Raw genomic sequence first — 56,585 nt, 5'->3', positions numbered from 1 at the left:
TGCTTGCCCGCTCAGGGGAGTTCGGCATGATCATCCTGGATATCGGCCTGCCGATGTTGAGCGGCTTCGAAGTACTGGAGCGCCTCCGCAGCGAGGGCTCCAAAACGCCGGTGATTGTCCTGACCGCGAGTGACTCCGTGGCAGACACCGTTTACGGGCTCGAAAGCGGAGCCAACGACTACATGACCAAGCCCTTCCAGTTCGCCGAACTGCTCGCCCGTATCCGGCTGCGGTTGAACGACGACGCTGATGCCGGCCCTGTCTTGACCTTGACGCACGGGGACATGCAGTTGGATTTGCGCAGCCGCAGGGTAAGGGTGGGTGACACGGGTGCTGATCTCACTGCCCGGGAGTTCTCGCTCCTGGAAGTCTTCCTCCGCCACCCGGGCCAGGTGCTGAGCAGGGAACAGTTGATTTCACACGCATGGAACATGGACTTCGACCCCGCATCCAACGTGGTGGATGTGTACGTGCGGGCTCTTCGGGCCAAAATCGGTGCGGAACGGTTGGAGACCGTCCGCGGTGCCGGGTACCGGTTGATATGAGCCAGACCTACTACACCTCAGCCCCGCACACTCCCGCGCCCGAGCCTGAACCATGGTCCCGGAAGCTCTCCGGTATTCTGCGTCCGTCGGCTGCCATTGCCGTGCTGGTTTCCCTTGTCATCATGGTGGCTTTGGCGGTCAACTCACTGAATGGCTGGGGCTTGGATGGCCATGCCGCTGTGGCGCTGTGCATCTTCGTTGCTGCCATCTGGTTATGGATCTTCTCGCCGGTGGAGGACACCTACGTAGCCCTTGGAGCAGCCGTCGCTCTGGTCATCAGTGGAACCCTCCCCACCGAAAGCCTGTTCGCAGCCTTGGGCGAGGACTCCATCTGGTTGCTCATGGCCGCGTTCGTCATTGCCAGTGCCGTGGCCTCCACGGGGTTGGCTGCGCGCGGAGCCGCCTTCATCATTTCCGGTGCCCGATCCGTGAGGCAACTGGCGCACCTGTCCTGCCTGGGCCTGGTAGTGACTGCCTTTGCCATCCCCGCCACGTCAGGGAGGGCTGCCCTTGCGCTGCCGATCTTCCTGACCCTGCGGACGGTGCTCATGGACCGCCCGGCAGTGGTTAAAATGCTTGCGATTCTCTTTCCTACCGTGATCCTCCTGTCCGCGGTGGCTTCCTTCCTGGGGGCAGGGGCACACCTGATCACCAGCCAAATCCTGCAGTCTTCAGGCTTTCCGGGTTTCGGCTTCGCTTCCTGGCTTTTGTTGGGACTCCCGCTGGCCTTGGTGGCGTCGTTCATGGCCACGGAAGTTGTGTTGAGGCTGTTCACGGCTTCCGGGGATCGTGCCCGGCCGCTGGACATCCGGCCAGGGGAACTGCAAAAGAGCAGCCCTCAGGCGATCAGCGGACCCCTTGACCTGGATGAACAACGGTCGCTCCTGCTGCTGGGAGCCGTTGTGGCGCTGTGGTGCACGGAGCCCATTCACGGCCTGGACCCCGCGTTGGTCGCGCTCGTGGGAGCTCTGGTGGTGTCACTTCCGGCTTACGGCTCGGTGAAGCTCGGTGCCGCCCTGAAGAAGGTGCCTTGGTCCATGCTGATCTTCATGGCCGCCACCCTCGCGTTGGGATCAAGCCTGATAACCACGGGCGCGGCGGAGTGGCTGGCCACGTCCATGCTGGCGCCGGTGGCTTTCCTGGGAGCTGCCAAACCCTTCATCTTCGTGGTGGTTGTAGTGCTGGCATCCACTGCCGCCCATCTGGTGATCCAGTCGAGGTCGGCACGATCTGCGGTGTTGATTCCCGTCGTCGTGGCTTCCGCGGCTCCGATGGGCGTGGATCCCGTAGCGGCGGCCTTCGCCTCCACAGCTGCCGCAGGTTTCTGCCACACACTCACAAGCTCCGCCAAGCCGGTAGCCATTTTCGCGGAAACGGATGGCCAGCCCAACTATGAGCCGGCTGATCTCCTTCGTCTTTCCGCCTGGCTGGGACCCCTTAGCGCAGTCCTGGTCCTGCTGTTCAGTTTCACTGTTTGGCCCCTGTTGGGGCTGCCCGTCATTACGCCATAACCACACGAAGAAGGTGTCCACATGGTCATGTCCATTCCGCAACGAATCCTGGTTGCACCGTCCGGTTTCAAGGAAAGCCTTGACGCCGTGGAGGTCGCAGCAGCGATCTCCGCAGGTATCCGCAGGGTCATTCCGGGTGTCAGCATCAATGCCGTGCCCATGGCCGATGGCGGCGAGGGGACGGCGGCCGCGCTCGCGGCTGCCACCGGAGGCAAGCTCATCCGTACCCGGGTCACGGGACCCGTGGGCGACCCGGTTGACTCCCACTTTGCCGTCCTGGGCACTACCGACCGGCCCACTGCCGTTGTGGAAATGGCAGCGGCCGCCGGGCTGCGCCTTGTCCCCGGGACCATGCGGGATCCGGGCATGACCACCACGCGGGGGGTGGGGGAACTGATCCTTGCAGCCTTGGACCAAGGCGCGGAACGCATCGTAGTGGGCTGCGGAGACTCAGGAACGTCCGACGGCGGTGCCGGCGCCTTGCGCGCGCTGGGCGTGCGGATCAAAGATGCACACGGTAGGGAAATCCCGGAAGGCGGTGCTGCACTCGGTAGCGCGGCAGTGGTTGACTTCTCGGGTCTGGATCCGCGATTGGCGGGCTGCAGCCTGGAGTTGGCGCTCAACCCTTACAACGTCCTCTGTGGGCCGCAAGGAGTGGCCCGCGTTTTCGGGCCCCAGAAGGGCGCAACGCCGGCGCAGGTGGAACAGCTCTCCCATGGCCTGGATCATTGGGCGGCACTCCTGGCCCAAGCCACCGGCACGCCTGAGGAATTCCTCCGCAGCGGACCGGGAACAGGTGCTTCAGGTGGCTTGGGAGCCGGGCTGGCTGCTGTCGGTGCGCGGCTCGTACCCCGTTTTGAGCTCCTGCTGGACTCGGGACTGGCCGGCATCGACCTCGACGCCGACATCGCCGGCGCGGACCTGGTGGTTACGGCCGAGGGTGCCATCGATTTCCAAACACCACGCGGCAAAGTACCGGCAGAGGTTGCACGGCGTGCGCAGCGGGCCGGGGTGCCGGTATTGGCCTTCGCGGGCTCCATTGGAAAGGACGCCGCGGATGTCCACGCCGTCGGAATTGATGCCATTGCGGGAATCATTCCGATTCCCATGGATCTGGACCGGGCTGTGGCGGAGGGCGCCCTCCTGCTCCAGGAGGCTACGGAGCGTACGTTCCGCGTCCTTTTGCTGGGCTCGGCAATATCATCCCGTGTGGCTGGGGCAGGCCCTGTCAGTGGGGCAGGCCGCGTGGGTGCGGCGGCGTAGGCTAGGCCTCCGCGATCCTTAGTTTCGCGACGTTCTCCTCCAACAACCGCCGGGCGTCCTCGCCCAGCAAGGAATCAGTAATGAGTTCGTCGGCTTCCTCCAGTGCAGCAATCGAGGCAATGCCCACCACACCCCATTTGCTGTGGTCAGCCAGGACCACGGTACTGCGGGCCGATGCCATAAAGGCCCTGTCCGTCTCGGCTTCCAGCAGGTTGGGAGTGGTGAAGCCCGCTTGGGCGTCCATGCCGTGGACGCCCATGAACAGGGCATCAAGGTGAAGCTGCTTGAGCGAGGACGTGGCGATCGGGCCCACCAACGCGTCCGACGGCGTGCGCTCGCCGCCGATCAGGATCACGGTGGAGCCGAAGCGCGCGGGCCCGGACGACGCACCGTGGTGGAACAGGTCCGCAATGCGCACGGAGTTGGTGACCACAGTGATCCGCGGCCCGTTGACAAGTTCCTTTGCCAGCGCCCACGTGGTGGTGCCGGCGCTGAGCCCGATCGCCATGCCTTCCTGCACCAGCGATGCTGCCTCCACAGCTATGGCGTGCTTCTCAGCGGTCAGTTGGGTCGACTTAAGCTCAAAGCCCGGCTCGTGCGTGCTTGCGTCTCCGGGCAGTTTGGCCCCGCCGTGGATGCGTTCAACCCGACCGGTCTCCTCAAGGGCTTCAATGTCGCGCCGGACGGTCATGGGGGAGACCCCCAACAGCTGGGCGAGGTCGGAGACCCGTACAACGCGCTCGCGTTGTACGGCATCGAGGATGGCGGAGTGGCGTGCTGCCTGGAGCATCGGGGCCTTTCTGGAGAGCCTCGTCGAACTAGGGGTGAGTCTGGCTCCAGTCTAGGGCTCGCTGCCGTCCAGCCCTGGTAAAACGACGACGGCGACGCTCACCGCGGGAGGTGAGTGTCGCCGTCGTCGTCCTGGCGGTGGTGACGCTACTTCCGGAGTGACTCAGCGATCTGGGTCATGATGGAGGGATCAGCCAAGGTGGTGGCGTCGCCGGTGTCGCGGCCTTCTGCGATGTCTTTGAGGAGGCGTCGGACGATCTTGCCGGAGCGGGTCTTGGGCAGTTCCGGCACGATCAGCAGCTGCTTGGGCTTGGCGATCGGGCCGATTTCCTTGCCGACGTGGTTGCGCAGTTCCAGGACGGTTTCGTCACCGTTGTTGACGGCGTCACCGCGGAGGATGACGAACGCGACGACCGCCTGGCCGGTGGTCTCATCGGCGGCGCCGACCACGGCTGCTTCAGCGACGGACGGATGGGACACGAGCGCGGATTCGATCTCGGTGGTCGAGAGGCGGTGGCCGGAGACGTTCATGACGTCATCCACCCGGCCCAGGAGCCAGACGTCGCCGTCGTCGTCCTTCTTGGCGCCATCCCCGGCGAAGTACATGGCCTCGAACCGGGACCAGTAGGTGTCCTTGAACCGCTCGGGATCGCCCCAGATGCCGCGGAGCATGGAGGGCCAGGGTTCGCGGACCACGAGGTAGCCGCCTTCACCGTTGGCCACGGACTCGCCGGCTTCATCGACGACGTCCACGGCGATGCCGGGCAGCGGAACCTGGGCGGAGCCGGGCTTGGCTGCGGTGACACCCGGCAGCGGTGCGATCATCTGGGCACCGGTTTCGGTCTGCCACCACGTGTCAACGATCGGGGCGGGCTCAGTCTTCTTGCCGCCGTTGCCGCCGATGACTTCGCGGTACCACATCCAGGCTTCGGGGTTGATGGGCTCACCGACGGAGCCCAGGACGCGGATGGAGGACAGATCGTACTTGCCGGGGATCTCCCGGCCCCATTTCATGAACGTGCGGATCGCGGTGGGGGCGGTGTAGAGGATGGAGACCTTGTACTTCTCCACGATCTCCCACCAGCGGCCCTGGTGCGGCGAGTCCGGAGTGCCTTCGTACATGACCTGGGTGGCGCCGTTGATCAGCGGCGCGTAGGTGACGTACGAGTGGCCGGTGACCCAGCCGACGTCGGCGGTGCACCAGTACACGTCCGTGTCCGGGTGGAGATCGAACACGGCTTTGTGGGTGTAGGCGGTCTGGGTGAGGTACCCGCCGGTGGTGTGCAGGATGCCCTTGGGCTTGCCGGTGGTGCCGGAGGTGTAGAGGATGAACAGCGGGTGCTCGGAGTCATGCCCGACGGCGGTGTGCTCGGTTGCTGCCTTGTCTACCGTTTCGCTCCACCACAGGTCGCGGCCTTCAACCCAGTTGACGTCCTCGCCGTTGCGCTTGACCACCACCACCTTCTCCACCGTGTGTCCTTCTTTGGAGAGGGCTTCGTCCACGGCGGGCTTGAGCGGGGAGGGCTTGCCGCGGCGGTAGGTGCCGTCGGCGGTGACCACGAGCTTGGCTTCGGCGTCCTCGATCCTGGACCGCAAGGCGTCGGCGGAGAAACCGCCGAACACCACGGAGTGCACGGCACCGATCCGGGCGCAGGCCAGCAGCGTGATGACGGCCTCGGGGATCATGGGCAGGTACACGGCCACCCGGTCGCCCTTGGCCACCCCCAGGGATTCGAACGCGTTCGCGGCCTTCTTCACTTCCTGGGTGAGCTCGGCGTACGTGTACGTACGGGTGTCGCCCGGTTCGCCCTCGAAGAAGATCGCCACCCGGTCACCGAGACCGTTTTCCACGTGCCGGTCCAGGGCGTTGTAGGCGGCGTTGACCTCGCCGCCGACGAACCACTTGGCGAACGGTGGATTGGACCAATCCAAGGCCTCGGTGAAGTCCTTGTCCCAGCTGAGCAGCTCGCGGGCCTGCTTCGCCCAGAACGCGGGCCGGTCAGCCTCGGCCTCCTTGTAGGCGTCGGCCGTCACGACGGCGTTCGCAGCGAACTCTGCAGATGGCGCGAACTTCCGATTCTCGTGCAGGAGATTCTCGAGAGTCTCGACGTGCGTGGCATGGCCGTCCGTTGAAGCTGCAGCGGTGGCCGTGGATCCGGTGGTGTCCTGGGACATGGTGAACCTCATTATTCATCGATCTTTGCTGCGCGGACGTCGCCGGCGGACCCGCACCGGCGCCGGGGCGCGGCGTCGGGCGTCCAGCGAACTTCCGCAGAGTGCTGTCCGCCATCAACACTATCGCTTCGGGAGGTCCTACGTGTGCGTGGTCACAAATGCGCCAGCGAGCGGTATGGATTTGGCGACGAATGGCGCTCAGCCTGCTCAGGAACCGCTTACATGACGCCGACGGCGGACCTCCCTGCCGCTGTACCGCGCCGGTTTCGGCGCGTGGGCCTGTAAGGCACCTTGGAGTTTGCTGTGGACGGAGTCCCTGGACGCCTTTCAGCTAGAAGACTGTCAGTGGGGTGACATAGGCTGAACAAGTCGTGGGACGCATCAGAAGCGTGTCCGGTTTTCCGCGGATTCGTGCGGAACTACCGGTCCGGACTGACCAGGACAACGCCGTACGAAGGAGATTTGGATGAACCAGCTGAGCCCCGGCCCGCACGACTCGCAGCCTACGGGAACGGACACCACGGCTGGAACTGCCCCCAGCGCCAAGAGTGACACCGCCGGCACATCAACAGCAGGAGCCGCCGGCGCCCCCGCGAAATACGACGCCGTTGCGGGGCCTTTCACCATTCGGGACCTCACCGTTTTTGGCTCCGCGCTCCTGATGTTCATAGCGTCGCTGCTTCCGATGTTCGGCGGACGCTACAACCTTTGGAACCTCGGCAATCTATTCTTCCTGCTCCTTGGCATCATCCTTCCGTTGGTAGTGGTGGCGTTGTTCGTGGCTCGGCGCCTCCAGCCGGGGACCGTCGTCCGGGTTGGCTCGTTGTCCATCGATCAATTCGCGTCGGTTACGGCAGCGTTCGCCTTCCCTTTGTTCTTCCTGACGATCGCCGACTCCTTTAGTGGCAGCGTGCTGCTGGGACTGGTGGGTTCCGTGGGCTTGCTTGCGGCCACGGTCCTTGGGCCCCACCTTCCGTGGATTTCCGCCGATTTCAAGGGCCGGACTGAAACACCTGCCCATGTTGTAGCCCGTCAGGCCGCCGTGCCAAGCCGGAAGCCCGCAGCCCCCAAGGCCCCCGCGGCTCCCAAGAGCCCCGCGGCGTCTGCCGGTAGCCCCGGAGGCCCGGGCGCTTCAGGCGTCGGTCCTTCAGGCCCGGGCGCTTCAGGCGTCGGTCCTTCAGCCATCGGTCCTTCGGGCGCCGGTCCTTCGGGCGCCGGCGGACCGTATTCTCCTCCTGCCGTCTTCGGAGCCCGGCCGTCGGCTGGAACCGATGCACCCGCCGTCGTGCATTCTGCTGACTCGAAAGAAGCGGCACCGCATGCTGCCGGTGCGCAGGGCGCGGGGGTGCCGGCTGCTGGTACGCCGGCCTCAAAGGCACAAGCTGCGGGGGCTCAGGCTGCCGCCGCAGCTTCGGCATCGGGTGCCGCAGCCTCTGGTGCGCAGGCAACAGGCGCTTCTGCCGCCGGACGGCAGGACTCCATGGACAGTTCCCGAAAGTCCGGGACCGGCATTTCCGAACCCGCGACCATACAGCATGCCCAAGAGCCTGCTTCACAGCAGCCATCGGCCCAGCAGCCGTCGGCCCAGCAGACTGCTTCACAGCAGTCTGCCTCCGCGCCGCCTGCCTCCAACGAGCGTGCATGGGCTGCGACGATGGCGACCCCGGTCGTGTCGGCGGACACGCGGGCCGTCACTGACTCCATCGGTGCCACGGTGGATCCTGCAAGCCGCCCGGACGAATCCAACTCCGCGCCTACGTACGAGGCCTTCTGGTTTGCCGTCGCCCAGCCGCGCACTGCGTATGACGAACGGACCGGCGCGCCGGCCTTCACGATCGAGCCTGGCGGTTGGGTCCTTGCCCTTGAGGACCGCGGACACGAGTTCCTGGTACAGGACACCGACGGCAAGGTCGGCGTCTTGCGGGAGCTCAGCAACATCGAACGCGGCTAGGCGGGACGCCGTGGCCACCGCTGACGCTGGTACGCCCCTTGCGCTCAAACGCCGGGCACGCAGGATCAACCGGGTCCTGGCCGATAAGTATCCGTATGCCCACGCCGAGTTGGACTTCCGGAACCCGTTTGAGCTGGTAGTGGCCACGGTCCTGTCCGCACAGACCACGGACGTGCTGGTGAACCAGGTGACCAAGATCCTGTTCGCCCGCTACCCCGACGCCCGGGCAATGGCCGAAGCGGACCCTGTTGAGCTGGAAACCATCCTGCAGCCCACGGGCTTCTTCCGGGCGAAGGCCCGGAACGTCCTTGCCCTGAGCACGCGGCTCGTGGATGAGTACGACGGCGAAGTTCCCGGCCGCCTCGAGGACCTGGTCACGCTACCCGGGGTCGGCCGCAAGACGGCAAATGTGGTGCTGGGTAATGCCTTCGGAATCCCGGGGATCACAGTGGACACGCACTTTGGCCGTCTAGCCCGTCGCTTCAAATGGACGGACTCCGACGATCCTGTGAAGATCGAGTTCGACGTCGCGGAATTATTCGAACCGAGGGACTGGACCATGCTCTCGCACCGGGTGGTTTTTCACGGACGCAGGGTCTGCCACGCGCGGAAGCCCGCTTGCGGGGCCTGCCCGGTAGCGAGCCTGTGTCCAAGTTACGGGGACGGAGAAACCGACCCTGTAAAAGCGGCCAAGTTGCTCAAGTACGAGCTCGCGCCTGGTAACGAGGCATTGCTGGAGCGGCTGCTCGCGGAGACGCACCGGGCCGCAGAGATACGCATGGAGTCGCAAAGGAGGCCTGTGTGACTGCGTTCGAGGACCTCGCCGGGTTGGTTGCCCGCTTTGAGTCGGGGGAGCAACGCCATTCGGCCCACTGGGCGCAACTACCGGTCAGCGCCGAGACAAACCGACCCGCAGCCGTGCTGATGCTTTTCGGCGTGCTGGACGACGTCCCGGCCGAATCCGGACGCCCGATTGCACCCGCAGACCTCGACGTTTTGCTGCTGGAGCGGGCCCACACCTTGGACGATCATCCCGGCCAGGTCGCTTTTCCAGGTGGCAGCGTGGATCCGGAAGACGAGTCGGTGGTGGCTGCTGCTTTGCGTGAGGCCGTGGAAGAAACCGGTCTGGACGCCGGAGGGGTCCGCGTTCTCGGGGTCATTCCGGAGTTGGGGCTCATCCGCAGCAACTTCCGCGTGACACCGGTGCTTGCCTGGTGGGATTCGCCGTCTCCCGTCCGAGTGGTGGACTACGCCGAATCGGCGCAGGTCTTCCGGGTGCCTGTGCGCGACCTCCTGGATCCCGTCAACAGGGTCACTGCCACGATCTCCAGGTTTGGCCGGACCTATACGAGCCCGGGTTTCACCGTGAACGGCGTCCTGGTCTGGGGCTTCACCGGGATGGTCCTCAGCGGACTGTTCGACGAACTCGGTTGGACTGTCCCCTGGGACGAACGGAAGGTGTACGACATCCAGCTTTAGGCTGCTTTGCACCCCGGGGGTTCCACGGTTGCCCTGGCGTTTTGCGTTGAACGATCCACGATAAGCCCCGTAGCAGCGTTCTCCCGGACCGCGTTGATGCCGTGCACGACGTCGTCAAGATGCTTGAACGTCGGCGATTCGGCGACCACAGTGCCGTCCCCTGCGGTGAGACGGAACCAGTACGATTCGTTCGAGTCCTTCAGAATCTCAAACCTGCCAGCCATTTGTTGCTGTTTCCCCCTTGGATGCTTCCTTGCACACAACGTGGGCCCGTGTGCCGGACGCCACATTCCGAAACTATCCAGAAGAGGGCACTAAACAAAGTTACTGCGGGGTACCCGTCACAGTCGGGTCATTGTCCATCACAAAGCGAGATGTGACTGGCTTGGCATGGCCGGTACGGCTACTCTGCATCCGGCCGGCAAGGTCCTACTCCAGCAGTACGATGCGGGGTTCGGGAAGGGGATGGGTGAGCAATGCGGTCCGGAAAAGGGCTTCTGACGCGCTAAGGCGTCTTTGTTCCATTCGGAGCAGTTCGCCTGCGTCCACGTCATCAATCCCCGGAGTGCCGGCCAGCTGGCCAACCCAGCCGATGCCTGTCACGCTGTCGTGCTGTTCACCAAGGATTCGTTGGAGTGCCATCGCCGGCTGGAGGATCGCAGTAGCTCCGGAACCCATCACATCCGCAACCGCCTCAACCGAATACCGTAGGCTCTTGATGTCTTTCCGTGCCCGGTGGAGGAGTTCGTTCCGGTCACCTTCAGGGGCAACTGTGGATGCGGCCAGCAAGCTTTGCCGGGCGGTCGCCCATTCACGCTGGAGGAGCACTACTGCGGCTGCGCGGTCGGGAACCGGAATGCCCTTGGGCTCATCACACGCGAAGAGGCCCTCGCGGGTGGCGCGGATGACTTCGGACGCCCGGGCACCTGTTCCGGCACGGGTCGCCAGTTGGTTGCTGCGCGCCACGAGTAGGTCGACGGCACCATGAAGCCCGCCGGGTGACCGCCACTCCTCCGTGGCGTCGAGCCACAGCGAGAACCGCAGCGCCTGGACGTAGGCGTCGCGTGCTTCACCCAAGGAACGCGCCAACCATCGAATGTCGTTCCGCGTCTGCTTGGAAAGACGGGGAAGAGCGGATTTGTAGCACGACAACACTGAACGCAGCCGACGAAGGGCGAGCCTGGCGCTATGCACAGCCTCCTGGTCAGCCGCGGCAATCAAGGGAAGGCTGCCTTCCAACTCAGAAAGTTGGAAGGAAAGGTACGCATCAAGCGCATCCCTGACCTCCGAGCCCACGTTGGCCAGTTTCCCCTACGTCGCCGGGCAGGACAAGACATGAGGCGTCGGGTTGGGCTTGGAGCCTACTTCGCCTTGTCATAGGAGTCGACGACGGCGACACTCACCGGAAACTCGACCGGTATCCGGCCGAACATGAGCTCTTTCGCTGCGTTCGCGGACTCTTCGATCGCACTGATACAGGCCTCCACAGCCTCGTCCGGGGCGTGGACCATCACTTCGTCGTGCAGGAAAAAGACGAGTTCGCCTGCGGGCTGACCGTCGGCCCGCAAGGCACGCAACCGCCGTCGTAATTCCGCCAACCAGCAGGCCGCCCACTCTGCTGCCGATCCCTGCACCACAAAATTCCGGGTGAACCTGCCGCGCGAACGCGCAAGGTTGTCCGCCCGGCGCTGTTCTTCCGCGGTAGTGGACTGTTGGCTTCGCAACCAACCGGCTGACGGCGGCGGGCTGCTTCGGCCGAGGCGGGTGGTGACCGTACGTCCGGCTTCTCCTTCCCGGGCGGCTTGTTCAACAAAGCCGACCGCACGGGGATAGGTGCGGGCGAGCTGGGGCATGAGCCGGCCGGATTCGCCCGTAGTGGCTCCGTAAATGGCACCGAGCAGCGCGACCTTGGCTTTCGAACGGTCACCGCCGAAGCCCTGGGCGGCGATACCCGCGTACAGGTCTTTGCCGCGTGCCGCCTCAGCCATTTTCGTATCCTGGGCGAGGGCCACGAGCACGCGGGGTTCCAGTTGGGAGGCGTCGGCGACGATGAGTTTATGGCCGGGCTCTGCGTGGACCGCTGCCCGGATGTTCCGCGGAATTTGGAGCGCGCCTCCACCACGTGACGCCCATCTGCCCGAGACCACGCCGCCTACGACGTACTCGGGATGGAACCGCCCGTCGTGAACCCAGGCATCGAGCCATGCCCAACCGTTCGCTGTGTGAAGCCTCGAAAGCTTCTTGTACGCCAGCAGGGGCCCGATGGCAGGGTGCTTGGACCCCTGAAGCTCCCACTGCCTGGTGCTTTTCACTTCGATGCCGTTGCGGTGCAGCGCCCGCATCAGGTCCTGCGGCGAATCCGGGTTCAGTGAAGGCGTCTTGAGTATTCCGCGAAGCTCACTGCAGAGAGCTTCCAAGGCCGGTGGCCTGTGTCCGAGCGGAGGACGGGAACCCAGCACGTCCGCGAGGATCTGCTCGTGCAACTCTTCCCGCCATGGGACACCGGCGTGTTGCATCTCGCAAGCGATGACAGAGCACGCCGACTCGGCGGCCAGCAGCAATTGGAGCCTCTGCCTCCGCTGGTCTTCGGTGGTAACTTGGGCAACCGCATCCTGCTGTGCCGCGAACTCGTTCCTCAGTTCGGCCAGCCCTGCGCGGTTGGCACCCGTCGTGTGGTGGTCGAAGAGAGCCTCCTGGTCCGCCGGCGGTGGCGGGGGCTGGAGGGCACGAGGCGGGGCGGTGTCATCGTCCTGCTGAACCTTGTCCGCATTTTTGGCGTACTCGGTGTGCTCAGTGAAGGCTGAGTGCGCCAAGATTGCTCCGCAGAGCGTGAGGTCGTGGCAGCGCTCGAGTTCCACACCCTGTTTCAGCAATTCGGGGTACCAGTCCTGGGCGCGTTGCCACACCCAACGGGGACGCTGGGTTTCAAGCTCACGCACGACGCCGGGCAACTCACCCCGGGTGACGACGCGGGCGTCCGCCGTAGCCTTTCCGGTGGGCGAGACCCTTTGTATGGCTGCGCCGTCCGGATGGGCGGCAAGCAGCAAATACATGGTCTCCATTCTGCCTTGTGCTTGACCATTGACTGTTCCTCCACAGCGCCTGTTCGGGCGTGTTTGTCCACATGGAGATGTCGGGACCTTCAACGTCAAAGACGATGCAGCAAGAGTGGCTTCATGACCAAGCGACATCAGAGGCACCAGCACGTCGTCCACGGGTTTCCGGATCAATCAGCGGACGGATCATGGACGCCGCGGGACCCGGCGGACATCCTTCTCGTCACCGGGGACGCTTACCTTCAGGAAGAAGCCAAAAGGATCGTCGCGGCGGCCGGTGGAAGCCTGCGGACAGCTGCGGACGTCGGGGAAGCAGTTCATGGGTGGGATACCGCGGACGTGGTCCTTGTCGGCAGTGATGTTCGAGAGTTGCCGCCCCGAAGACAGGCACCGTCGGTCCTTCTGGGAAGGTCCGCCGAAGGCGATGGTCTCTGGCGGCTTGCAGCCGCACTGGGGGCGGAACGGGTGGCTGTCCTTCCCGAGGCCGCCGCCTGGCTCGCCGAGCATCTGAGTCTTTCGGGCTCACCGGACCCCGGTGGAAGGGTGTTGGGAATTGTCGGGGGCAGCGGTGGGGCCGGAGCAACCACTACTTCTGTCTGGCTCGCGCAGGCGGCCGCGAATCATGGCGTCAGTACATTGCTCATGGACGGTGACCCTCTGGGCGGCGGCCTGGAGTTGGCCGTCACTGTTCAGGAGATTCCGGGGCTCCGATGGCCTGACTTCTCGGAAACGAGGGGCAGCATCGATCCCGGCCAGTTCCGGGATTCCTTGCCGGTAGCGGGTGGTTTCGCCTTTCTCTCATGGCCGGGCACCAGGGAACCCGTTGTGGCACCCGATCCTGGTGCTGTCGCGGCTGTCCTTGATGCTGCACGCCGGAGCTTCGAACTCATCGTCGTGGACATCGGCCGTGGCGGGGAAGGCGTGCGAACACTGGCTTGGGACTGCGACAGAATCCTGCTGCTGACCACCGCGCACTTGAAACCCGCGGTTTCGGCAGCAAGGATCCTTCAAGAACTTCCACCGCTCGATACCGGGCTGCTCCTCCGGGCCGGCAGCCCAGCCGCCATTGACGCCCAGGTGATAGCTGAGTCCTTGGAGCTCCCCGTGTTCGGCACAGTCCCGAAGGTGCGTGGAGTTGCGGCGGGAACGGAGCTTGGACGGCTCCTGGAACTCGGCCGTCGAAAGCCCGTGCAACGTTTCGCCGAACACGTGTTGGAACTGAACGGATCCTTGAAATGAGCCGGCGGTTGGAGCAGCGGATGGCCCGTTCCGTGGACCCCTCGCCTGAGGACACGAATGCCCTGCAGCAGGTTCCCGGCAGCCGGAAAGCCCCAAGGACCGAACGACCTGCGACGGCTACCCGCCGCAGGCAAATCCGGAGGCTGGATTCGATGCTGTTGGAGACAGTGCGGGAAACAGTCCTTTCGGGAAACGCACCTGTTACTCCGTCCACGGTCGCGGCAGCAGTCCAGGCAAGCGGAAGGCTGCTGGGTACGGCCGGGGCGCTCGAGGCCGCCGAATCGATCAACGCGGAGTTGAACGGCCTCGGACCACTCCAGCACCTTACGCACGATCCTTCAGTCACGGACATCTTCGTCAACGGTCCGTCCTCGATCTGGGTGGACAGAGGACAAGGCCTGGAACGCTCCTCCGTGCACTTCGACAGCGAGCAGCAGGTGAAATCGCTGGCAGCGCGGCTGGTCTCTGCCGGCGGCCGACGCTTGGACGATGGCTCCCCTTGTGTCGACGTCAGGCTTAGGGGCGGCTACCGCGTGCACGCCGTGCTGGCGCCGATCTCCACAGCCGGTACGTTGCTTTCCATCCGGATCCGGCGCGAAGAAACCTTCACTATGGCCGAGCTGCGGGAAGGCGGCATGTTTGGAGAGGCCGTTGAACAGATTCTTCGGGCGATCATGCAGCAACGCGTCAGTTTCCTGATCAGCGGGGCTACCGGCTCAGGAAAGACCACGCTCCTGTCTACCATGCTCGGACTAAGCCATCCGTCCGAGCGCCTGGTACTGATCGAAGACGCCTCCGAACTCAACCCCACCCACCAGCACGTTATCTCGCTCGAATCCCGCCACGGAAACCTGGAAGGCGGGGGCACACTGGACCTTGGCGAGCTCGTCCGCCAAGCTCTCCGGATGCGTCCGGACCGCCTGATCGTGGGGGAGTGCAGAGGGGCGGAAGTAAGAGAATTGCTCACTGCCTTGAACACGGGACACACAGGCGGCGGAGGAACCATCCACGCCAACACTGCAGAAGCCGTCCCGGCACGGTTGGTCGCGCTCGGCGCACTTGCCGGCCTGAACGCCGAGGCTGTGAAGCTCCAGGTTTCCAGTGCCCTGGACGTCGTGATTCACGTCGCACGGACACCGCTGGGCCGGAAGGTGGCATCCATCGGCGTGCTCATGGACACGCCGGAGGGCCAGGCAGTGGTTCCAGCCCTGCAGCTGACTCCCCACGGCCTGGTGCAGGGGCCGTCCTGGGCCCAACTTGCAGCCCGGCTGTCCCTAAACAAGTCCTTGCACGTCAGCGGGCCCACGGCGGACCAGGACCTTGGCGTCAACCCAGGCACTGAAATCGGCCGGGACGCATGATCGCCACCATGGTCCTGGTTCTCGCGGTTGCTGCGTGGCTTCACCTCAAGCCCTCCCGCGGTGTTCGTGGGCGGGCGAAGCGGAGCCTGCAGGCGATTCCACGTTTTGGCGTCACCGGTGCTTCCGGCGGGGAAGGAAGGGCCTGGGCAAGGCTGCGTCCCCCGTCACGGCAAACCCGGCCACTGTCTTTGGTTGTGTTGGTTCAGCAGTTGGCGGCGCTCCTGCGGGGCGGCCGAGGAGCCTCCCGGCTCTGGGAAGAGCTGTGGGTGGTTCATGGCTCCCGGTCTTTCATGGAGGAACCTCGATCGGTTTTTTCGCAAGACCGGTCCTCCGCGGTGTCGCGGGAATCGTTGAGGATACTGGGGGCGGCCCGGGCAGCGTCAGCGGTGGGAAACTCGCCGGCCCAATCAATCCGTGACACCGCAGCCAAAGTGTATCCGCGCAAGGGGAATACCGAACGCAGGATCTGGATGGAACTTGCCGCTTGCCTGGATGTGGCCGAAAACAGCGGCTGCCCCCTTGCCGGGCTGCTCACCCGCTTCGCCGCGCAACTGGAAGCCGAGGAAGACGCCGAGGCCGCCCGACAAACCGCGCTCGCCGGCCCCAAGGCCACTGTCCGTTTGTTGTCCTGGCTTCCCGTTTTTGGTTTGGCCCTGGGAATCGCCTTGGGTGTGGACCCTCTGGGAATACTGCTGGACAACATCATGGGGGTTACCACCCTCGTCGTGGGCCTCGTACTGACAGTGGCCGGCCGGGTCTGGTCTTCCCGGCTCGTGGCCTCGGCTGTCGGTGGAACCTGATGACCACTGTTTCCTCGCTGCTCCTTGTCGGCGTCCTGGCGCTTGCAGCGGTCATTGCCCTTGCCAGCCCGACACCCGGAGGACTGTTGGCGGCACGTCTCACAGCGCCAAGCCCGCGAAGTGTGTCAACGTTCGGGTTTTCCGGACCCGGCAGCGAGGAACTAACAGATACTCCTTCAGACGGTCTTCGTGACACTGCCATGATGCTGGAACTCGCAGCCTCCATGCTCGACGCCGGCTCGGGACTGGGCCGGGCGTTGGAACTCATTGCCCAAAGTGCCACACCGCCCATCAAGTTATCCCTGAGGCCGGTGGTGGCCGCACTCGCCATAGGGGCCGACTGGGAGACCGCCTGGCGTACGCCAACCCGGCACGAACCGGAGGTGGCACGGCTGAAGGATGCGCTCTCCTTCGCCGCATTAACCGGTGCACCCTCCGCGTCGATCCTGTACGCCCAGGCAGCAAGAGAACGGCGCGAACAGTTCCGTGCCGCGGAGAAGCGTGCGGCCGCCCTCGGCGTCAAACTCGTGGTTCCCTTGGGCCTGTGTTCGCTCCCGGCATTCATCTGCCTGGGAATCGTTCCGGTTCTCATCGGCATGATTCCAGCGGGCTGAGCGATGCCTGCTTGTACACCGCCTGCGCCGACTTCCCCTCCACAAGACCCCGGAAATCGAAGGTTATCCACTTGCCGGAAACGGGCCCTTCAGGGGCTGACGAAGTCACGGAAGAGTCGTTACAGCCGGGAAATCCACCGGCACCCATGAAGGAAACCCTGAAAGGAAGACACACATGAAATCAGCTACCAGCACGCTCCCGGGCAGGCGTTCGGGAAAGCGCCGTAGCTCTCCTGCGCTCGCCGTCATTGCCGCCGCCCTTCCGCTGCCTGCAGGCCTTCCTTCGTATGAAGGACGGGGCAGAACTGCCAGGGAAATGCTCGAAAAGGGGCTTTCCGGAGACGATACGCGGCTTTCCGGAGACATGGGCATCCTCGACCACATAACCATGGACCGGATGAGCTTGGCGCGCAGCACAGCAGAAGCGTCGAAGCCCGGCAGAGGGATACTAAAAGGTCTGCCCAAGCTGCCCGCCAGGTTCAGGGGATCCGAGGCCGGCATGCTGGGCTCCGAGGCTGGGATGGCCACAGCCGAATACGCCATTGCGACACTCGCAGCAGTCGGCCTGGCGGGTCTCCTCGTGGTCATCCTCCGGAGCGGTGAGGTCCAGGGCTTCCTGCTCAACCTGATTCGAACTGCGCTGTCTTTGCCATGATCCGGCTGCTCCCGGCCCGGCTGAAATTGAGAACCCGTCAGAAGGAAACGGGCGCTGTCACGGCGGAGTTCGCTGTCGCCTTGCCCGCAGTAATTCTTCTGTTGGCCTTCTTGCTGGCAGGCGGAGCAGCGGGAATTACCCAGCTGCGCTTGGAAGAAGCAGCCAGGGCCGGGGCACGGGCGCTGGCTCGGGGCGACAGCACGGAGGCAGTCCAGGGCATCGTCCGGCGCCTTGCCGGGGAAGCGGCCAGTGCGGTTGTCGAGAGCGACGACGAATGGCGGACCGTGACAGTATCGGCGGGAGCAGGAGGTGCGTTGGGGCCCCTGATCCCCTGGACACTGACAGCCTCGGCGTCGGCCAAGAGCGAAGCGGCGGGGCCGTCAGCCGCGGGCGGGAAATCATATGGCCGGTGGGTTCCCTCGTGATTGCCCGGCGCCCTCATTCACGGGGACCGGGCAGAGAGCAGGGTTCGGGGAGTTTGCTTGCGCTCGCGTTGTGCATGGTGGTCATGGTTGTGGGGGCTGGCCTGCTGCTCTTGGCCCAGGCAGGTGTCATGGCTACCCGGGCTGCGTCTGCTGCTGATCTGGCTTCCCTCGCGGCAGCCGACGCGGCTCGAGGACTCACAGCAGGTGAGCCTTGCGCTGTGGCAGCCGGCGTCGTCGCACAGCATCAGGCGCGAATGACGTCGTGCGAGGTGGTCGGGGGTGAGGTGGTGGAGGTCTCCACTGAGCTGAATCAACCATTTTCCTGGGGAATCGCAACAGGCCGTTCCCGAGCAGGTCCGCCACCTTAACGCCCCGCCCGGGTTCTGCCGACACCCGGAGTACGCGCCTAGACGGCGTCCTTCAGCAGGACATCCAGGAGTGTGACGGCGGCTGCCTTATCCAGGGGATTGTTCTTGTTCCCGCACTTTGGGGACTGCACACAGGATGGGCAGCCGGCGTCGCATTCGCAGGCCTTGATGGCCTCGCGGGTCGCAGTGAGCCACACCTTTGCCTTTTCAAACCCCCGCTCGGCGAAACCGGCGCCGCCCGGGTGTCCGTCATAGACGAAGATTGTCGGCACCCCTGTGTCGGCATGGAGAGCGGTGGAAACACCCCCGATGTCCCAGCGGTCGCTGGAAGCAACCAGTGGCAGGAGACCGATTGCTGCGTGTTCCGCAGCGTGCAGCGCCCCTGGGAATTGTGCCTCGACCAAGCCGGCACCGTGGAGGGAACGGTTGTCCACTACGAACCACACAGCCTTGGTGAAGAGATCCCTCGCGCCAAGGTCCAAGGGTTCCTCGCCGAGTATTTCATTCGAGATCAATGCCTTGCGCTGGAAGGAGACTACTTGGGTAGTGACCTTGACGTCCCCGAAGTGGACCGTAATGTCGCCCCACTGCACCGAACGCGACGTCTCCAGCACCTCAATCTGGGTGACATCACGGGCTGTCGTGTAAAAGTCCGGGTTCACCCGACGCACCATAACGCAATGGTCGGCCTCGTTCAGTTCCTCCACCAAGTAGCTGTCGCCCTGATGGACGTAGATCGCGCCTGTATGGGCCTGGTAGTGGGTTTGCGGAGAGTCCATGGTCCCCAGGAGCGAGCCTGTTTCAGCGTCAACGATGCTCACCGGGCCGCCACCGTCGGCGCGCAGGTTCACCATTGCGGCCGCACTCTCCGGGTGCGTCCAGAACCATCCCGCAGGACGCTTGCGGAGGTAGCCTTGCGCCACAAGCCGGTCGAGAAGGCCTTCTGCAGTGGTGCCGAAAAGCTCGAGCTCGGCGGGGCCGATGGGCAATTCAGCGGCCGCGGCACACAGGTGTGGCCCCAGGACATAGGGGTTGCCAGGGTCGAAGACTGTAGCTTCCACCGACACATCAAAGATGGCCTGGGGGTGGTTGACCAGATAGGTGTCCAACGGGTCGTCGCTGGCTACGAATGCGGCAATGGCTTCTTGGCCGGCCCGTCCCGCCCGGCCGATTTGTTGGAAGAGCGATGCACGCGTCCCCGGCCAACCGGCAACTATGACGGCGTCGAGCCCGGAGATGTCAATACCGAGCTCAAGCGCAGACGTGCTGGAGACACCCAGCAGTTGGCCCGACCGTAAGGCATGCTCCACTGCACGGCGCTCTTCGGGCAAGTATCCGGAACGGTAAGCCGCAACGCGTCCTGGAAGGCTGGGGTCGACGTCGTCCAGCAACCTCTTGGTGATGGATGAGATCGATTCCGCGCCTCTTCGGGACTTGATGAACGCGATGGTCCGTACCCGTGAGGACACAAGGTTCGCCAGGATGTCTGCAGTCTCCGCCACAGCCGTTCTGCGCTGCCTGGCGCCATTCTCGCCTTTGACATCCGTCAGGGCGGGCTCCCAGAGAGCCACAGTTGTTGAGCCGTGCGGGGACGTATCCTCAGCGACCTCGCGCACAGGTGCACCGATGAGCCTGCCGAAGGAAAGCCCGGGTTCGGAGGCTGTGGCGGACGCCGCAATGAACACGGGTTCCGGAAAGGAGGTCCCCGCACCGTAGTAGGCACAGATTCGACGCAGGCGTCTCATCAGGTTGGCCACGTGTGAGCCAAAGACACCGCGGTAGCTGTGGGCTTCGTCCACGATCACGTAGCGCAGCCGACGAAAGAAAGTTGCCCACCACGCGTGGTTCGGCAGGATACCGAAGTGCAGCATGTCCGGGTTCGCCAGGATGAAATTCGCGTGCTCACGGATCCAGCGTCGCGAGGACATGTCGGTATCGCCGTCGTAAGTTTCCGCCCGTACTGTCGGGAGCCGCAGCGAGCGGATGGCTGCGAGCTGATCCGCCGCCAAGGCCTTGGTGGGCGAGAGATACAGTGTCACGGCGCCGTCGTCGTGGATCTTCCCCGGCTCGGACAAGACACGCAGCTCGGAACGGTGGATCGCATCCAAGGCGGGCAATTGATAGGCAAGGGATTTACCCGAGGCGGTGCCTGTCGCAATCACGACGTGTTGGCCCGAATGCGCCAAATCCGCCGCCTGGACCTGGTGCCGGTACGGTTCCTGGACACCGAGTGTGCCGAACGCGGCAACAATGTCCGGGTGGACCCACTGCGGCCAAGGTTCGTTGACAGCCTTGCGCGCGGGAATCGTATGGACATGGCGCAACTGCTCAGGGTCAGGAGACCTGCCCAGCAAGTTGATCATTGGATTCGTTGCAGCCACCAATTCATTCTGTCACCTGTGCGGGGCACGTTGGCGGCGGTGACTGTCACCGCCGCCGGAAGTACCGCCGTCGTACCTGGTGTTTCAGCGCTGCCCTCACGCAACTGCTTTCGCGCGACTGTTATTACGCGACTGTTATTACGCGACCGAGAGGTCGGCTCCTTCGTCGCCGCTGACCGACATCATCAGCACGTGGCAGACGACGTCCCAGCCGAGGTGTGAGTAAAGCTTTTGGCCATCAAGGGAAGCCAACAGGAGCCCGTTCTCCACATCATGTTCGAACGCCTGGGCGGCGAGGGCCTTCATGATGAAACTTCCGAGGCCGCGCCGCTGGAAAGCGGGCTCCGTGACGATCTTGTCGAAGACAGCCGTCCCGTTGACCACGTAAACCCGGCCGCTCGCGGCAACCCGCTCACCCGAGTGGACCACCGCGTGGTGTACGCCGTTCGATTCGGATGTTGCCACCTCCAGATCGTCGTCCGGTAGCCACGGATCTTCGGAGTCCTGGGTCTCCATGTCCACGATCATCATTGTTTGCGACGCTGAAGTGACGTTCAGCCCGTGCTGCTCCGCGAGGTACTTGTAGCGCTGGACGTCATTGGTCAGGATCGTCAGGATCCGGGTTTCGGCTTCGGCGGTTTTCGCGGCAAGTGCAGCGAACTCTTCATCGGACGGATCGTGGGCGAAGTACTCCCAGTCACCCGTCTTGTCGGCGCGCAGCGCGGCGGGGAAGCGACCTTCCTGGCGTGACTCATAGCCCCGGCAGCCGGACCAGCCGGCCACCCAGACTTCCAGGAGGTGCGCGATGTCTTCAACCAAGGCGTCTGGACTCATGTAGAGAGACTATGCCAGCGGTTCCAGAAGCAACAGAGTCCCGTCAGCCCCGGAATCCTTGCTTATGAAATTGTGACTTCGCCTCAGCAGGACGGGGATTGCGGGGCAGCGGGGAATTTTAGTACACCCAGTACCCTTTAATAGTGGCTTTGAACCGAATCGTGCTTTTTTACGGCTTTACCCCGATCGCCGACCCCGACGCCGTGCGTCTCTGGCAGCGTGTCCTCTGCGAGAAACTTGGGCTTACCGGGCGCATTCTGATCTCCAAGGACGGGATCAATGCCACGGTTGGCGGCGAGCTCAACAACATGAAGCAGTACGTGAAGACCACTCGTGAGTACAAGGGTTTCCGCGGCATCGACTTCAAGTGGTCGGAGGGAGGCGCAGCGGATTTTCCCCGCCTCAGTGTCAAGGTCCGCGACGAAATCGTCTCCTTCGGAGCGCCGGGCGAGTTGAAGGTTGACGAGAACGGCGTGGTGGGCGGCGGTAAGCACCTCCAACCCGAGGAACTCCACACGTTGGTGGACGCCAAGAAGGCCGATGGCGAGGACGTGGTGTTTTTCGACGGCCGCAACGCCTTTGAGGCCCAAATCGGCAAGTTCAAGGATGCAATCGTCCCGGACGTCGCTACCACCCATGACTTCATCAAGGAACTCGAATCGGGAAAGTACGACGCCCTCAAGGACAAGCCTGTGGTCACCTACTGCACGGGCGGCATCCGCTGCGAAGTCCTTTCCAGCTTGATGGTGAACCGTGGCTTCAAAGAGGTTTACCAGTTGGACGGCGGCATAGTCCGCTACGGCGAAACCTTCAAGGACAAAGGCCTCTGGGAAGGTTCCCTCTATGTTTTCGACAAGCGCATGCACGTTGAATTCAGCGATGAGGCCAAGACCATCGGGGAGTGCGTCCGCTGCGCGGCACCCACGAACAAGTTCGAGAACTGCTCCAACTTAAGCTGCCGAACTCTGACGCTGTACTGCGCCGAGTGCGCCTCGAATCCTGAAACGCTGCGCTGCCCGGGAGGCTGCGAGGCGGCTTGACCGGTTGCACTGCGCTGGTCGCGCCTAGAGCCGGCTGACGCGGTAGGCGAAATTTGCGTCGGACCGGCTGCCAACTGTGATCGCCAGGATGGCGTCAGCCTCCAGTTGCACCACGCTCACCCGCGCATTGGCGCAGCCCAAGGTCAGGTCCACAAGGTCGGTTTCGCCCAGCCTTACTGCGAACGAAACCCGGCGCGTGCCGCGGCACGCGAGCGTCACCGCATAGGTTCCGCCGGGAAGCTGCACAGTTTGTTCTGTCTTGGATTCACCCGGATTCAGGTAGCCGCTGCTGGAAAAGAACGACTGTCCCTGGGATTCGGGCAAGGCGGACTTGGCCCATTCTTCGAGGGCTTCACCCGTCACTGTCTGCTCCAAGGCCGGGTCCGGGGGAAGAACCACATTGTTGGGCCCCGAGGCAGAAGGACTGGGCTCGGAACGGCCGCCGTCGTCGTAGGTATATTCGCACGCCGCCAACGAGGCGCCCAGCACGAGTAAAAGCCCGACGGCGGTCCTCGCCGGCCGCCGCGACATCACCGAGCCAGCTACCTTGCCGCCCATGATTCGACTTTACGCCCAGCAGTGGACAGGCCATAGGGGTGGGAGAAAGGCTTAGCCGGCGGCTGGAACCAAGTGGTAAGCGAAGATCAAAGGGGCGTCCACACTACTTGTGGAGATGCTGAGCGGAGCAGTTTGGGGGACCTTTATTTTCACCACATCGAGGTTGCCGTTGCATGCGGCTGCCGCGTCGGCAATCCGCTGTCCAGCTGACGTAACTGCGAAGTAGGCCTTGCCTCCTCCATCGCAGGCCATGGTCAGGGTGTACATTCCCGCAGGGACTCCGGGGGACTCCTTAACCAGGGGGTCCCTGTTCAGGATCTTGCCCGAGTCCTCCAAGGCCACTGTGCCAGCTGTGGGGAGTACCTTGTCCCGCCATGCCGGCACGTCGGCGTCGGCGATATCCACCGGCGCCTGGCACGCGGTGACTGCCAGGAGTGCTCCGGCAGCCACGGCAACCAGGCCTGCCCGGGGCCTTGCCTTGGAGTCTTGCCGTGCAGTGGAGAGGTTGAGCATGGGTTCCACGCTACCGGGTTCTCACCGGGGACTTTTCCACATAGCCAAAGTTCCGGGCAAGTGGCCCCGAAGGGCGCCAATAGACTTGCAAGGTGACCAACACTGCTACCGCCTTCACTGCCGGCAACACCCACGATGCTCCCCGGAGCGATCAGCCAGGGCTTCTCGTATCGCTCGCCACGGACCTCCGGGCCATCTCATACACGGTCGACGGCGTAGCGGACCTTTTGGGGGCATCCGCCTATGCGGCCCTCAACAGGGACCAACTCATCCCGGCATTGTTGGTCACCGAGCGGCTCTCCGCCTCCACGGAGGAAATCACAAGGGCCCTGGCGGTGGTGGTGCGCTTGTGGCTGCTGGCTGTTCCGCAGCCGGTGCGCGAGGTAGATGCCGCGCTGCCGGGGATCGGTACGCAGGGGCTGGCCGACCTTGGACTGGTCACCCTCGAAGCCGGCGTTGCGGCAGCCAAGGTGGATCTGCGGCCGTACGGCTGGGAGGCTAACGCGGATGGCAGCGGGGGAGCTGAACTCTGGGTTGCCAGCGATCTCGCAGCGCACCAGCAGCCCGGAGTCCTGAGGCACGATCACGTGCTGGGCATAGGGCAGGCATCCACCACGCTTCTCCAAACCACTATCCGGCAGCACACTCGTCGGGCGCTGGATCTTGGTACCGGGTGCGGCATTCAGACGTTCCACTTGCTGCACCATTGCGAGCACGTGACAGCTACGGACATCTCGGAACGGGCCCTCGCTTTTACGCGGTTCAACCTGCTCCTCAATGCTGCGGAACTGGAACTTGATCCGGACAATCCGCAGGCCAGGGTGAGCCTGCGCCTTGGTTCCATGCTGGAGCCCGTGGCCGGCGAGCAGTTCGGCTTGGTTGTTTCCAACCCGCCGTTCGTCATCACCCCGCGCACCAGCGGGGAGTCGGCTGCCGACCAGTACACGTACCGCGATGGAGGCATGCCGGGGGACGGGATCGTCGCATCGCTGGTCCAGAACATCGCAAATGTCCTCGAGCCCGGCGGGACAGCCCAGATGCTGGGAAACTGGGAGATCAAGTCTGGGGCCAACTGGAGGGACCGGCCCGGTTCATGGTTAGCGGACACGAACCTGGATGCATGGTTCATTCAGCGTGAACAGGTGGGTCCTGAGCAGTATGCGGAAACATGGCTGCAGGACGCCTCCGAGGGGCGCGACCTCGTGCACTACCAACAGTCCTATGCCGCGTACCTGGATGACTTCGCAGCGAGGGACGTCCAAAGCATTGGCTTCGGAATGATCTGGCTACGCCGGCCTGCGGCGTCCCGGGCAACGGCGATCCGGCGCTTCGAGGAGATCACCTATCCCATCGAACAACCCATCGGCCCGCATCTGGGCGCTGCCGTGGAGCGTGCGGACTGGGTAGCTGGCAACAGCCTTTTCGATGCCCACCTCGTGGTCGCGGAAGATGTCACGGAAGAGCGTCACCAACGGCCCGGGGCGGCGCATCCGGGCGTCATCCTCCTCCGGCAGGGCGCTGGCCTGCGCCGAACTTCCTTGCTCAGCACAGAAGCGGCGGGATTCGTTTCTGCCTGTGACGGCGAGTTGTCCGTGCGGCAGATTGTTGGTGCGTTGGAATCGCTGTTGGGTGGCGGCGACGACTTTGATGCTCGGGCCTTCCGGGAAGGATTGTCCCGCGAGGTGGAAAACCTTCTCCTCGACGGCTTCCTCATACCTGACCCGCAGACAGCCGAATGACAGCAGCACTGCCGCCGCACCGTGCAGGAGCAAACACCGGTGAACGTGACGCTGATTACACTGATGAAGTGAGTGCGAATAACGAGACATCCTACGCTTCGGGTGATATCCCACGCCGGAAGCGTGCCGAAAAGACGGTCGAGATCACCGATCCCAAGGCCATCCGCGCCTTGGCCCATGCCGCCCGTCTTGAGGTCATCTCGGAGCTCTACGCAACACAGGTAAGCCACACCGCCACCGAGCTTGCAGCCAGAACAGGCCTGACACCGAGTGCCATGAGCTACCATCTCCGGGCACTCCAAAAATGGGGGATCGTAGCTCCTGCCGAGAACGCCGGGGATGCACGGGAACGTCGGTGGAAAGCAGCCGGGACGGACTTCACGATCTCCGGCGGCAGTGTCGCCAGTCCCGAGATTGCGGTAGTGGACCTTGAGCTGGATGCTTTCCGCCGTCGGGCCTCGGCCTTCGCCAAGGCACGGGGGGAACGCCGTCAGCGCGGAGAAACGGCGGAAGAACCTGCCTCGGTGGTGTTGGCCAGCAATCTGCTGTACCTGACCAACCAGCAACGCAAGGAGCTTTCCGACAGGATCCGCGAGGTCTTGCGGGACTACGAACTTGACGATCCAACGCAAATACCGCAAGGTGCTGAACGTGTTGCCACCCTGTGGTCCATGATCCCGGACGACCGCGTGGCACCCGGTCAGTAGAAGGTTGGTGGATGCCGCCTTTTCCACGGCCGGAACGCAGGATTCTGCAAACTATGGTGAACTAGGCCAATATGGGCACCAGCCCAATTACACATTTTTTCTGTAGGAGCACCGTGCCCAGCAAGGCAAAAACCGGCAAGAAACTCGTGATCGTGGAGTCTCCGGCCAAGAGCAAGACCATCGCCAAGTACCTGGGCGAGGGCTTCATCGTCGAGGCTTCCATCGGCCATATCCGGGACCTCCCGCAGCCGTCCGATCTCCCTGCAGAACTCAAGAAGACCTCGCTGGGCAAGTTCGCCGTCGATGTGGAAAACGACTTCAAGCCGTACTACGTCGTCTCGCCGGACAAGAAAAAGAAGGTCGCCGAGCTCAAGGCCCAGCTGAAAGATGCAGACGCGCTTTATCTCGCAACCGATGGGGACCGCGAAGGCGAAGCCATCGCGTGGCACCTCCTCGAGGTCCTGAAGCCCAAGGTTCCCGTGTACCGCATGACCTTCGGCGAAATCACCAAGGAAGCCATCCACCGCGCCATGGACAACCTGCGCGACGTCGACACCGCTTTGGTCGATGCGCAGGAGACCCGTCGAATCCTTGACCGCCTGTACGGCTATGAGATCTCGCCGGTCCTTTGGCGCAAGGTGGCAAGAGGGCTGTCCGCAGGGCGTGTGCAGTCCGTTGTCACCCGCATGGTGGTTGACCGTGAACGTGAACGCATGGCCTTCCGCGCCGCATCCTACTGGGACTTGACCGGGCAGTTCGGGGCGGGTTCGGGATCGTTCAAGGCAAAGCTTGCCGCAGTGGACGGTTCCAAAGTAGCCAGCGGTCGTGATTTCAACGACGACGGCCAGCTCACGTCCTCCAACGTGGTGCACCTCAACGAGGACCTGGCAACGTCCCTGGCCGCAGGCTTGGAGAATGCCGATTTCCGCGTCCGCTCGGTGGACACCAAGCCGTACACCCGCAGGCCCGCCGCACCGTTCACGACCTCCACGCTGCAGCAGGAAGCCGGTCGCAAGCTCCGCTTCTCCTCCAAGAGCACCATGCAGGTAGCGCAGCGGCTGTACGAGAACGGCTACATCACTTATATGCGTACCGACTCCTCCGCCTTGAGCGATGAGGCCGTCACGGCCGCGCGCCGCCAAGCCGCGGAACTGTACGGTCCGGAGTACGTACCCCAGGGACCCCGTGTGTACGCCAATAAGTCAGCCAACGCGCAGGAGGCCCACGAGGCCATCCGCCCTGCCGGTGACTCGTTCCGCACTCCCGCCCAGGTTGCCAAGCAGCTGAGCGGCGACGAATTCCGCTTGTACGAGCTCATCTGGAAGCGCACCGTCGCCTCCCAGATGGCCGACGCCAAGGGCTCCACCGCCACCATCCGCTTGGGCGCAGTGGCTTCCGATGGTCGCGACGCAGAGTTCTCGGCCTCGGGTACGGTCATCACCTTCCCCGGCTTCCTTGCCGCGTACGAAGAAGGCAAGGACGAAAGCCGGGACGACGACACCGATGAAGCCCGTCGCCTGCCCAACGTCGCCAAGGACGATTCCCTCACGGCGTCGGACATCGTCGCCGTCGGCCACGAAACGTCGCCTCCTCCGCGCTACACGGAAGCGTCCCTCACCGCTGAGCTGGAAAAGAAGGGCATCGGACGTCCCTCAACGTACGCCTCCACGATCTCCACCATCCAGGATCGCGGTTACGTCCGGAAGCAGGGTTCTGCCTTGGTGCCCAGCTGGATCGCTTTCTCAGTGATCCGGTTGCTGGAACAGCACTTCACGGACTATGTGGATTACGAATTCACGGCCGACATGGAAGGCGACTTGGACAAGATCGCCAATGGCCAGGCGGTAGGCGCTGCATGGCTCAAGCACTTCTACTACGGTGAAGACACCGATCCCGGGCTCCTCAGCATCGTGAACAACCTGGGCGAAATCGATGCGCGCGAGATCAACTCCGTGCCGATCGCCGAGGGCATCACCCTGCGTGTGGGCAAGTTCGGCCCGTACCTGGAAAGCAGCATCCCCACAGTCGATGAGAAAACGGGCGAGGTGGTGGAGTCCGCGCGTGCCAACGTTCCGGAAGAGTTGGCGCCCGATGAACTGACGGCCGCCAAGGCTATCGAGCTCATGGAAACGGCGGCGCCGGAGGAACGGGTCCTTGGCACCGACCCGCACACGGGACACACTGTGGTGGCAAAGAACGGCCGTTACGGCGCCTACGTCACTGAGATCATTCCTGAGATCACTCCGGAACAGTTGGCCAACCAGCCCGTCGAGTACTACAAGAACGGCAAGCCCAAGCCGCCGAAGAAGCCCGTGAAGGCCAAGCCGCGCACGGGTTCGCTGTTCAAGTCCATGTCCGTTGACACCGTTACCCTGGATGAGGCACTTCAGCTGATGAGCCTGCCCCGCGTCCTGGGAGAGGACGCCGATGGCAACCCCATCACAGTCCAAAACGGTCGTTTCGGGCCCTACTTGAAAAAGGGCACAGACTCGCGCTCCATTGGCTCCGAGGAAGAAATCTTCACCATCACGCTGGAACAGGCATTGGAGTTCTACTCGCAGCCCAAGCAGCGTGGTGCCCGTGCTGCTGTTCCTCCGCTGGCCGAGTTCGGCCCGGACCCGGTCTCCGAGAAGAACATCGTGGTGAAGGAAGGCCGCTTCGGCCCCTACATCACGGACGGCATCACCAACATCACGGTGCCCCGCTCCACGTCGCTTGAGGAACTTACCAGGGAACGCGCCGTCGAACTTCTCGCGGAAAAGCGTGCCAAGGGCCCCGTCAAGCGGACCAGCACACGGAAGGCTCCGGCCAAGAAGGCAGCAGCCAAAAAGTAGGGTGTCAAAGAAACAGGTGGCCGGCCGGAACGCAGGGAAATTGCGTCCCGGCCGGCATCATGGTCGAGTAGAACCATGACTGAAGAGACGGTTTCACCGGACAACCAACCCTTGAACGACCTTGAGGCGAAGCTCGCCCTGGCCGACCAGCCGGATGCCAACCCCGTGGACGTCATCCTTGCCTTCCTCAACAACGAGGTCTACCTGATCAGTTCCGAGGCGGTGGATGGCCCTGATTCTTCGGTGGAGCCCCTGGTGCTCTCGAACGCCGATGGGCAGCCCGTACTGGCCGTATTCAGCCACCCGAGCCGGGTGGACGCCCGTTTCCTGGAGGCAGCCCCGCACGTCCTGGGCACCATGGGTTCGGCCATCCTCGGCAACATTGGTGATGAGCTGGGCATGGTCATTAACCCGGGAAGCCAGTACGGCTTCGAAATCGACCCGGAGGGAATCGCGAACATCCGCCGCGACTTCAAACGTGCAGACGAGGTTGAGGAGCCCACGGAATAACCGGCACCAAGGCGTCAAGACCGCATCCGCTGAGCGAAACGTGGACGCCAAGTTGCTTCACGGGCTTCGAATCGGTGAATAATGGCAGAATGCGTCTTGGCGTTCTCGACATCGGTTCAAACACCGTCCATCTCCTGCTCGTGGATGCCCACCCGGGTGCACGTCCTGTGGCCTTTGCATCCCACAAGCGCCCTCTTTCGTTGGTGCAATACCTCGACGCAGAGGGCAATATCAACGACGCCGGCCAGACGGAACTCATCGAGTTCGTCCTGGAAGCATGGGAATTTGCGGCCCGGCACAAAGCCGAAGACCTGCTGGCGTTTTGTACCTCAGCCATCCGTGAGGCCACCAACGGCGCCGATGTCCTGGCCAGGGTCAAGCATGAGACCACGGTGACACTTCAGGAACTCACAGGCAGCGAAGAGGCGTCCATGACCTTCTTCGCGGTTCGCCGTTGGTATGGCTGGGGTGCCGGTCCCATTTTGGATCTGGACATTGGCGGAGGTTCCTTCGAAATGGCGTACGGGACGGATGAGCTTCCCGAATTCGCTACGTCCGTTCCGCTCGGTGCCAGCCGTTTGACGCGGGACTGGCTTCACGATGACCCGCCCACGGCCAAGAGCGTCAAGGAACTAAGGCGCTACATCCGCTCCACGCTCAAACCGGTCGTCCCTACCTTCCGCGAGCTGGGACGTGCCAACCTGGTGGCGGGAACGTCCAAGACGTTCCGTTCGCTGGCCCGCATTGCCGGAGCGGCTCCGAGCGCCGCCGGACCCTACGTGAAGCGGGAGCTTCATGCCGCCGATCTTGGCCTGTGGGCGCAGCGTATCTCGGCTATGACGGTTGAGGACCGTTTGTACCTGCCGGGTGTTTCAGATGCCAGGGCACGGCAGTTGCTGGCCGGGGCGTTGGTGGCGGAGGCTGCGTTGGAACTCTTCGAATTCCCCACGATGGAAATTTGCCCGTGGGCGCTGCGCGAGGGCTTGATCCTGCGCAGGCTGGACCAGCTGGTCTTCGAGGAAGCAGTGGAGCCGGCTCCGCACGTTGGCAAACGCAAGAAAAAGAAGAAGGCAGGCAAGGAAGGCGGCAAGAACACGGAAAACGACGAGCCCAAGCCCACCGTCGAGGAATTCCATGTGCCCGTGAACACTCCGGCGCCGGCGCCCATCCCGGCCCCTGTAGCAGGCGGGATGGCTTCCTAAGATGAGTACCGACGTCGAGCCTGCCGCAAACAACCGCTATATCCCGGTGGCGTTGTCCAGCGCGTCCGTCTATCCGTTGAGCGTCCACGACGCCTTCGCTGTCGCCCAAGACCTCGGCTACGAGGGTGTGGAGGTGATGGTGACCAACAACGCGGTGAGCCAGAACCCCGATGCCCTCATTCAGCTGAGCCACCGCTACAACCAGGAGATCGTTTCCATCCATGCGCCCACGCTGTTGCTGACGCAGCAGGTATGGGGAGCTGCGTGGAACAAGATTGAGCGCTCGTGCCAGATGGCCCGGGAAGTTGGCTGCGACACGGTGGTGGTGCATCCGCCCTTCCGCTGGCAGTCCAATTACGCCGAGAACTTCGCGGAGGGCGTCCGTGAAATTGCTGCCATGTACCAGGTGCATATCGCGGTGGAGAACATGTATCCGTGGCGCGTCCGGGGACGTGAGGCGGTTGCCTACCTGCCGCACTGGGATCCTTTGGGCCAGGATTACGACGACGTCACGTGGGATTTCTCCCATGCCGCAACTGCCGGGGCCAACAGTTTGGAAGCCATTCAGGCGCTGGGCAGCAAACTTCGGCACGTCCACCTCACGGACGGGTCGGGATCCGGCAAGGACGAACACCTGGTACCCGGTACGGGCACGCAGCAATGCGCGGATGTACTGCAGCACCTTGCGTCGAACGGTTTTGATGGCGTCGTGGTAGCTGAGATCTCCACACGTAAGGCGAAGGTCGCGGGGGAACGCGAGGAAATGCTGGCCGAAACACTTCGGTTCGCGCGTCAGCACCTCAGTGTTCCGTTGGTGCGGAGCCTGGATACCTAGGGCTTCCGTTAACAGCGAAAGCACCGGCGGCCGAATCGGGAAATGGGGGAAAACCCGCCCCGGCCACCGGTGCTGCTGGCGGACATCCCCATGCCCGCCTCATCACTCGCACCCTCAATGAGGTAACTACTAAGTTACGGACCAAGATTGGGTGGAGCCTGCAATAACCTTGGGAACTAGCTGGGAATCCAAAATCCGGATTGCGTTCGACCCCCTCAGCGGGCAACTGCAATGATGGACCAATGAGCAACCGAATCGCATTCCTTGGCTGTGGGTCCATGAACGAGGCAATTCTGGGTGGGCTCCTTGCCGCCGGAACCGACCCGTCCGACATCGTTGCCACAGTCAGGCGAGCGGAGCGCGCGGACGAACTTGCCCAGCGCCACGGGGTCATGGCTATCGCCGGCGAAGAGGATCCGGACAACAACAAGCTGGCTACCAAGGGTTCCGGGATGGTCATCCTGGGAGTCAAACCTGTGGGTATCGCCAACCTTGCCCGCGAGATCAGTCCGGCTCTGGCCAAGGACACCATCGTGGTGAGTGTGGCCGCAGCGGTCTCCATTGCCCAGCTTGAGGCAGCACTCCCGGAAGGGCAGCCGGTGATCCGCACCATGCCGAACACGCCCGCAAAGCTGGGACGCGGCGTCGTCTCTGTTTCGCCCGGTACGCACTGCACGCCGGAGCAGCTGGAGCGGGCCAAGGACGTGCTGGCGGGTGCCGGCAAGGTGGTGGAGATACCCGAGGAACAGGTGGACGCACTGTCCGCCATCAGCGGTTCAGGCCCCGCGTACGCGTTCTACCTGGCGGAGGCCATGGCTGCTGCGGGTGTCGAACTTGGTTTGGACGCAGAGTTGTCGCTGATGCTGGCCCGCGAAACCGTGGCAGGTGCCGGCTTCATGTTGGCCGAACCCGGCGCGGACCCCAGGGCTCTTCGGGTGGCCGTCACCAGCCCCAACGGCACCACCGAGCGTGCCATCGCAGCATTTGACGACGGCGGGATCCCCAAGATCATCGCGGACGGCGCCCGAGCTGCCGCGGCCCGGGCTGCGGAGATCACCAAACAGCTCGGCTAAGCTTCACAGAGCTACGGCCGGGCGGCGAAGCGCTCCAATAGGTCCACGTGTCCGGACACGATCAGCATGTCGTGGCCGGACACTTTGGTTTCCGGACGGGCGTAGGTGAAGTCCTCGCCGGGGGTCTTCACGCCCACAATGGTCACGCCGTACTTGGAGCGGACCTTTGACTCTTCCAGCGTGAAGCCTACGGTCTCCTTGGGCGGGTACATCTTGACGATCGCGTAGTCGTCGTCGAACTCAATGAAGTCCAGCATGCGCCCCGACACCAGGTGGGCGGCCCGGACGCCTGCGTCGGCCTCAGGGTAGATCACATGGTTTGCGCCGATCCGGCTGAGGATCTTGCCATGTGACGGCGTGATGGCCTTGACCCATAAATGCTGGATGCCCAAGTCAACGAGGTTCACCGTGATGAGCACGGAAGATTCAATCGAGGTGCCCACTCCGACCACGGCGGAGCTGAATTCCTGCGCACCCAGCTGTCGCAGGGCGTCGATGTTGGTTGCGTCCGCCTCCACCACATGGGTCAGCACGGGCGCCCACTTCTGGACGAGCGAACGGTCCCGTTCGATGGCGAGTACCTCGCGGCCCTGCTTGACCAGTTGCTCGGCCGTGGCGGATCCAAAGCGACCCAAGCCGATGACCAACACGGGTGCGTTGTGGGCAGGCCGGTTGGGCGCTGCCCCTGTATTACTAGCCAATGATTGGCCTCTCTTCCGGGTAGTGGTACAGCTGGCTGCGTTGGCGAAGAGCCAGTCCGGCAGCGAGGGTTACGGTTCCAAGGCGACCGGCGAACATCAACGCGGTCAGGACATAAACGCCCGACGGCGGCAACTCGGCACTGAGGTTGGTGCTGAGTCCCACGGTGGCAAAGGCGGAAATGGTTTCAAAGAGCACCCGGTCAAGCGAGGCTCCACTGATGGAAAGCAGGAGGAACGCCGCGACGGAGACGAGCGTGGCACCTGCGACGATCACCGAGATGGCCACGCGCATGGTTCCCTGGGGGATGGTGCGGCCGTAGACCTTTACATCGGCATCGCCCCGGGCCTCGGCCACGATGGCGAGGAACATGACGGCGATAGTGGTCACCTTGATGCCGCCCGCCGTCGACGCCGAACCACCGCCGGCAAACATGAGCGCGTCGGTGAGCAGCATCGTGGTGGACTCCATCTGGTTCTGGTCCACTAGATTGAACCCGCCAGAGCGGGTCATGACGGAGGCAAAGAGGGAGTGGATGATTTTGTCGCCCAGGCTCATGTGGCCGATGGTTCTGAGGTTGTCCCACTCCATGAGTGCCCACAGGAGCGTTCCAGCCACGAGCAGGATGAATGAAACCTGGATGGTGAGCTTGGTGTGGAGGTTCCACTTCTTCCAATTAAGCCCGTTTTGCTGCAACACCATCACCACAGGGAAACCGAGGCTTCCCAAGAAGACGCCAAGCATCAACGGAACCAGGATCCATAGGTCCGTTTCATAAGGGACGATCCCGTCCGAGTGCGGGGTGAATCCGGCGTTGTTGAAGGATGAAATCGAATAGAAGACGCCATGCCACACGGACTGCCAAAAAGGCTCGCCAAGGACCATGAAGCGGGGGATCAGGGCAAGGGCCAGGGCTGCTTCGATGACGATCGAGGTGACGATGACGATACGGAGCAAGGTACCCACTTCACCGAGGCGCCCTGCGTTGTTCATGGCTTCCTGGGCGATGAGCTTTCCGCGCACGCCAAGCCGCTTGCTGACCATGAGGGCCAGCAGCGATGCCAACGTCAAGGTGCCCAGGCCGCCAACGAAGATGCCCACCAGGATGACGAGCTGGCCAAAGAAGGACCAGTGCGTGGCGGTGGAAACAACCGTGAGGCCCGTAACGCAAACACTGGAAACGGCTGTGAACATCGACTGGTGCAGTGGAGTTGGTTCACCGGAAGCGGCGGAGGCAGGAAGCGACAACAATCCCGTGAAAAGCATGATCACCAAGGAGAACGCCACCAGGGCCAGGCGCGCCGGGGAGGTGTTGGCAATGTTGTCAATGAAGTCGCGGGCGCGGGTAAAGATCCAGAGACCTTCACGTTCCTGCTGGCCGGGTTGCCAGTTGGCCGGGGTCGTGGACCGCGACTGGCTTTGAGACATGGCGCTCTTCCTCAGTTGAACATACTTTCCTGAGTAGTAAACCACTATTCCTGCGGCGTAACCGGGCGGTAGGGGACTGCGGCCTCCGGTAGCCTGTTCAGGATGAACTCCAGGCTTGGGACAACTGCTTCCAGCATTACCCGCTCCGCACTGCCAACGACGGTCGTGTGGGATCCAGCCATGACTGCCTACAATTTCGGCCCGACCCACCCCATGGCACCGCAGCGGCTGGAACTGACGGCGCGCCTGGCTGAATCCCTCGGCCTGTTCAACCACAGCCATGTGGCGGTGGAGGCACCAACGGTGGCTACCGACGTCGAGCTTTTTACCGTCCATAGCCGCGAATACGTGGCAGCGGTGCGCCGAGTCAGCGAGAACCCGTCACGCCCCGAAGAAAACCGCGGACTGGGAACCGAGGATGATCCCGTCTTTGCCGGGATGCACGAGGCGAGTGCACGCCTGGCTGGTGGCTCGCTGGTGGGTGCCGAAGCGGTCCTTTCCGGCAAGGCAGTCCGGGCTGTGAACTTCAGCGGGGGAATGCACCATGCGGCCCGTGAACGGGCGAGTGGATTCTGCGTCTACAACGACGTCGCGCTCGCCATCCAAAAATTGCTCGACGGCGGTGTGCGGCGGATCGTGAGCATTGACGTTGACGCCCATCACGGCGACGGTACACAGAGCATCTTCTATAACGACCCACGAGTCATGACCATCTCGCTTCATGAATCGGGGCTCACCCTCTTTCCCGGGACGGGTTTCGCCAACGAAACGGGCGGGCCGGACGCCCCCGGCACAGCGGTAAACGTGGCCCTGCCGGCGTTCACCGGTGACGCTGCGTGGTTGCGGGCCTTCCATGCAGTGGTGCCGCAGTTGGTGGGGGCGTTCAGACCGGAAGTCATCGTCAGCCAGCACGGTTGCGATTCGCATCGGCTGGATCCCCTGACGCACCTCAACCTCAGCGTGGACGCGCAGCGGGAAGCGGCCAGTGCCGTCGCCAGCCTGGCTGCCAAGCACTGTGACAACCGCTGGATCGCCACCGGGGGAGGCGGTTACGAGGTGACCGGCGTGGTGCCACGTGCGTGGAGCCACCTGATCGGGATAGTGACACAGCGGCCCGTTCCGCTGAAGGCCCCCGTGCCTGAGGCCTGGCGCAACTACGTCATGGAAACTTACGGGGTCTCCACGCCGGAGCTCATGGGCGACGACGTCGACATATGGTGGCGCTCCTGGGAGGTGGGGTACGACCCGGCGGACCAAGTCGACCGGACCGTTATCGCCACGCGCAAGGAGATTTTCCCGCTCTACGGGTTGGACCCTTGGTTCGACTAGCAAACGAAGCCTAGGCGCCCGTCTTTTCCGTCTGGAAGACCACGCCGGCTGCCCCCACCAGCCACCCGAGAAGTGACAAGGCAAAGGCTCCGATGAGGTCCGTGGACGCCTGGCCCTTGAACAACCACACCACCAAAACCAGCATGCCCATGGTCATGTACACCATGATGGCGAAGATGACCCGACCTGAGAGCCGCGTTGCTACTTGGGCGGGGCTGACCAAGGTGCTGGTGTCGCCTGCCGCTGCGCTGTCCCTTTTTACCTCGGCAATGGTGAAGCCCAGGGCCGACGCCGTGAGTGAACTGAGCGACGTAGCGAGGACTCCCGCGGCGGTGACCAACGCCCCGTTCAACTCAGGTGCCTCCGCAGTTCCGGTGGGAACCCACGTTCCGACGCGAAGGAGGACCGTGGCCCACACCAGGACGAACAACGCCAGGAAGACGGCGGCGATGATGTTGAAGATCTGCCGCCGGAAGAAATCAGTCATGGCCATGCACCCCGTGCTTTTGGCGGCCGGGGCCAGGGTGCCCGGAAGGACCGTGACTCCGTTGTAGCACCGGCCTTCTGCACGGTCAACGTTGCCCCTCGGTCGCCCGGCGAAACAGGATGCCAATTGACGTATATGTCGCTAGGGTGGGAGGCATGGTGACTGACGACGTATTTGCCGTCATTGCTGAGGCAACCAGGCGTGACATCCTGGTCTCCCTCCGCTCTGGGGATAAAGCTGTAGGCGAACTGGTGGAAGAACTGGCTGCGAGCCAGCCCACCATCTCCAAGCATTTAAAAGTGCTCCGCGAGGCAGACCTCGTCAGCATGCGCGCCCAGGGGCAGAAGCGCTTCTACGCGCTGAATCCCAAGCCGCTCGCGGGTGTCGCCAATTGGCTGGAAACTTTCGACGTCGGACCCTCGTCTGCCGCCGCCGTCGTGCCTGACGCAGGGGGGCTCGCCGCGGCGGCCAGCACCGAAGCGACCGCCGCCGTCCCGTCTGTCAATGAGTCCTCAACTGCAAGCGTGGTCACTCCGGGAGCCTTGAGCCCGGCGGTGAGGGCACAGGCGGGGGAGAGCCCGGTCTCCTTGGAGCTGCAGTCGGACGATACTGTCCCGCAGCAAATCGGACGTACCGTGGGCCGTGCGGCCACCAAGGCCGCGGACCTCTTGGCCAATCTTCCGAATCTTCCGAACTTGCCGAAATTCGGCCGCAAGCGCTGACTACAGCAGCGCAATCCAACGTGATGATCCTCACATTGTGAGGTTTTGTTAACTTACCGTTTCCTTGTGTTTCTGCGGATCTTGCGCGGTTGTGTCAATTCGGCGACGCGGGTCACAAACACCTCGGATGGAGATCCTACGTCCCTCGGTGCGACTATGGGCGGGACTGAATCGTCTCGCCGCGGGTCGGCGCACTGAGGGATAGGAAGACGCATGGATTCGAGGCTCGAAGCTGTCCGGGACACCGTGTTGGCACGGAACCCGGGCGAAAAAGAATTTCACCAGGCCGTCACTGAGGTCTTTGAGAGCCTCGGCCCCGTCCACGATCGCCACCCCGAGTTCCTCGAAGGCGCGGTCTTGGAGAGACTCTGCGAGCCGGAACGGCAGATCATTTTCCGGGTTCCGTGGACCGACGACGCAGGCCGGGTCCACGTCAACCGTGGCTTCCGCGTCGAGTTCAACTCCGCGCTTGGCCCGTACAAGGGTGGTCTGCGCTTCCACCCCTCCGTGTACCTGGGAATAGTGAAATTCCTTGGCTTCGAACAGATCTTCAAGAATGCGCTGACCGGCATGCCTATCGGCGGCGGCAAAGGTGGCTCCGACTTCGACCCCCGCGGCCGTTCGGACGCCGAAATCATGCGGTTCTGCCAGTCGTTCATGACCGAGCTTTACCGGCACATCGGTGAGTACACGGACGTTCCCGCCGGCGACATCGGCGTGGGCGGGCGTGAGATCGGCTACCTGTTCGGCCAGTACAAACGCATTACGAACAGGTACGAATCCGGTGTGCTGACCGGCAAAGGCATCTCCTGGGGCGGTTCCTTGGTGCGGCCAGAGGCCACCGGCTACGGCACGGTGATCTTCGCGCAGGAGATGCTGAAAACCCGCGGCACCTCGTTTGATGGCCAGCGGGTTGTGGTCTCAGGCTCTGGAAATGTCGCCATTCACGCCATCGCGAAGGCCCAGTCCCTTGGCGCCACCGTGGTCGCCTGTTCCGATTCGGCCGGTTACATCGTGGACGAGGCGGGGATCGACGTCGAACTACTGCGCCAGATCAAGGAAGTCGAGCGGGGGCGCCTCACCGAGTACGCGCTTCGGCGCCCCGGCGCGAGCCACGTTGCCGGTGGCTCAGTGTGGGATGTCAACGGCACCGTTGCGCTACCCTGCGCCACGCAAAACGAGCTCGACGGCGATGCTGCCGCCAAGTTGGTCAGCAACGGCCTGATCGCGGTGGCGGAAGGCGCGAACATGCCGTCCACCAGCGCAGCGGTGGCTGTGTTCCAGGATGCCGGTATCCTGTTCGGCCCCGGCAAGGCTGCCAATGCGGGCGGCGTTGCGACGTCCGCCCTGGAGATGCAGCAGAATGCGAGTCGTGATTCGTGGTCCTTCGAGCACACGGAACAGCGCCTCACAGAGATCATGGTGGGCATCCACGACCGTTGCGCGGCGACCGCCGACGAGTATGGAGCTCCAGGGAACTACGTCGTGGGTGCAAACATCGGCGGCTTCGTGAAGGTGGCCGACGCCATGCTCGCCCAAGGCCTCATCTAGGCCGACAAGCCCAACTGGGTCGCAGTTAAGCGCGTTCTGACCGCTCTAAACGCGCTTAACTGCGACCTACATGGGCTAGTGCTGCAGCAGTCGGACGTGGTCCGGGTTCAGCTCGGAGATCTTGCTGACACCGAGCAGTGCCATGGTTCGCGTCATGTCCTTTTCGAGGATCTGGATGGTGCGGTCCACGCCTTCGCGCCCACCGGCCATGAGGCCGTAGAGGTATGCCCGGCCAATCAGGGCAAAGTCGGCACCCAGCGCCAGTGCCGCAACGATGTCCGCGCCGCTCATGATGCCGGTGTCCAGCATGACCGCGGCGTCGCTGTTGTCTGCCTTCAGTGCCGAAGTGACCTCCGGAAGGAGGTGGAACGGGATGGGCGCGCGGTCCAGCTGGCGGCCGCCGTGGTTGGACAGGACGATGCCGTCCGCGCCGTGGTCGACAACACGCCGGGCGTCCTCAACGGTCTGGATGCCCTTGACCACCAGCTTGCCCTTCCAGGTGTCGCGGAGCCAGTCAAGGTCGTCGTAGGTCAGCGTGGGGTCGAACATGGAGTTGATCAGGTCCGCCACCGTGCCCGTGTAGCGCGAGAGTGACGCGAACGTTAGCGGCTCGTGCGTTAGGAAATTGAACCACCAGGCCGGCCGGTAGGACGCGTCCAGGACTGTTTTCAGCGTCAGTGCCGGCGGGATTGTCATGCCGTTGCGGACGTCGCGCAGGCGGGCACCGGCCACAGCTGTGTCTACCGTGACCATGAGGGTATCGTTGCCGGCCTTTGCTGCCCGATCGATGAGTTCGAGGGAGCGATCGCGGTCCGTCCACAGGTACAGCTGGAACCAGTTCCGGCCGTTGGGGGCTGCTGCGGCCACGTCTTCGATCGATGCTGTGCCCATCGTGGAAAGAGTGTAGGGAATGCCCGCGGCTTCGGCGGCCTGCGATCCCGCGTACTCACCCTCGGACTGCATCATGCGGGTGAAGCCGGTGGGTGCGATGCCGAACGGCAGCTTTGATTCCTGGCCGAGGATTTGGGTGCGGAGATCGATCCTGGATACGTTGCGCAGAATGCCCGGGCGGAACTCGATGTCCTGGAAGGCCTGCCGAGCCCGCCGCAGCGTGATTTCTTCCTCGGCTGCGCCGTCGGTGTAGTCGAAAGGCGCTTGGGGCGTCCGGCGCTTGGCGATGTCGCGCAGGTCCCAGATGGTGCTGGCACGCTTGAGCCGTGCAGCCTTGCTGAACTCCGGTTTTTTGAACTGCATGAGCGGCGCCAGGTCCGAGACTTTGGGCACGCGCCGCTTCAGCGCTGGGGGCTGCACGACGGCGGGCGCCGGCTGGGGTGGGCGGCTCACGTTTTGGTCGCTCCCGGCGTTGGCAGGGGCGGCGGTGACTTTGGGGTCGAGGGTGTCGGTCATGCGGTTCTCCCTTGGAAGCTGTGGTCTAACCACACTGTAGGCCATGTGGTTGGACCACATCAACTACTATTCCAATATGCGCACCCACGAACTCGTCCTGCAGTGGATTGAGAAGCAGCTTTCTGATGGCGACCTCACCTTGGGCGGGCGACTGCCCGGAGAACGTGCAATGGCCGAGCAGTTGCAGGTTTCCCGGACATCGGTGCGGGAGGCCGTGCGGATCCTCGAGGCGATGGGCGTGGTCCGCGCGGGCGTCGGCTCGGGCAAGGACGCCGGAACGGTGGTCATCGCGGAGCCGGGGTCGGCGCTTGGTTCCACGCTCCGACTCCACGTGGCAACGCGGCACTTGCCGGTGGCTGACATCGTGGAAACCCGGGTCCTGCTCGAATCCTGGGCAGCCGGGCGCGCCAAGCTTGGCGTTCCTGCGCTGGACGAAGCAGCGGCGTTGCTCGACCAAATGGATGACAACCCGGACATCGACACCTTCCTGGCGCTGGACGCACAGTTCCACGTCGCTTTGGCCCGCGCCGCCGGAAACACCGTGGTCAGCGCCATGATGGCGTCACTGCGTGGGGCGATCGAAAACTATGCGATGGAGCTTACCGGCAACCTGCCGGACTGGAACGCGACGTCCGGCAGGCTTCGGGCCGAGCACCGTGCCATCCTCGCCGCAGTCAACGCGAACGACGGCGGCCGGGCGGCTGATCTTGTGGCAGCGCATATCAAGGGCTTCTACAGAGAGGCTGGTTTGGGCTCGGACCACGTGCCGAGATGACACTTAATGCCAATGTTTCCCGGGAACATTGGCATTAAGTGTCATTTCGCGGGCTTGAGGGCCGGGGCTGCGGTGCTCTTGCGGATCTCCACGCGGGGGGAGAACTCGTCCTGTGCTTGGACGGGTGATTCCCCCGCCTGCTGGATCTGCTCCCGCATCCTTCGCCACGCCAGGCTGCCCAGTTCATTGATGGGAACGGCTGCCGTCGTCAGGGGAGGGGTCGTGTATTTGGCGAAGGGAATGTCGTCGAACCCGGTCACCGAGATGTCTTCCGGAACCCTTACTCCGCGCTCGTGAAGCCCACTGAGCAGGCCCATGGCGACAAGGTCGTTGAAGGCCAGGATTCCGGTGGCGCCGCTGGCGATGATGGCCTCGGTGGACTCATGGCCGGAGTCGAAGTTTGATCCGCCGTGGAGCATCTGGACTTCGATATCGGGATGTTCGTGCCGGAATTGCTCCAGCCCTACCAGGCGCTGACGGTTGGAGGCGCTGTGCTCAGGACCGGACAGGAAGACCAGGCGCCTATGGCCCAGCGTGACCAGGTGCTGCGCCAGTTGCTGGATGCCCTGCCCGTAGTCGACGCTGAGGCTCGGCGTGTTTGTGGTGACCGTTGTGCGGTTGATGAGTACCAGCGGGTGCAGCGTGGGTGCGAGTTCCTCGAGTTCGGCATCGCTCATGCGGGGAGCGCAGAGCACTACTCCGTCGCAGCGTCGCCGTGCCTCTCCCGCCAAAATTGCTTCTTCGCTGGTGACTTCGGATGAGTCGGCGATGAGCACGCGGTAGCCATCCTGGGCTGCGGCGATGCTTAGCCCCCGCAGGATCGCCTGGAAGGTCGGGTTTGCCAGGTCCGGGACGACGATGCCGATGGTGTCGGTCTTGCCCAGGGCGAGGCTCCTGCCGACAGGGTTGGGCTGGTACTTCAGTTCCGCGGCGGCAGCGCGGACCCGGGCGGCGATGCCGGGGTCTACGGCGGCGTTACCGTTCATGACGCGTGACACCGTTGCGTGCGAAACGCCGGCTTTCTCCGCGACATCTGCAATGCCAACGCGTCTGTTGGTGTTCCTGCGTGCCATGTTGCCCCTTCCCGTTGGCCGTCCGCATGATGCCCCCGCGCCGGGGCACTGGTTGACGGGACCGCCAGAGTCTTGATACAAAGCTTATAACGCTCTGAGAAAACGCTTTCTCATGATTCTTCCCAGATCCCGCTGGGCCGTCAAGCGGTTCACTCCTGCCTTTGGAAAGGGGCATCCCCATGGTCAACGTCGACACCGCCGAGACCCACTCAACCGCGCCAGGCGCAGCCGCGGAACCCGGGCAAAGTTCCGCTGGCCACCGCACCCGTATCGCCCTGATCGGCACCGGCGGCCGCTCTGAAATGTACATCCGCGCCATCTATGGCCGGCACGCCGACGTTGCCGAGCTGGTGGCTTTGTCCGACGTCAACCAAGGCCGTGTGGAGTTCTACCAGGCACTCATTAAGGACCTCGGTGCCGCAGAGCCCGTTGCTTCCTTCGAACCAACCGGACTCACGGAGTTCATCCAGGCCAACGGCATTGAACGGGTCATCATCACGACTCCTGACTACACCCACGCCGACTACATCGTTGAAGCGCTCCAGGCGGGTGCCGACGTCGTGGTTGAAAAGCCACTGACCATCGACGTCGAGGGCTGCCGCCGCATCACGGGGGCCGTGGCCGAAACGGGGCGGAACGTCGTGGTCACCTTCAACTACCGCTACTCACCCCGCAATTCTGCGCTCAAGGAAGTCATCCAGAACGGAGTGATCGGCAAAGTCACGTCCATCGATTTCAGCTGGGTTTTGGACACTGTCCATGGCGCCGACTACTTCCGTCGCTGGCACCGTGACAAGAAGAACTCCGGTGGTTTGCTCATCCACAAAGCCTCCCACCACTTCGATCTCGTCAATTGGTGGATCAACGACGTACCCGAGCGTGTTTTTGCTTCCGGTGGCCTGCGGTTCTACGGCGACAAGAACGCCGCGGAGCGGGGTCTCGGTGCCCGCCCGGAGCGCGGCACGGTGGATGGCCTCGAGCGTGATCCCTTCCGCCTTGACCTCCGGGACGACGAACGCCTGAAGGCCTTGTACTACGACAACGAAAAGTTTGACGGCTACCGGCGCGACCAGGACGTCTTCACCGAGGGCATCACCATCGAGGACAACCTCGCGCTCGTGGTGGACTATCAGGGCGGCCCGACGCTGAGCTACTCGCTCAACGCCCACAGCCCCTGGGAAGGCTACCGGGTCACCGTCAACGGCACGGAAGGCCGGGCGGAACTTGAGGTGGTGGAACGCGCCGCCGTCGAGTTCAGCACGGACAAGAAGACAGTGGTGGATCCCAGCGCAACACCCATCGAAGAAGAAGACGCGGTTCGCCGCAACGGTGAGCGCCTCGTGGTCCAGCGCCACTGGGAGGCCGCCTACGAGGTCCCCATCATCAACGGCGAAGGCGGGCACGGCGGCGGTGACAACCTGCTCTTGTCGGATCTTTTCAACGGGCCGGGCGTCGATCCCCTGGGCCGGCCGTCCGGCTACATCGACGGACTCCGGTCCGTCTCTGTCGGGATCGCGGGCAACAAGTCGCTCGACACGGAACTCCCCGTCCGCATCAGTGAACTGGACCTCGGCGTCGATCTCGGCCGCAGCCAGGCCTGAACGCCCTGATTTCACCACCTACGCAAGGACAATCACCATGAGCAGGATTTTCGTCACCGGCGGTTCCGGCCGACTTGGCCGCAGCGTTGTCGCCGGCCTTGCCGGGGCCGGACACCAGGTGGTGTCCGTTGATCGTGACGCCGTTCCGAACGAGCAGTTGCCGGCAGGCGCCGTGCAGCACACCGCAGACCTTTTGGCTCCCGGTGTAGCGGAGCGGCTGATCAGGGAAACAACCCCCGACGCCGTCATCCACCTCGCTGCTATCGCCGTACCTTTCAGCGCACCTGAGGACGTCATTTTCAGCACCAACACCCGCCTCGCCTTTGCGGTGATGAGTGCCGCTACAGCGGCAGGTGTTCCAAAGATCGTGACGGCAAGCAGCCCCACCGCCCTGGGCTACGGCTCGCCGGCCGGGTGGATGCCGCCGTCGTTCCCGCTGAACGAGCAGACGCCGCCCAGGCCGTGGAACGCCTATGCGCTCTCCAAACTTATTGCCGAGCAAACCATGGAAATGTTCGCTGCAGCCCAAGGGGACAAGATTCGCTACGCGGCCTTCCGTCCCTGCTACGTCATCTCCCCGGAGGAGTGGCAGGGCGCGCCGACGCAGCAGGGACATACCGTCCGGGAGCGGCTGGAAGATCCGGCATTGTCCGCCCCGGCACTGTTCAACTACGTGGATGCCCGGGACGTTGCCGACTTCCTGGACGTGCTCCTGGCCAAGATGGACGGCATTCCCAACGGCCAGACGTTCTTTGTGGGTGCCAAGGACGCCTTGGCCGCCGCACCCCTTGCCGAATTGTTCCCGCGCTTCCTCCCTGGCAGTGGCCCCCTCACGGAGCACCTGACCGGGACGAGCCCGGCGTTCTCCATCGATAAGGCCCGCGAGCTCCTTGGCTGGGAGCCCAAACGGACCTGGCGCACAGAACTCACTCCGCCTTTCGAGGGCATAGACACCGCTTCACTCAACGACGAGAACCGCCATGGCTTGGTGCCCGCGGGATCAACCAGCAAGGAGACACCATGAACTTCGACGGCGTACTGTTCTTCCCCGTCACACCCTTTGCCGAGGATGGAACGGTAGACGTAGCTCTGCTCAAGGAGCACATCGCCTCCCGCCTTCCCTATGGCCCGGGCGGCGTTTTCCCGGCTTGCGGCACGGGCGAATTCCATGCGCTCTCCCTTGATGAGGTCCGCACGGTGGTGACTGCCGCCGTCGAGGTTGTTGCCGGGGCAGTCCCGGTGGTGGCCGGTGCCGGCGGACCGCTGGGTCATGCCATTGCTGCCGCCAAGGTGGCCGAAGAAGCCGGCGCGGATGCGCTCCTTGTGCTGCCTCCTTATCTTGTGACCGGACCCACCGACGGCGTGGTGGCTTACATCGAAGCCGTGGCCGCCGCGAGCAGCCTGCCCGTGATCGTCTACCACCGCGGCACCGCGAAGTTCACCGCCTCCGCCATGACCCGTTTGACCGCCAACCCCAAGGTAGTGGGTTTCAAGGACGGTATCGGCGACGTCGGGCTTGCCCAGGAAATCGTAACGGCGATCAAGGCCAGCGGCCGCACGGACTTCGCTCTCTTCAACGGGCTGCTCACCGCGGAATTGACCCAAGGGGCTTACCGTGGGCTCGGCATTCCTTTGTACTCATCCGCTGCCTTTGCCATGGCACCAGAAATCGCCAAGGCCTACTACGATGCCTACATTGCGGGCGACGAAGAGCGGCGTAACGCACTGCTGGAGGGTTTCTACTCGCCCCTCGTCCGTCTCCGCGACCAGACTCCGGGCTTCGGTGTTTCCCTCATCAAGGCCGGCCTGCGGCTCGCCGGCCTCCCCGTGGGATCGGTTCGTCCGCCACTGGTCGACCCCGCTGAGGAGCAGTTGCTGGAGCTCAAGTCGATCCTGGCCAAGGGCCACGAGCTGGCCGGCAGCTGATGAAGTCCGGCATCACTGGCCTAACCACCCGCCTCATCACTGTCCCGCTGCTGCGCGGTTGGGGAGCGGAGGCCCCCGAGAACCATGTGATTGTCACCAAATTGACTACCGACGACGGCGGCACCGGCCACGGTTTTTCGTGGACGCCCACTATCGGCCCGCACGCGGTCAAGGCCCTCCTTGACCACGACATCGCCCCGTTCATCGTGGGGCTTGAGGCGAACCCCGAGATCGTGTGGGACAAGCTCTGGAAGCGCCTGCACGAGGCGGGCGGAGGCGGCCTGACCACGATTGCCATGGCCGGAGTCGACCTTGCGCTGTGGGATTTGGAGGCACGGAATGCGGGTTCCTCCGTCACTGGGCTCCTTGGCCAGAGGCAGGAATCGGTGGAGGTGTATGGCTCCGGCGTAAATCTGCATTACACACTGGATGAGCTCGTGGAGCAAGCCCGGCGATGGGTCGGCGCCGGGCACAACGCCGTGAAGATCAAGGTGGGGAAGCCGGAGCTGCGCGAAGACGCCGAACGCGTGGCCGCAGTCCGTGAAGTCCTCGGACCTGACCGTCTGCTCATGATCGACGCCAACCAGCGTTGGGACCTGGCCCATACCTTCAGGGCACTGGACGTCCTGGGCGAGTACGGCCTGGAATGGCTTGAAGAGCCCATCCGGGCCGACGACCTCTGGGCCTACCGACGCCTGCGGAAACACTCGCCTGTGCCTATCGCCCTGGGCGAGAACGTCCACACCATCTACCGGTTCCGCGACTTCATTGAGGCCGAGGCCGTGGACATCATCCAGCCCAATATCGTTCGCGTCGGGGGCATCACCCCGTTCCGGCGCATAGTTGAGCTTGCCCGTGCCAACAGCATCAGGGTCGCACCGCACCTGCTCCCTGAGCTGTCCGGCCAGTTGGCGCTCACGCTTGCCGAGGCCGTCAGCGTGGAAGACGTTGAGGATGCCTCCTTCGGGCAGCTCGGGATCCTGTCCGGTCCTTCGCCGGTCCGTATCCGGAACAGCAGGCTCACCTCTTCGGGCCGCCCGGGACTCGGCTTCGACTTCGCGGCGGAACTGCGAGCACCGGCAATCGAGACACAAGGAGACCAGATTGAGTACAGCAACTCTTGACCTGACGGCCGTTACTGCAGCGGCAGCGGCAGCCGCCAAGGTGACCGCAGCAGCGTCCGACGCCGAACGGGCAGCCTGGCTGACCGCCGTCGCCGACGCCCTCGATGCCAACGTGACGGAACTCGTTGCCATTGCCGATTCGGAAACGAACCTCGGCACGGTCAGGCTGACCGGCGAGGTAGGCAGGACCACGGCCCAGCTGAGGCTCTTCGCGAAGGTCATCACCGAGGGCTCGTACCTCGAAGCCGTCATCGACCATGCGGATCCGTCTGCCACCCCGCCCCAGCCCGACCTGCGCCGGATCCTGCGTCCGATCGGCCCCGTGGCCGTCTTCTCGGCGTCGAACTTTCCCTTCGCGTTCTCCGTCGCAGGTGGCGATACCGCATCAGCGCTGGCCGTCGGTTGCCCGGTGATCGTGAAGGCCCACTCCGGGCATCTGCGGTTGTCGGAGCGTACGGCGGAGATTGTCATCGAAGCCCTTGCCTCTGCGGGCGCTCCGGGAGGCATCTTCGCCTTGGTCAGCGGCCGCGAGGCGGGTACCGCGCTCGTCCAGGACCCGGCCATCAAGGCGGTCGGTTTCACCGGATCCATCCCCGGAGGGCGTGCCCTGTTCGACCTCGCGGTCTCCCGGCCTGAGCCCATCCCGTTCTACGGCGAGTTGGGGAGCCTGAATCCGGTGGTCGTGACGTCCGCGGCAGTTGCTGCTCGCAGCAGGGAACTGGCCGCAGGGCTCGCTGGCTCCTTCACCCTGGGCGCCGGACAGTTCTGCACGAAGCCGGGCTTGGTGTTCATTCCTGAGGGTACGGATTTTGCGGCCCGGCTCGCGGAAGCGAGCAAGGACAAGGCAGCCGCCCCCATGCTCACCGAGCGCATCGCCGAAGCGTACGCGCCTGGCCTGAAGAGCGTGGCGGACCAACCTGGCGTCACCGTCGTGAGCGGCATCGTGGAGCAGGACAGCCTGGCCGACGGCGCCGCGCCGGTAGTCTTTTCCACCACAGCTGCGAATGTGCTTGAACGCCCCGGGGAATTGCTGGAAGAGTGCTTCGGCCCCACGACGCTCCTCATCGAGTACTCCAGCCAGGAAGAACTGGCCCGGGCGCTGGCCAAGGTCCCCGGAAGCTTGACCGCTACGGTTCATGCCGAGCCGCAGGAGGACATTTCCGCACTGGTTGAGCAGCTCAGCGAACTCGCCGGCCGGGTACTGTTCGACGGCTGGCCCACGGGCGTCGCGGTGAACTGGTCCCAGCAGCACGGCGGGCCCTACCCGGCCACTACGTCCCTGTTCACTTCCGTGGGCGCCACGGCGGTCAGGCGGTTCCAGCGTCCGGTCGCCTACCAGGACGCGCCCGAGAGCATCCTGCATCCGGCCCTCCACGAATCCAACCCGTTGGGGATCCCGCGGCGAGTGGACGGCGTGCTAAAGCTCAGCTGACCACCCATCTGAGTCGCAGTTAAGCGCGTTTTCGAGCGTCAAAACGCGCTTAACTGCGACCTAGTTGGGCAAGCCACGCACGCAAAGGGGCGGGGCCACCACAAGGTGACCCCGCCCCTTTCGGCTGTCCGGCCTATGGCCTCAAAGTGACGGGTCGACGGCGGCCGTCAACTTCCGTCGTCGGCCAACGGTGGTCTACGGTCAGGACCCGGATCCCGGTCTCCGTGAGCAGCACGGTGTCCTCGATCTTCACGCCCGGCCCCGAAGGGTTCCACGTGAACGGCTGGTTCAGGACGATGGTGTCCGTGGTGTCGGGAGTAACCCTGGGGTCGCGGCCTGCGTAGCCCGCCGGGCCTCCTTGATGGTGCAACGTCCACTGTTCCGGACCAAAGCCGTGCTGGTTATAGGCTTCCTTGATTTCGGTGAAGACGTCATTGAGCCTTGCGCCCGGCACGGTGGCCCGGAAGATGTCGGCTTCAACAGCGGCGATGCGGTCCTCGGCGTCGAGCTCCCGCTGAGTGCCGGCGTCGAACGCTACCCAACGGGTCACGTTGGCCACCAAGCCGTTCCGCCGGGCGCAAACCACCGCCATCGCGCGCCGCCCGATCGGCGAATGGGTTGCCAACGGGTGACGGAACCCGCTGCGCGAGGTGCCGTTGCACAACAAGACCAAGGGCTCGGCACCCGCTGCGACGATCCGGGCGGCAAGCTCGGAAACCAGTTGGAACTCCGTCGTCTGAGGCGTAGCCGCAACCAGGACCTCGGTCATCGCCATGGCCGCGTCAGCCGACAGTTCCGCATATCGGGCAGCTTCGGCGGGAAGGAGTTGTTGCCTGGCGGCCCGCAGCCCAGTAGCCACTGCGTGCTCAAGCAAAGGGTTTCTATCACTTGCCAGGGAAGCAGCCGTCGCGTGGAGTTGGCCGTACCACGGAGTGGAATGCAAGGTCACCCCTGCAGGCAGTTCCTCTGCGCCGATCCGCTCTGCCTCATTGTTGAAGGTCACCAGATGGTCGCCGTCGCGGTCCACGAGCAGCGCTGCAATGGGGTCGCCGGCCAGGCTGATGTGCACTCGGCTGCCGTCCAGATACCACGTGAGGGCGGTGTTGGTGGTGAGCAAAAGGGAGTCCCGCCCTGCCGAGTCGAGGATGTCCAGGACCCGGCGGCGCTTCTCGGTGCGGTCCAAGGAGTTGCCCGGAGGCGTCAGCACGGCAGTTGTCGGGGCGGATTGCGTCGGAGCGGTCATGCCGGTTCTCCCAAGGTAGTAATGAGCTGTTCAATGTCATGAGTGGCGAGGAAACCGTCAGCGATGAGCACGGTGACGGTCCGGCGGACCGGCCGCCCCGGTTCGGCTGCTACCGGTGCATCCCATGCGAGGGAGAGGCCTACACCCGGGTATCCCGAGTGCCGGACGAACCAGGGGTCAGGAGCCTCGGGCGCAGCGAGGAACACCAACGTTGCAGGGTGCCCCAGGCCGGAACCACCGGTACCGGCCGCGGTGACGTTGCCGGCGTCGAATGTTCCTGACCAGGCCAGCCAGGGTGCCACGCTGCCGTGTACTGCATCCTCGCCGCGGGAAGCCGGGGTCCAGATGGTTGCGTCGCTGACCTTGGGCAGTCGCCAAAAGAATCCGCCGTAGCCACCCTGCGGTCGGCCGTTCGAGCCGGGACTGCCCAGAAGCACCGGGCGTTCGATGGCGGATTCGAGCGTGAACTCCAGCGTCAGCCGCCAGGCGGAGTCCCCGACGGCGGCCCAGCGCCACGCGCGCTGCTCGCGCAAAATGGGGGTGTCGTCCGGCCCGATCCAGCTCAGCTGTTCACGCCTTTCGCCCTCACCATCCTGCGCTGACTCAATGACAATGTGACCGTGGTCCTCGCGCCACACGTATGCTCCGGCGTCCCGGGTGTAGGTGCGCCCGCCCCAGAAGTTGATGCCGTCAACGTCTTGAATAGCCACGCCTGCGCCAAGGTGCCACGCATGGTCCTCGGGAACGTGGTCCGTGACTACGGTGCCGGACAGGGTGCGGACCGGATGAAGGTAAGGGCGTGGCGAGGACGTCGGCCGGATGTGCGTTCCGTCCTGGACGGTGGCAACCGGGGTTCCGGCGATGCTCAAGGTCGGGCCGTCCAGGCCCGGGGAGCCAACTGTCCAGGGTGCCCCGAGCTCTGCGAACGTTGCCTGGCCCAACACGGCGCGGCGTAGCCACGAATCGATGCCGGTAACCACGACGTGCGCCTGGTCGCCGTCCCCCACCCACGTGACATGGTCAGAATGGATCGCTTTCGGAGCTTCCGCGGTGCGGACGGCCTCAAGGACTGACACATAAGCTCCGGCGGCACTGAGCGGACTGAGCAGGTCCTCCTCCGAAGGTGCCGAGATCAGGTTTTCCAGGAGGTCTGTACGTCCGAAAACTTCCTTCCTTGTGCCGCCAGGCGTGATGATCTCCACGGTGTCCTCGGTGTAGGAGAACGTGAGCTGGCCGAGCGTGCCGTAGACGGTGACTGTTGGCGGAGACTGAACGGGCGCGCACAAGGTCAGGGCACACGTGAGCACAGTGCCTCCGGTAGTACGAACCCTGATTACCGAAGTATCGTCACTTTCTGTGTCGTTTGCCCTGTAAAGGTCGGTTTCCACCGAGGCGACGTCCGTAACGCCTTTTGCCCCGGCAAGCCGAAGTCCTGTGGCGACGGCATGGGCCAGTGCATTGGTGGCAACGCCGTCCACAACATCGGTACCGTCCAGGCTTCGCTTGCCTGCCCAGCGGGATCGCTTGAAATACGCCTTGCTGCGCAGCCATTGTCCCGTCGCTCCGATGCCCCGAACTTCGCCGATTTCGCCGGCTGCCACGAGTTTCTCCAGTGCCGGGAGCGCGTGTGACCCCAGGCTTTGGAACCCGACCTGGACCAGCCGCCCGGCCTTGTCCGCCGCAGCCATCACATCCTCGTACTGGGCCATGGAAGCAACCGGCGGCTTTTCCAGGAGGACGTCGGCGCCCGCAGCCAGTGCAGCCAGCGCGAGCGGGGCATGGGTTTGAATGGGCGTGGAAATAATGACGACGTCAGGTTCCGTTCCCGCTGCCAGGAGATCGTCGAGCGAAGTGAAAACTTCAACGTCGGGGGAGAGCTGACCTGCCACCGGGGGTTGGGGATCGGCAACCGCCACGAGCTCCACCTTGGCTGCCGCGATCAGGCGCTCAAGGTTTGCAAGGTGGCGTTCACCGAAGCCATGCACGCCAACCAGTGCTACGCGTGGGAGCTGGGTCTTCTTGCCGGTGCGGTTGCGGCTGTCTATGGAAGGAAGGATCGATTGGGGCTGCGTCATGGTGCTGTCCTAGCGGAATGTGGCGGTGAAAAGCTTGACGATTCGAGGCACAAGTTGCGGGCGAGGAACCCCGCCGCCTCATCCTGCATGGCGGCGGTGAAGACGTGGGGTTCATCCCAAAAGCTCCGGGAGTACCGTCCAGGGGCCATGCATCGCGCCAGGTGGGCGTCGGCGTCGCGCATTCCATCCTCCGGGAAAAGATCGTCGTCCAGGGCGTATTGGACCAGCAATGATCCGGCTTTGGAGCGCACGGCGAGGTCCGGCCAATCCCCGAGCCTGGCGAGGCCGGGGGAGTGCAGAAGCCAGGAATGGGCGTCCAGGTACGACGGCAGGAGCGACCTGAAAGTGGTCATCATGCACGTGACCACGTAGCTGCGGATCAAGGGGCTCAAGGCTGCAAGGACAAGGGCTCTGCCGCCGCCCCCTGAGAAGCCGAGGCAGCCCAACCGGTCAGCGTCGACATCCGGCAGGGAAGCAAGGATCCCCAACGCGGCCAGGTCGTCATGCGCGGCCGTGCCGGCCACGCTGGTACCCAGCAGGGTTGCCGCCTTCGCCACGGTTTCTTCGTGCGCTGCCGCTGCCGCGTTGTACTGGTCGGTTGTGGAAGGTTCGACGCCGTCCTCCCGCCACAGTGCCTTCTGGCACTCGACGGCCTTGGCCGTTCGCCAGGGGAGCGGATTCAGCCCAAATCGGCGGCTGCCCCACATGAAGGTGTCGTGCGCGAGCACCGCAAAGCCCTGCTGCGCCAGCCAGGTTGCGAGAGGCCGCCCGCCGTAAAGCTTTTCCCGCCACCCGGCCGGCACGGGACCAGGGCCGCCCGCAGAGGAGGTGCCGCCGTCGTGCCCTGGACCTGGGTCCGGAAGGGAGACCAACCGCCCGGCACCATGGGACTTGATGCCGCCGTGGCAATGGAGGGCGAGCAGGGCTGGAAGCGGTCCGTCAGCGTGCGCCGGGCGGATGAACCATGCTGACGTCCGCGGACCAAAGCCAAGCTGCCAGGACAAACGTGAGGTGATGACGTCGTCGTGCTCCACCTGCTCATGGACGGTGTATTGAAGGTCCCCGGGCACGGCCGGGACGCCCAGTGTGTCTGCCAACTCCTGGGCATCCGGTGAAGCAGCCCTGAAGGGTTTTCCGCGCATGTAGCCGGGCCAGTCTTCGTACCCGGCAATAGCGCTGGGGCGGATGTGCGTCCCTGCCACGTCAGCCCCATGCGGGGGTGTCGCGTGCTTACGAAACAATGAGTGTCCTGCCTTAGTGTGCGGAGGGTGGGCTGAACCGCACGCCGGACTACTTCAGCGTGGGAAATCTCTAGGAGCACCTTCACAAGAAAACGCTTTCTCAAAAATTAGCAAAAGGCTGTACATGGGTCAAGAAAACGTTTACTTTGGTACGGAGCCGCTGATCGCCGGGGACATTGATCCAAGCTGATCAGGGGAACCGCCGGGACATCGGCGGCGTCCCGGGAGGCAAGCAATAAGACCGAATTTCCGTGGTAGGCCACGCTGACCGAAGGAGACCACATGGCCGCACAGCACCACCCAGGGATGCCGGAAGGCGCCCCCGGTCCTGCGAGGGGGGAACGATGAGCGCTATCGGCGAACTCTCCACGATGACCCGCCGCAAGGGCCCCATGAGCAAGGAAGAAAAGAAAGCGAATGGTCGCGACAATAAAGCGGCCTACATTTTCCTCCTGCCGTGGCTGGTAGGCCTTGTGGCCATCACGGTGGGACCCATGTTGATGTCGTTGTACCTGTCCTTTACGGACTACAACCTCCTTCAGCCGCCATCCTGGATCGGTTTGGACAACTTCGTCCGGATGTTCAGCGATGCCCGCCTGCACAATTCCCTCGGAGTGACCTTCACCTACGTCCTGGTGGGCGTGCCCATGCAGTTGGCTGTGGCCCTCCTGATTGCCTTGGTCCTGGACAAGGGACTCCGCGGGCTGCCGTTCTACCGCTCCATCTTCTACTTGCCCTCGCTGTTGGGCGGTTCCGTTGCCGTTGCCATCCTGTGGAAGCAGATCTTCGGCACCACGGGCCTGGTGAACCAGGTGCTCTCCATGATCGGCATTCAGGGGCCGGGCTGGATTTCGGATCCGAACACTGCCCTGGGTTCCATCATCCTGCTGCACGTCTGGACCTTCGGCAGCCCCATGATTATCTTCCTGGCCGGCCTTCGCCAGATCCCGAACATGTACTACGAGGCCGCCGAGGTAGACGGTGCCACCACGATGCAGAAGTTCTGGCGGATCACCATCCCGATGCTGAGCCCCATCATCTTCTTCAACCTCGTGCTGCAGATCATCGGCTCGTTCCAGTCCTTCACGCAGGCGTTCATCGTCTCCGGCGGCAACGGCGGTCCGTCCGACTCCACCATGTTCTTCACGCTGTACCTGTACCAGAAGGGCTTCGGCCAGTTCGACATGGGTTATGCATCAGCGATGGCCTGGTTCCTGCTGGTCATCATCGGCGTCTTCACGGCCATCAACTTCATCGCTTCAAAGTATTGGGTGTTCTACGATGACTAAAATCCAGACCCTCCCCGCAGCCTCCGATTCCACGGCAGGGAAGCCCGGTAAGACCCCGCGGCGACGCGAATCCCCGGGCACCCTTGCCTTCAGCCGCAGTGCCCGCGTCAAAGGACTCATCAAGCACGCCATCCTGATCATCGTGGGCGGGATCATGATCTACCCGCTCCTATGGATGGTGGTATCGTCCCTGCGGCCCAACGACCTCATCTTCCGCGAACCCGGCCTCTGGCTGCAGAACCTGGAGATGAGCAACTACACCGATGGCTGGTCGGCGCTGACGCATCCGTTTGGCCACTACATGGTCAACTCGGCGATTGTTGTCCTCGGCTCCATCATTGGAAACCTGATTTCCTGCTCCATGGCCGCTTATGCGTTCGCCCGCCTGCAGTTTACCGGCAAGAAGCTCTTCTTCGGCATCATGTTGCTGACCATCATGCTGCCGTTCCACGTCGTGATCGTGCCGCAGTACATCCTCTTCTCCCAGATCGGCTGGGTGAACACGTTCTGGCCGCTCATCGTGCCCAAGCTGCTGGCAACGGACGCGTTCTTCGTGTTCCTGATGGTCCAGTTCATCCGCGGCATCCCGAAGGAACTCGACGAGGCAGCCCGCATTGACGGCGCCGGTCACCCGAGGATCTTCCTGCGGGTCATCCTGCCGCTCATGGTGCCGGCACTGGCGACCACCACCATTTTTACTTTCATCTGGACCTGGAACGACTTCTTCGGCGCCCTGATCTATCTGACGGACCCGGATATGTTCACCGTGCCTGTCGCGCTCCGCGCTTTCGTGGACTCGCAGTCGGCCACCAGCTGGGGATCGCTCTTTGCCATGTCCATCGTGTCCTTGCTGCCTGTGTTCCTCGTGTTCCTGTTCGGTCAGCGCTTCCTGATTAAAGGCATCGCAACCACCGGCATCAAGTAGGCCTGGGGCCCGCTCCAAGCGGGATCACTTTCAGCGCGTTGAGTTGGGCCGGTTCTGTCGGCCCGCTCTTCCGTCTGGTGCAGGGACATAAGGCCCGGCTTTACGTTCCCGCACAACTTCCACAAGCAGCCCTCTTGTCATACAAGATTGTGACTTGTAGCATAAATTATCTGAGAAAACGCTTTCTCACTCGCATCAGGATCGAAGAAGATCGGAGACAACAGTGCCGGTATTTCCCAAGGGTGAAGCAGATGCCCGCGCCGGAGCCGCTACGGCTAGCTCTACGGAGTCCAAAGCCAGGCGGTCCAAGCGCAAACTCCGCGCCTCGGCCATCATTGCTGCCACAGCTGCGGCAGTCCTTGCGCTCAGCGCTTGTGGCGGCGGGGCAGAGCAGAAAAGCGCCGACGGCAAGGTGGAGCTTCGCTTCTCCTGGTGGGGTGGCGACAAACGCGCACAGCTGACGCAAGAAGCCATTAAGGCCTTCGAAGCCGAAAACCCCAACATCAAGATCAAGGCCGAATACGGCGACTGGAGTGGCTACTGGGACAAGCTGGCCACTCAGGTTGCTGCGAATGACGCACCGGACATCATCCAGATGGACGAAAAGTACATCACGGAATACTCCACGCGCGGCGCCTTGCTCGATCTTTCCAAGTACAAAATTGATACCTCAAAGCTGGACGAAGCGGCACTGAATGCCGGCAAGGGATCCAAGGGCCTCACCGGCATTCCCGCCGGTATCAACGCTGCCACCATCCTGGCCAACCCTGCGGTGTTCAAAGCCGCCGGGGTGGAACTTCCGGACGACAAGACCTGGACCTGGGAAGACTTTGAGCGCATCGCCGCCGAAGTGACCGCCAAGTCGCCCAAGGGAACCTATGGCGCTGCCGCTTACGGCACCGATGAGGCTTCCCTCGGCGTGTGGCTGCGCCAGAACGGCAAGTCGCTGTACACCGAGGACGGAAAGCTCGGTTTCGAGCCCAGCGACATCGCAGGCTACTGGGACTTCCTCAAGCAGATGAGCGAGAACAAAGCTGTGCCTACGGCCTCGGAAATCGTTGAAGCAGAAGCCGCGCCGTTGGATCAGAGTGGTCTGGCAACCGGCAAGAACGGCATGGCCTTCTGGTGGTCCAACCAGCTTCCGGCCCTGGAGAAGGCTGCCGGCGGCGAGCTCCAGATCCTGCGCTTCCCGTCCAAGACAGGCAAGGCGGAGGATACGGGTCTCTGGTACAAGGCTTCCCAATTCTGGTCCGCATCGTCCAGGACCAAGCACCCTGAAGAAACTGCCAAGTTCATCGACTTCCTGACCAACAACGTCAAGGCCGGCGAGATTCTCCTCGCGGACCGCGGCGTCTACCCGAACTCCGATGTCCGCGAAGCCATCGCAACCAAGCTGGCACCCGCCGACACCAAGGTGGTCAACTTCATCAGCGAGATCAAGGAAGAGCTCGGCGAAGCACCCGCCGCCCCGCCCAAGGGCGCAGGGGCCATCCAGGAAATCATTAAGCGATACACCTCCGAGGTCATGTTCAACAGGCTCTCCACCGGGGACGCCGGCAAGAAAGCCGTGGACGAAATGAAGTCCGCGATCGGAGCCTAAGCACCGCATTCCGCAAATTGAAAGAGCGCCCCGGGTTGATTCAGCCCGGGGCGCTTTTTCGTGCGAAAGCACCCAACTGGGTCGCAGTTAAGCGCGTTTTGAGGGTTCAAAACGCTGTGAGGATTGTGCTGGCTGGTCTGGGATTGGCTGGCAGAGTAGGTGCAGGCCGTTCCACCCCGCGGTCGTGACTCACAAAACGCT

Annotated in this window: 50 protein-coding genes (1 of these 50 running past the window's edge); 33 read left to right on the top strand and 17 right to left on the bottom strand. The window is 63.6% G+C overall.

Going from position 1 to position 56,585, the window contains the following annotated elements; genetic code table 11:
• The 3 genes in view from AB0N65_RS17305 to AB0N65_RS17295 are tightly spaced (at most 21 nt apart) and all read left to right on the top strand, a layout consistent with a single transcriptional unit that may run on beyond the window.
• A protein-coding gene (locus AB0N65_RS17305; protein ID WP_364164331.1) for a response regulator transcription factor crosses the window boundary here: on the top strand, positions 1-545 show its 3' portion. Its footprint begins 115 nt before the window's first position; the window shows 545 of its 660 coding nt (coding positions 116-660); its start codon lies beyond the left edge, outside the window; it ends in the stop codon at positions 543-545.
• The gene (locus tag AB0N65_RS17300) at positions 542-2,056 is read left to right on the top strand and encodes an SLC13 family permease (RefSeq protein WP_364164328.1); all 1,515 of its coding nucleotides are present in this window, start codon (positions 542-544) and stop codon (positions 2,054-2,056) included. Before AB0N65_RS17305 ends, AB0N65_RS17300 begins: the two co-directional genes overlap by 4 nt.
• A 21-nt stretch (positions 2,057-2,077) precedes the next feature.
• Positions 2,078-3,319 carry a glycerate kinase gene (locus tag AB0N65_RS17295; protein ID WP_364164325.1) on the top strand — a complete coding sequence of 414 codons (1,242 nt, stop codon included), beginning with the start codon at positions 2,078-2,080 and terminating at the stop codon, positions 3,317-3,319.
• 1 nt (position 3,320) lies between these two features.
• Here AB0N65_RS17295 and AB0N65_RS17290 read toward each other — a convergent pair whose 3' ends face one another.
• The gene (locus tag AB0N65_RS17290; protein WP_364164322.1) at positions 3,321-4,109 is read right to left on the bottom strand and encodes a DeoR/GlpR family DNA-binding transcription regulator; all 789 of its coding nucleotides are present in this window, start codon (positions 4,107-4,109) and stop codon (positions 3,321-3,323) included.
• Between the two features lie 146 nt (positions 4,110-4,255).
• On the bottom strand, positions 4,256-6,283 hold the full coding sequence (acs, locus tag AB0N65_RS17285; RefSeq protein WP_364164320.1) for an acetate--CoA ligase: 2,028 nt from the start codon (positions 6,281-6,283) through the stop codon (positions 4,256-4,258).
• Between the two features lie 466 nt (positions 6,284-6,749).
• On the opposite strand from acs, the gene AB0N65_RS17280 reads away from it, so the two are divergent.
• From AB0N65_RS17280 to AB0N65_RS17270, 3 genes are read left to right on the top strand one after another with little or no spacing between them, the layout of a single operon-like run.
• Positions 6,750-8,234 carry a hypothetical protein gene (locus AB0N65_RS17280; protein ID WP_364164317.1) on the top strand — a complete coding sequence of 495 codons (1,485 nt, stop codon included), beginning with the start codon at positions 6,750-6,752 and terminating at the stop codon, positions 8,232-8,234.
• A 10-nt stretch (positions 8,235-8,244) separates the two neighbouring features.
• Complete coding sequence (gene nth / locus AB0N65_RS17275) at positions 8,245-9,039, top strand: endonuclease III (RefSeq protein ID WP_364164314.1); 795 nt, start codon at positions 8,245-8,247, stop codon at positions 9,037-9,039.
• Positions 9,036-9,713, top strand: coding sequence for a CoA pyrophosphatase (locus tag AB0N65_RS17270; protein ID WP_364164312.1), 678 nt, complete (start codon positions 9,036-9,038; stop codon positions 9,711-9,713). The genes nth and AB0N65_RS17270 overlap by 4 nt, the downstream gene beginning before the upstream one ends.
• Here the strand turns inward: AB0N65_RS17270 and AB0N65_RS17265 are convergent.
• The 3 genes from AB0N65_RS17265 to AB0N65_RS17255 all read right to left on the bottom strand — a co-directional run bounded on the left by AB0N65_RS17265 (position 9,710) and on the right by AB0N65_RS17255 (position 12,766).
• Positions 9,710-9,937 (bottom strand): DUF1508 domain-containing protein, encoded by a 228-nt coding sequence (locus tag AB0N65_RS17265; RefSeq protein ID WP_364164309.1) that lies wholly within the window; start codon positions 9,935-9,937, stop codon positions 9,710-9,712. The genes AB0N65_RS17270 and AB0N65_RS17265 overlap by 4 nt on opposite strands.
• 205 nt (positions 9,938-10,142) lie before the next feature.
• Positions 10,143-11,009: a CHAD domain-containing protein gene (locus AB0N65_RS17260; RefSeq protein ID WP_364164306.1), complete on the bottom strand. Its 867-nt coding sequence runs from the start codon at positions 11,007-11,009 to the stop codon at positions 10,143-10,145.
• A 65-nt stretch (positions 11,010-11,074) separates the two neighbouring features.
• The gene (locus tag AB0N65_RS17255; protein WP_364164303.1) at positions 11,075-12,766 is read right to left on the bottom strand and encodes a bifunctional 3'-5' exonuclease/DNA polymerase; all 1,692 of its coding nucleotides are present in this window, start codon (positions 12,764-12,766) and stop codon (positions 11,075-11,077) included.
• Between the two features lie 123 nt (positions 12,767-12,889).
• Here AB0N65_RS17255 and ssd point away from each other — a divergent pair, with 123 nt between their 5' ends.
• From ssd to AB0N65_RS17220, 7 genes are all read left to right on the top strand, one after another.
• The gene (ssd, locus tag AB0N65_RS17250) at positions 12,890-14,008 is read left to right on the top strand and encodes a septum site-determining protein Ssd (protein WP_364164300.1); all 1,119 of its coding nucleotides are present in this window, start codon (positions 12,890-12,892) and stop codon (positions 14,006-14,008) included.
• Between the two features lie 152 nt (positions 14,009-14,160).
• A complete protein-coding gene (locus tag AB0N65_RS17245; protein WP_364164420.1) occupies positions 14,161-15,369 on the top strand; it encodes a TadA family conjugal transfer-associated ATPase in 1,209 nt (402 codons plus the stop codon).
• Positions 15,366-16,169, top strand: a complete 804-nt coding sequence (locus AB0N65_RS17240) for a hypothetical protein (protein WP_364164297.1) — start codon at positions 15,366-15,368, stop codon at positions 16,167-16,169. Before AB0N65_RS17245 ends, AB0N65_RS17240 begins: the two co-directional genes overlap by 4 nt.
• Positions 16,169-16,783, top strand: coding sequence for a type II secretion system F family protein (locus AB0N65_RS17235; RefSeq protein ID WP_364164294.1), 615 nt, complete (start codon positions 16,169-16,171; stop codon positions 16,781-16,783). Before AB0N65_RS17240 ends, AB0N65_RS17235 begins: the two co-directional genes overlap by 1 nt.
• A gap of 175 nt (positions 16,784-16,958) precedes the next feature.
• On the top strand, positions 16,959-17,438 hold the full coding sequence (locus tag AB0N65_RS17230; RefSeq protein ID WP_364164291.1) for a DUF4244 domain-containing protein: 480 nt from the start codon (positions 16,959-16,961) through the stop codon (positions 17,436-17,438).
• A gap of 26 nt (positions 17,439-17,464) precedes the next feature.
• Positions 17,465-17,863 carry a TadE family type IV pilus minor pilin gene (locus tag AB0N65_RS17225; protein WP_364164288.1) on the top strand — a complete coding sequence of 133 codons (399 nt, stop codon included), beginning with the start codon at positions 17,465-17,467 and terminating at the stop codon, positions 17,861-17,863.
• Complete coding sequence (locus AB0N65_RS17220) at positions 17,848-18,231, top strand: Rv3654c family TadE-like protein (protein WP_364164285.1); 384 nt, start codon at positions 17,848-17,850, stop codon at positions 18,229-18,231. The genes AB0N65_RS17225 and AB0N65_RS17220 overlap by 16 nt, the downstream gene beginning before the upstream one ends.
• 38 nt (positions 18,232-18,269) lie before the next feature.
• On the opposite strand, the gene AB0N65_RS17215 is transcribed toward AB0N65_RS17220, so the two are convergent.
• Positions 18,270-20,594, bottom strand: coding sequence for a DEAD/DEAH box helicase (locus AB0N65_RS17215; RefSeq protein ID WP_364164282.1), 2,325 nt, complete (start codon positions 20,592-20,594; stop codon positions 18,270-18,272).
• A gap of 156 nt (positions 20,595-20,750) precedes the next feature.
• On the bottom strand, positions 20,751-21,446 hold the full coding sequence (locus AB0N65_RS17210; protein WP_364164279.1) for a GNAT family N-acetyltransferase: 696 nt from the start codon (positions 21,444-21,446) through the stop codon (positions 20,751-20,753).
• 143 nt (positions 21,447-21,589) lie between these two features.
• Here AB0N65_RS17210 and AB0N65_RS17205 point away from each other — a divergent pair, with 143 nt between their 5' ends.
• Positions 21,590-22,486 carry a rhodanese-related sulfurtransferase gene (locus AB0N65_RS17205; protein ID WP_364164276.1) on the top strand — a complete coding sequence of 299 codons (897 nt, stop codon included), beginning with the start codon at positions 21,590-21,592 and terminating at the stop codon, positions 22,484-22,486.
• 24 nt (positions 22,487-22,510) lie between these two features.
• Here AB0N65_RS17205 and AB0N65_RS17200 read toward each other — a convergent pair whose 3' ends face one another.
• Positions 22,511-23,044, bottom strand: coding sequence for a hypothetical protein (locus AB0N65_RS17200; protein ID WP_364164273.1), 534 nt, complete (start codon positions 23,042-23,044; stop codon positions 22,511-22,513).
• Positions 23,045-23,095: 51 nt separating this feature from the next.
• Entirely contained in the window at positions 23,096-23,557 is a 462-nt protein-coding gene (locus AB0N65_RS17195) for a hypothetical protein (RefSeq protein WP_364164417.1), read from the bottom strand.
• 92 nt (positions 23,558-23,649) lie between these two features.
• Here AB0N65_RS17195 and AB0N65_RS17190 point away from each other — a divergent pair, with 92 nt between their 5' ends.
• The 7 genes from AB0N65_RS17190 (at position 23,650) to proC (ending at position 32,457) form a co-directional block, all read left to right on the top strand.
• Entirely contained in the window at positions 23,650-25,296 is a 1,647-nt protein-coding gene (locus tag AB0N65_RS17190) for a methyltransferase (RefSeq protein WP_364164270.1), read from the top strand.
• Complete coding sequence (locus AB0N65_RS17185) at positions 25,293-26,003, top strand: helix-turn-helix domain-containing protein (protein ID WP_364164267.1); 711 nt, start codon at positions 25,293-25,295, stop codon at positions 26,001-26,003. The genes AB0N65_RS17190 and AB0N65_RS17185 overlap by 4 nt, the downstream gene beginning before the upstream one ends.
• Positions 26,004-26,116: 113 nt before the next feature.
• Positions 26,117-28,837, top strand: coding sequence for a type I DNA topoisomerase (gene topA, locus AB0N65_RS17180; protein WP_364164264.1), 2,721 nt, complete (start codon positions 26,117-26,119; stop codon positions 28,835-28,837).
• 75 nt (positions 28,838-28,912) lie between these two features.
• Entirely contained in the window at positions 28,913-29,347 is a 435-nt protein-coding gene (locus AB0N65_RS17175) for an SseB family protein (RefSeq protein WP_364164261.1), read from the top strand.
• An 89-nt stretch (positions 29,348-29,436) separates the two neighbouring features.
• A complete protein-coding gene (locus tag AB0N65_RS17170) occupies positions 29,437-30,549 on the top strand; it encodes a Ppx/GppA phosphatase family protein (protein WP_364164258.1) in 1,113 nt (370 codons plus the stop codon).
• Between the two features lies 1 nt (position 30,550).
• Complete coding sequence (locus tag AB0N65_RS17165; RefSeq protein ID WP_364164255.1) at positions 30,551-31,384, top strand: sugar phosphate isomerase/epimerase; 834 nt, start codon at positions 30,551-30,553, stop codon at positions 31,382-31,384.
• 242 nt (positions 31,385-31,626) lie between these two features.
• On the top strand, positions 31,627-32,457 hold the full coding sequence (gene proC / locus AB0N65_RS17160) for a pyrroline-5-carboxylate reductase (protein ID WP_364164252.1): 831 nt from the start codon (positions 31,627-31,629) through the stop codon (positions 32,455-32,457).
• A gap of 11 nt (positions 32,458-32,468) precedes the next feature.
• Here the strand turns inward: proC and AB0N65_RS17155 are convergent, their stop codons facing one another.
• Positions 32,469-33,107, bottom strand: a complete 639-nt coding sequence (locus AB0N65_RS17155) for a TrkA family potassium uptake protein (protein WP_364164415.1) — start codon at positions 33,105-33,107, stop codon at positions 32,469-32,471.
• Positions 33,108-33,150: 43 nt separating this feature from the next.
• Positions 33,151-34,584 carry a potassium transporter TrkG gene (locus AB0N65_RS17150; RefSeq protein WP_364164249.1) on the bottom strand — a complete coding sequence of 478 codons (1,434 nt, stop codon included), beginning with the start codon at positions 34,582-34,584 and terminating at the stop codon, positions 33,151-33,153.
• Between the two features lie 102 nt (positions 34,585-34,686).
• Between AB0N65_RS17150 and AB0N65_RS17145 the strand changes: the two genes are divergently transcribed.
• Entirely contained in the window at positions 34,687-35,913 is a 1,227-nt protein-coding gene (locus AB0N65_RS17145) for an acetoin utilization protein AcuC (RefSeq protein ID WP_364164246.1), read from the top strand.
• Positions 35,914-35,923: 10 nt separating this feature from the next.
• Here AB0N65_RS17145 and AB0N65_RS17140 read toward each other — a convergent pair whose 3' ends face one another.
• On the bottom strand, positions 35,924-36,400 hold the full coding sequence (locus AB0N65_RS17140) for a hypothetical protein (protein WP_364164243.1): 477 nt from the start codon (positions 36,398-36,400) through the stop codon (positions 35,924-35,926).
• A 155-nt stretch (positions 36,401-36,555) separates the two neighbouring features.
• Here AB0N65_RS17140 and AB0N65_RS17135 point away from each other — a divergent pair, with 155 nt between their 5' ends.
• Positions 36,556-37,122, top strand: a complete 567-nt coding sequence (locus tag AB0N65_RS17135) for a metalloregulator ArsR/SmtB family transcription factor (protein ID WP_364164240.1) — start codon at positions 36,556-36,558, stop codon at positions 37,120-37,122.
• Positions 37,123-37,335: 213 nt separating this feature from the next.
• Positions 37,336-38,673, top strand: a complete 1,338-nt coding sequence (gdhA, locus tag AB0N65_RS17130) for an NADP-specific glutamate dehydrogenase (RefSeq protein ID WP_364164237.1) — start codon at positions 37,336-37,338, stop codon at positions 38,671-38,673.
• 75 nt (positions 38,674-38,748) lie between these two features.
• On the opposite strand, the gene AB0N65_RS17125 is transcribed toward gdhA, so the two are convergent.
• Positions 38,749-40,080 (bottom strand): alpha-hydroxy acid oxidase, encoded by a 1,332-nt coding sequence (locus AB0N65_RS17125; RefSeq protein ID WP_364164234.1) that lies wholly within the window; start codon positions 40,078-40,080, stop codon positions 38,749-38,751.
• Positions 40,081-40,156: 76 nt separating this feature from the next.
• Here AB0N65_RS17125 and AB0N65_RS17120 point away from each other — a divergent pair, with 76 nt between their 5' ends.
• Entirely contained in the window at positions 40,157-40,855 is a 699-nt protein-coding gene (locus AB0N65_RS17120) for an FCD domain-containing protein (protein WP_364164412.1), read from the top strand.
• A 41-nt stretch (positions 40,856-40,896) separates the two neighbouring features.
• Here the strand turns inward: AB0N65_RS17120 and AB0N65_RS17115 are convergent, their stop codons facing one another.
• Positions 40,897-41,928 carry a LacI family DNA-binding transcriptional regulator gene (locus AB0N65_RS17115; protein ID WP_364164231.1) on the bottom strand — a complete coding sequence of 344 codons (1,032 nt, stop codon included), beginning with the start codon at positions 41,926-41,928 and terminating at the stop codon, positions 40,897-40,899.
• Positions 41,929-42,107: 179 nt separating this feature from the next.
• On the opposite strand from AB0N65_RS17115, the gene AB0N65_RS17110 reads away from it, so the two are divergent.
• Genes AB0N65_RS17110 through AB0N65_RS17090 form a run of 5 tightly spaced genes read left to right on the top strand, consistent with a single transcriptional unit; the run spans position 42,108 to position 48,011 of the window.
• A complete protein-coding gene (locus tag AB0N65_RS17110) occupies positions 42,108-43,529 on the top strand; it encodes a Gfo/Idh/MocA family oxidoreductase (protein ID WP_364164228.1) in 1,422 nt (473 codons plus the stop codon).
• Positions 43,530-43,566: 37 nt separating this feature from the next.
• Entirely contained in the window at positions 43,567-44,553 is a 987-nt protein-coding gene (locus tag AB0N65_RS17105) for an NAD(P)-dependent oxidoreductase (RefSeq protein WP_364164225.1), read from the top strand.
• Positions 44,550-45,455 (top strand): 5-dehydro-4-deoxyglucarate dehydratase, encoded by a 906-nt coding sequence (locus AB0N65_RS17100; RefSeq protein WP_364164222.1) that lies wholly within the window; start codon positions 44,550-44,552, stop codon positions 45,453-45,455. The genes AB0N65_RS17105 and AB0N65_RS17100 overlap by 4 nt, the downstream gene beginning before the upstream one ends.
• The gene (locus AB0N65_RS17095) at positions 45,455-46,579 is read left to right on the top strand and encodes a mandelate racemase/muconate lactonizing enzyme family protein (protein WP_364164219.1); all 1,125 of its coding nucleotides are present in this window, start codon (positions 45,455-45,457) and stop codon (positions 46,577-46,579) included. Before AB0N65_RS17100 ends, AB0N65_RS17095 begins: the two co-directional genes overlap by 1 nt.
• Positions 46,560-48,011, top strand: a complete 1,452-nt coding sequence (locus AB0N65_RS17090; protein ID WP_364164216.1) for an aldehyde dehydrogenase (NADP(+)) — start codon at positions 46,560-46,562, stop codon at positions 48,009-48,011. The genes AB0N65_RS17095 and AB0N65_RS17090 overlap by 20 nt, the downstream gene beginning before the upstream one ends.
• Positions 48,012-48,144: 133 nt before the next feature.
• On the opposite strand, the gene AB0N65_RS17085 is transcribed toward AB0N65_RS17090, so the two are convergent.
• Genes AB0N65_RS17085 through AB0N65_RS17075 form a run of 3 tightly spaced genes read right to left on the bottom strand, consistent with a single transcriptional unit; the run spans position 48,145 to position 52,471 of the window.
• Positions 48,145-49,254 carry a M24 family metallopeptidase gene (locus tag AB0N65_RS17085; protein WP_364164214.1) on the bottom strand — a complete coding sequence of 370 codons (1,110 nt, stop codon included), beginning with the start codon at positions 49,252-49,254 and terminating at the stop codon, positions 48,145-48,147.
• Entirely contained in the window at positions 49,251-51,329 is a 2,079-nt protein-coding gene (locus AB0N65_RS17080; RefSeq protein ID WP_364164211.1) for a DUF6807 family protein, read from the bottom strand. Before AB0N65_RS17080 ends, AB0N65_RS17085 begins: the two co-directional genes overlap by 4 nt.
• The gene (locus AB0N65_RS17075) at positions 51,326-52,471 is read right to left on the bottom strand and encodes an acetylxylan esterase (protein ID WP_364164409.1); all 1,146 of its coding nucleotides are present in this window, start codon (positions 52,469-52,471) and stop codon (positions 51,326-51,328) included. Before AB0N65_RS17075 ends, AB0N65_RS17080 begins: the two co-directional genes overlap by 4 nt.
• A gap of 443 nt (positions 52,472-52,914) precedes the next feature.
• Here AB0N65_RS17075 and AB0N65_RS17070 point away from each other — a divergent pair, with 443 nt between their 5' ends.
• The 3 genes from AB0N65_RS17070 (at position 52,915) to AB0N65_RS17060 (ending at position 56,384) form a co-directional block, all read left to right on the top strand.
• Positions 52,915-53,859, top strand: coding sequence for a sugar ABC transporter permease (locus tag AB0N65_RS17070; RefSeq protein WP_364164208.1), 945 nt, complete (start codon positions 52,915-52,917; stop codon positions 53,857-53,859).
• Positions 53,852-54,784, top strand: a complete 933-nt coding sequence (locus AB0N65_RS17065; RefSeq protein ID WP_364164205.1) for a carbohydrate ABC transporter permease — start codon at positions 53,852-53,854, stop codon at positions 54,782-54,784. The genes AB0N65_RS17070 and AB0N65_RS17065 overlap by 8 nt, the downstream gene beginning before the upstream one ends.
• A 223-nt stretch (positions 54,785-55,007) precedes the next feature.
• Positions 55,008-56,384 (top strand): extracellular solute-binding protein, encoded by a 1,377-nt coding sequence (locus tag AB0N65_RS17060; RefSeq protein ID WP_364164203.1) that lies wholly within the window; start codon positions 55,008-55,010, stop codon positions 56,382-56,384.
• Positions 56,385-56,585 lie beyond the last annotated feature (201 nt).

Origin of the sequence: Paenarthrobacter sp. NPDC089322 (genome assembly GCF_040684895.1) — a bacterium.
In the GTDB taxonomy this organism is placed as follows: Bacteria; Actinomycetota; Actinomycetes; order Actinomycetales; family Micrococcaceae; genus Arthrobacter.
This window is presented reverse-complemented; position numbering and strand designations above follow the sequence as displayed.

What these genes read in the sequence shown, in the direction of transcription:
- AB0N65_RS17105 (WP_364164225.1), top strand. Translation starts at nt 43,567, where the DNA reads ATGAGCAGGATTTTCGTCACCGGCGGTTCCGGCCGACTTGGCCGCAGC.
- AB0N65_RS17280 (WP_364164317.1), top strand. Translation starts at nt 6,750, where the DNA reads ATGAACCAGCTGAGCCCCGGCCCGCACGACTCGCAGCCTACGGGAACG.
- AB0N65_RS17245 (WP_364164420.1), top strand. Translation starts at nt 14,161, where the DNA reads ATGCTGTTGGAGACAGTGCGGGAAACAGTCCTTTCGGGAAACGCACCT.
- AB0N65_RS17230 (WP_364164291.1), top strand. Translation starts at nt 16,959, where the DNA reads ATGAAATCAGCTACCAGCACGCTCCCGGGCAGGCGTTCGGGAAAGCGC.
- AB0N65_RS17200 (WP_364164273.1), bottom strand. Translation starts at nt 23,044, where the DNA reads ATGGGCGGCAAGGTAGCTGGCTCGGTGATGTCGCGGCGGCCGGCGAGG.
- gdhA (WP_364164237.1), top strand. Translation starts at nt 37,336, where the DNA reads ATGGATTCGAGGCTCGAAGCTGTCCGGGACACCGTGTTGGCACGGAAC.
- AB0N65_RS17295 (WP_364164325.1), top strand. Translation starts at nt 2,078, where the DNA reads ATGGTCATGTCCATTCCGCAACGAATCCTGGTTGCACCGTCCGGTTTC.
- AB0N65_RS17185 (WP_364164267.1), top strand. Translation starts at nt 25,293, where the DNA reads ATGACAGCAGCACTGCCGCCGCACCGTGCAGGAGCAAACACCGGTGAA.
- AB0N65_RS17135 (WP_364164240.1), top strand. Translation starts at nt 36,556, where the DNA reads ATGGTGACTGACGACGTATTTGCCGTCATTGCTGAGGCAACCAGGCGT.
- AB0N65_RS17165 (WP_364164255.1), top strand. Translation starts at nt 30,551, where the DNA reads ATGAGTACCGACGTCGAGCCTGCCGCAAACAACCGCTATATCCCGGTG.
- AB0N65_RS17095 (WP_364164219.1), top strand. Translation starts at nt 45,455, where the DNA reads ATGAAGTCCGGCATCACTGGCCTAACCACCCGCCTCATCACTGTCCCG.
- AB0N65_RS17235 (WP_364164294.1), top strand. Translation starts at nt 16,169, where the DNA reads ATGACCACTGTTTCCTCGCTGCTCCTTGTCGGCGTCCTGGCGCTTGCA.
- AB0N65_RS17290 (WP_364164322.1), bottom strand. Translation starts at nt 4,109, where the DNA reads ATGCTCCAGGCAGCACGCCACTCCGCCATCCTCGATGCCGTACAACGC.
- acs (WP_364164320.1), bottom strand. Translation starts at nt 6,283, where the DNA reads ATGTCCCAGGACACCACCGGATCCACGGCCACCGCTGCAGCTTCAACG.
- AB0N65_RS17170 (WP_364164258.1), top strand. Translation starts at nt 29,437, where the DNA reads ATGCGTCTTGGCGTTCTCGACATCGGTTCAAACACCGTCCATCTCCTG.
- AB0N65_RS17075 (WP_364164409.1), bottom strand. Translation starts at nt 52,471, where the DNA reads ATGCGCGGAAAACCCTTCAGGGCTGCTTCACCGGATGCCCAGGAGTTG.
- AB0N65_RS17215 (WP_364164282.1), bottom strand. Translation starts at nt 20,594, where the DNA reads ATGATCAACTTGCTGGGCAGGTCTCCTGACCCTGAGCAGTTGCGCCAT.
- AB0N65_RS17240 (WP_364164297.1), top strand. Translation starts at nt 15,366, where the DNA reads ATGATCGCCACCATGGTCCTGGTTCTCGCGGTTGCTGCGTGGCTTCAC.
- AB0N65_RS17100 (WP_364164222.1), top strand. Translation starts at nt 44,550, where the DNA reads ATGAACTTCGACGGCGTACTGTTCTTCCCCGTCACACCCTTTGCCGAG.
- AB0N65_RS17110 (WP_364164228.1), top strand. Translation starts at nt 42,108, where the DNA reads ATGGTCAACGTCGACACCGCCGAGACCCACTCAACCGCGCCAGGCGCA.
- AB0N65_RS17115 (WP_364164231.1), bottom strand. Translation starts at nt 41,928, where the DNA reads ATGGCACGCAGGAACACCAACAGACGCGTTGGCATTGCAGATGTCGCG.
- AB0N65_RS17265 (WP_364164309.1), bottom strand. Translation starts at nt 9,937, where the DNA reads ATGGCTGGCAGGTTTGAGATTCTGAAGGACTCGAACGAATCGTACTGG.
- AB0N65_RS17175 (WP_364164261.1), top strand. Translation starts at nt 28,913, where the DNA reads ATGACTGAAGAGACGGTTTCACCGGACAACCAACCCTTGAACGACCTT.
- AB0N65_RS17125 (WP_364164234.1), bottom strand. Translation starts at nt 40,080, where the DNA reads ATGACCGACACCCTCGACCCCAAAGTCACCGCCGCCCCTGCCAACGCC.
- AB0N65_RS17255 (WP_364164303.1), bottom strand. Translation starts at nt 12,766, where the DNA reads ATGTATTTGCTGCTTGCCGCCCATCCGGACGGCGCAGCCATACAAAGG.
- AB0N65_RS17065 (WP_364164205.1), top strand. Translation starts at nt 53,852, where the DNA reads ATGACTAAAATCCAGACCCTCCCCGCAGCCTCCGATTCCACGGCAGGG.
- AB0N65_RS17145 (WP_364164246.1), top strand. Translation starts at nt 34,687, where the DNA reads ATGAACTCCAGGCTTGGGACAACTGCTTCCAGCATTACCCGCTCCGCA.
- AB0N65_RS17080 (WP_364164211.1), bottom strand. Translation starts at nt 51,329, where the DNA reads ATGACGCAGCCCCAATCGATCCTTCCTTCCATAGACAGCCGCAACCGC.
- AB0N65_RS17150 (WP_364164249.1), bottom strand. Translation starts at nt 34,584, where the DNA reads ATGTCTCAAAGCCAGTCGCGGTCCACGACCCCGGCCAACTGGCAACCC.
- ssd (WP_364164300.1), top strand. Translation starts at nt 12,890, where the DNA reads ATGACCAAGCGACATCAGAGGCACCAGCACGTCGTCCACGGGTTTCCG.
- proC (WP_364164252.1), top strand. Translation starts at nt 31,627, where the DNA reads ATGAGCAACCGAATCGCATTCCTTGGCTGTGGGTCCATGAACGAGGCA.
- AB0N65_RS17140 (WP_364164243.1), bottom strand. Translation starts at nt 36,400, where the DNA reads ATGACTGATTTCTTCCGGCGGCAGATCTTCAACATCATCGCCGCCGTC.
- AB0N65_RS17195 (WP_364164417.1), bottom strand. Translation starts at nt 23,557, where the DNA reads ATGCTCAACCTCTCCACTGCACGGCAAGACTCCAAGGCAAGGCCCCGG.
- AB0N65_RS17085 (WP_364164214.1), bottom strand. Translation starts at nt 49,254, where the DNA reads ATGACCGCTCCGACGCAATCCGCCCCGACAACTGCCGTGCTGACGCCT.
- AB0N65_RS17120 (WP_364164412.1), top strand. Translation starts at nt 40,157, where the DNA reads ATGCGCACCCACGAACTCGTCCTGCAGTGGATTGAGAAGCAGCTTTCT.
- AB0N65_RS17070 (WP_364164208.1), top strand. Translation starts at nt 52,915, where the DNA reads ATGAGCGCTATCGGCGAACTCTCCACGATGACCCGCCGCAAGGGCCCC.
- AB0N65_RS17300 (WP_364164328.1), top strand. Translation starts at nt 542, where the DNA reads ATGAGCCAGACCTACTACACCTCAGCCCCGCACACTCCCGCGCCCGAG.
- AB0N65_RS17210 (WP_364164279.1), bottom strand. Translation starts at nt 21,446, where the DNA reads ATGAGTCCAGACGCCTTGGTTGAAGACATCGCGCACCTCCTGGAAGTC.